The organism is Streptacidiphilus sp. MAP12-33 (assembly GCF_041261265.1).
In the GTDB taxonomy this organism is placed as follows: Bacteria; Actinomycetota; Actinomycetes; order Streptomycetales; family Streptomycetaceae; genus Streptacidiphilus.
The window spans coordinates 1-57233 of record NZ_JBGCCA010000028.1 but is presented as its reverse complement, the minus strand read 5'-3'; the positions used below and the strand labels follow the sequence as shown (position 1 = coordinate 57233).

General features: G+C 71.3%; 50 protein-coding genes, 1 tRNA gene, 2 pseudogenes and 1 riboswitch (1 of these 54 running past the window's edge). Of the genes and pseudogenes, 28 read left to right on the top strand and 25 right to left on the bottom strand.

The window, feature by feature from the left end:
• From ABH931_RS25835 to ABH931_RS25810, 6 genes are all read left to right on the top strand, one after another.
• Positions 1–445, top strand: the 3' portion of a protein-coding gene (locus ABH931_RS25835; RefSeq protein ID WP_370117762.1) for a carbonic anhydrase. It extends 305 nt beyond the left edge of the window; 445 of the gene's 750 nt are visible here — the last part of the coding sequence; its start codon lies beyond the left edge, outside the window; it ends in the stop codon at positions 443–445.
• A 177-nt stretch (positions 446–622) separates the two neighbouring features.
• Entirely contained in the window at positions 623–2581 is a 1959-nt protein-coding gene (gene acs / locus ABH931_RS25830; RefSeq protein WP_370117759.1) for an acetate--CoA ligase, read from the top strand.
• 165 nt (positions 2582–2746) lie between these two features.
• Positions 2747–4051 (top strand): Na+/H+ antiporter NhaA, encoded by a 1305-nt coding sequence (nhaA, locus tag ABH931_RS25825; protein WP_370117756.1) that lies wholly within the window; start codon positions 2747–2749, stop codon positions 4049–4051.
• 71 nt (positions 4052–4122) lie between these two features.
• Positions 4123–4569, top strand: a complete 447-nt coding sequence (locus tag ABH931_RS25820; RefSeq protein ID WP_370117753.1) for a phage holin family protein — start codon at positions 4123–4125, stop codon at positions 4567–4569.
• An 80-nt stretch (positions 4570–4649) separates the two neighbouring features.
• Positions 4650–5585 (top strand): alpha/beta fold hydrolase, encoded by a 936-nt coding sequence (locus ABH931_RS25815; protein ID WP_370117750.1) that lies wholly within the window; start codon positions 4650–4652, stop codon positions 5583–5585.
• Between the two features lie 88 nt (positions 5586–5673).
• Entirely contained in the window at positions 5674–5862 is a 189-nt protein-coding gene (locus ABH931_RS25810; protein WP_370117747.1) for a hypothetical protein, read from the top strand.
• A gap of 159 nt (positions 5863–6021) precedes the next feature.
• On the opposite strand, the gene ABH931_RS25805 is transcribed toward ABH931_RS25810, so the two are convergent.
• From ABH931_RS25805 to nth, 4 genes and pseudogenes are all read right to left on the bottom strand, one after another.
• Complete coding sequence (locus tag ABH931_RS25805; protein ID WP_370117742.1) at positions 6022–6720, bottom strand: metal-dependent hydrolase; 699 nt, start codon at positions 6718–6720, stop codon at positions 6022–6024.
• A 93-nt stretch (positions 6721–6813) separates the two neighbouring features.
• Positions 6814–7992, bottom strand: coding sequence for a MarP family serine protease (locus ABH931_RS25800; protein WP_370117739.1), 1179 nt, complete (start codon positions 7990–7992; stop codon positions 6814–6816).
• Between the two features lie 286 nt (positions 7993–8278).
• Positions 8279–8950, bottom strand: a pseudogene (locus tag ABH931_RS25795) (CoA pyrophosphatase); the annotation flags it as partial.
• On the bottom strand, positions 8947–9855 hold the full coding sequence (nth, locus tag ABH931_RS25790) for an endonuclease III (RefSeq protein WP_370117737.1): 909 nt from the start codon (positions 9853–9855) through the stop codon (positions 8947–8949). The pseudogene ABH931_RS25795 and the gene nth, both read right to left, overlap by 4 nt.
• Positions 9856–9909: 54 nt before the next feature.
• Between nth and ABH931_RS25785 the strand changes: the two genes are divergently transcribed.
• A complete protein-coding gene (locus ABH931_RS25785) occupies positions 9910–11001 on the top strand; it encodes an NAD(P)-dependent oxidoreductase (protein WP_370117734.1) in 1092 nt (363 codons plus the stop codon).
• Positions 11002–11170: 169 nt separating this feature from the next.
• On the opposite strand, the gene ABH931_RS25780 is transcribed toward ABH931_RS25785, so the two are convergent.
• The 6 genes from ABH931_RS25780 to ABH931_RS25755 form a co-directional block, all read right to left on the bottom strand.
• A complete protein-coding gene (locus tag ABH931_RS25780) occupies positions 11171–12379 on the bottom strand; it encodes an MFS transporter (protein ID WP_370117732.1) in 1209 nt (402 codons plus the stop codon).
• Between the two features lie 72 nt (positions 12380–12451).
• Positions 12452–13447 (bottom strand): methyltransferase, encoded by a 996-nt coding sequence (locus ABH931_RS25775; protein WP_370117730.1) that lies wholly within the window; start codon positions 13445–13447, stop codon positions 12452–12454.
• 171 nt (positions 13448–13618) lie between these two features.
• Positions 13619–15466: an FAD-dependent oxidoreductase gene (locus ABH931_RS25770; RefSeq protein WP_370117727.1), complete on the bottom strand. Its 1848-nt coding sequence runs from the start codon at positions 15464–15466 to the stop codon at positions 13619–13621.
• 11 nt (positions 15467–15477) lie between these two features.
• On the bottom strand, positions 15478–16635 hold the full coding sequence (locus ABH931_RS25765; protein WP_370117724.1) for an FAD-dependent monooxygenase: 1158 nt from the start codon (positions 16633–16635) through the stop codon (positions 15478–15480).
• A complete protein-coding gene (locus tag ABH931_RS25760; RefSeq protein ID WP_370117721.1) occupies positions 16635–17306 on the bottom strand; it encodes a hypothetical protein in 672 nt (223 codons plus the stop codon). The genes ABH931_RS25765 and ABH931_RS25760 overlap by 1 nt, the downstream gene beginning before the upstream one ends.
• A gap of 13 nt (positions 17307–17319) precedes the next feature.
• Positions 17320–18147: a sugar phosphate isomerase/epimerase family protein gene (locus ABH931_RS25755; protein ID WP_370117718.1), complete on the bottom strand. Its 828-nt coding sequence runs from the start codon at positions 18145–18147 to the stop codon at positions 17320–17322.
• A 433-nt stretch (positions 18148–18580) separates the two neighbouring features.
• On the opposite strand from ABH931_RS25755, the gene ABH931_RS25750 reads away from it, so the two are divergent.
• Positions 18581–19774: an IS701 family transposase gene (locus ABH931_RS25750; protein WP_370117715.1), complete on the top strand. Its 1194-nt coding sequence runs from the start codon at positions 18581–18583 to the stop codon at positions 19772–19774.
• Positions 19775–19907: 133 nt separating this feature from the next.
• On the opposite strand, the gene ABH931_RS25745 is transcribed toward ABH931_RS25750, so the two are convergent.
• Complete coding sequence (locus tag ABH931_RS25745) at positions 19908–21884, bottom strand: helix-turn-helix domain-containing protein (protein WP_370117711.1); 1977 nt, start codon at positions 21882–21884, stop codon at positions 19908–19910.
• Positions 21885–22127: 243 nt separating this feature from the next.
• On the opposite strand from ABH931_RS25745, the gene ABH931_RS25740 reads away from it, so the two are divergent.
• Together ABH931_RS25740 and pabB are read left to right on the top strand one after the other, a co-directional pair.
• The gene (locus tag ABH931_RS25740) at positions 22128–22862 is read left to right on the top strand and encodes a 50S ribosomal protein L11 methyltransferase (protein WP_370117708.1); all 735 of its coding nucleotides are present in this window, start codon (positions 22128–22130) and stop codon (positions 22860–22862) included.
• A 31-nt stretch (positions 22863–22893) separates the two neighbouring features.
• Complete coding sequence (pabB, locus tag ABH931_RS25735; RefSeq protein WP_370117705.1) at positions 22894–24969, top strand: aminodeoxychorismate synthase component I; 2076 nt, start codon at positions 22894–22896, stop codon at positions 24967–24969.
• On the opposite strand, the gene ABH931_RS25730 is transcribed toward pabB, so the two are convergent.
• A complete protein-coding gene (locus tag ABH931_RS25730) occupies positions 24953–25864 on the bottom strand; it encodes a transaldolase family protein (RefSeq protein WP_370117702.1) in 912 nt (303 codons plus the stop codon). The genes pabB and ABH931_RS25730 overlap by 17 nt on opposite strands.
• A 533-nt stretch (positions 25865–26397) precedes the next feature.
• Between ABH931_RS25730 and ABH931_RS25725 the strand changes: the two genes are divergently transcribed.
• The 3 genes and pseudogenes from ABH931_RS25725 (at position 26398) to ABH931_RS25715 (ending at position 29409) form a co-directional block, all read left to right on the top strand.
• Positions 26398–28128 (top strand): acetolactate synthase large subunit, encoded by a 1731-nt coding sequence (locus ABH931_RS25725; protein WP_370117699.1) that lies wholly within the window; start codon positions 26398–26400, stop codon positions 28126–28128.
• Positions 28125–28367, top strand: a pseudogene (gene ilvN, locus ABH931_RS25720) (acetolactate synthase small subunit); the annotation flags it as partial. The gene ABH931_RS25725 and the pseudogene ilvN, both read left to right, overlap by 4 nt.
• A 322-nt stretch (positions 28368–28689) precedes the next feature.
• Positions 28690–29409: a G1 family glutamic endopeptidase gene (locus ABH931_RS25715; RefSeq protein WP_370117696.1), complete on the top strand. Its 720-nt coding sequence runs from the start codon at positions 28690–28692 to the stop codon at positions 29407–29409.
• Between the two features lie 44 nt (positions 29410–29453).
• Here the strand turns inward: ABH931_RS25715 and ABH931_RS25710 are convergent, their stop codons facing one another.
• Genes ABH931_RS25710 through ABH931_RS25695 form a run of 4 tightly spaced genes read right to left on the bottom strand, consistent with a single transcriptional unit; the run spans position 29454 to position 33153 of the window.
• Entirely contained in the window at positions 29454–30332 is an 879-nt protein-coding gene (locus ABH931_RS25710; RefSeq protein WP_370117693.1) for a metal ABC transporter permease, read from the bottom strand.
• The gene (locus ABH931_RS25705) at positions 30329–31243 is read right to left on the bottom strand and encodes a metal ABC transporter permease (protein WP_370117690.1); all 915 of its coding nucleotides are present in this window, start codon (positions 31241–31243) and stop codon (positions 30329–30331) included. Before ABH931_RS25705 ends, ABH931_RS25710 begins: the two co-directional genes overlap by 4 nt.
• Before the next feature lie 6 nt (positions 31244–31249).
• Positions 31250–32167 carry a metal ABC transporter ATP-binding protein gene (locus ABH931_RS25700; protein ID WP_370117689.1) on the bottom strand — a complete coding sequence of 306 codons (918 nt, stop codon included), beginning with the start codon at positions 32165–32167 and terminating at the stop codon, positions 31250–31252.
• An 8-nt stretch (positions 32168–32175) separates the two neighbouring features.
• Positions 32176–33153, bottom strand: coding sequence for a metal ABC transporter solute-binding protein, Zn/Mn family (locus tag ABH931_RS25695; RefSeq protein ID WP_370117686.1), 978 nt, complete (start codon positions 33151–33153; stop codon positions 32176–32178).
• A 371-nt stretch (positions 33154–33524) separates the two neighbouring features.
• Here ABH931_RS25695 and ABH931_RS25690 point away from each other — a divergent pair, with 371 nt between their 5' ends.
• Positions 33525–34112 (top strand): HhH-GPD-type base excision DNA repair protein, encoded by a 588-nt coding sequence (locus tag ABH931_RS25690; RefSeq protein ID WP_370117683.1) that lies wholly within the window; start codon positions 33525–33527, stop codon positions 34110–34112.
• Here the strand turns inward: ABH931_RS25690 and ABH931_RS25685 are convergent.
• Positions 34030–35049 (bottom strand): LysR family transcriptional regulator, encoded by a 1020-nt coding sequence (locus ABH931_RS25685; protein ID WP_370117680.1) that lies wholly within the window; start codon positions 35047–35049, stop codon positions 34030–34032. The two genes, ABH931_RS25690 and ABH931_RS25685, sit on opposite strands and share 83 nt — an antisense overlap.
• A 70-nt stretch (positions 35050–35119) precedes the next feature.
• Here ABH931_RS25685 and ABH931_RS25680 point away from each other — a divergent pair, with 70 nt between their 5' ends.
• Positions 35120–36082, top strand: coding sequence for an NAD-dependent epimerase/dehydratase family protein (locus tag ABH931_RS25680; RefSeq protein WP_370117677.1), 963 nt, complete (start codon positions 35120–35122; stop codon positions 36080–36082).
• 13 nt (positions 36083–36095) lie between these two features.
• Positions 36096–36264, top strand: a riboswitch (M-box (ykoK) riboswitch).
• A 275-nt stretch (positions 36265–36539) separates the two neighbouring features.
• On the top strand, positions 36540–38174 hold the full coding sequence (locus tag ABH931_RS25675) for an NRAMP family divalent metal transporter (protein ID WP_370117674.1): 1635 nt from the start codon (positions 36540–36542) through the stop codon (positions 38172–38174).
• Between the two features lie 37 nt (positions 38175–38211).
• Here the strand turns inward: ABH931_RS25675 and ABH931_RS25670 are convergent, their stop codons facing one another.
• Positions 38212–38760, bottom strand: coding sequence for a carboxymuconolactone decarboxylase family protein (locus ABH931_RS25670; protein WP_370117671.1), 549 nt, complete (start codon positions 38758–38760; stop codon positions 38212–38214).
• A gap of 47 nt (positions 38761–38807) precedes the next feature.
• Between ABH931_RS25670 and ABH931_RS25665 the strand changes: the two genes are divergently transcribed.
• The 6 genes from ABH931_RS25665 (at position 38808) to ABH931_RS25640 (ending at position 45584) form a co-directional block, all read left to right on the top strand.
• Positions 38808–40205, top strand: coding sequence for a PLP-dependent aminotransferase family protein (locus ABH931_RS25665; RefSeq protein ID WP_370117668.1), 1398 nt, complete (start codon positions 38808–38810; stop codon positions 40203–40205).
• Positions 40206–40283: 78 nt separating this feature from the next.
• A complete protein-coding gene (locus ABH931_RS25660; RefSeq protein ID WP_370117664.1) occupies positions 40284–41585 on the top strand; it encodes a hypothetical protein in 1302 nt (433 codons plus the stop codon).
• A gap of 122 nt (positions 41586–41707) precedes the next feature.
• Positions 41708–42367: an NUDIX domain-containing protein gene (locus ABH931_RS25655; RefSeq protein ID WP_370117661.1), complete on the top strand. Its 660-nt coding sequence runs from the start codon at positions 41708–41710 to the stop codon at positions 42365–42367.
• A 171-nt stretch (positions 42368–42538) separates the two neighbouring features.
• On the top strand, positions 42539–43120 hold the full coding sequence (locus tag ABH931_RS25650) for a DUF6542 domain-containing protein (protein WP_370117658.1): 582 nt from the start codon (positions 42539–42541) through the stop codon (positions 43118–43120).
• A complete protein-coding gene (locus tag ABH931_RS25645; protein ID WP_370117655.1) occupies positions 43113–44732 on the top strand; it encodes an LCP family protein in 1620 nt (539 codons plus the stop codon). The genes ABH931_RS25650 and ABH931_RS25645 overlap by 8 nt, the downstream gene beginning before the upstream one ends.
• A 177-nt stretch (positions 44733–44909) precedes the next feature.
• On the top strand, positions 44910–45584 hold the full coding sequence (locus ABH931_RS25640) for a Crp/Fnr family transcriptional regulator (protein WP_042373640.1): 675 nt from the start codon (positions 44910–44912) through the stop codon (positions 45582–45584).
• Between the two features lie 198 nt (positions 45585–45782).
• Here ABH931_RS25640 and ABH931_RS25635 read toward each other — a convergent pair whose 3' ends face one another.
• The 4 genes from ABH931_RS25635 to ABH931_RS25620 form a co-directional block, all read right to left on the bottom strand.
• Positions 45783–46604 (bottom strand): MBL fold metallo-hydrolase, encoded by an 822-nt coding sequence (locus ABH931_RS25635; protein WP_370117917.1) that lies wholly within the window; start codon positions 46602–46604, stop codon positions 45783–45785.
• Positions 46562–47434, bottom strand: coding sequence for an NUDIX hydrolase (locus ABH931_RS25630; protein ID WP_370117652.1), 873 nt, complete (start codon positions 47432–47434; stop codon positions 46562–46564). Before ABH931_RS25630 ends, ABH931_RS25635 begins: the two co-directional genes overlap by 43 nt.
• 70 nt (positions 47435–47504) lie before the next feature.
• Positions 47505–47969, bottom strand: coding sequence for a RidA family protein (locus tag ABH931_RS25625; RefSeq protein ID WP_370117650.1), 465 nt, complete (start codon positions 47967–47969; stop codon positions 47505–47507).
• Between the two features lie 2 nt (positions 47970–47971).
• Entirely contained in the window at positions 47972–48130 is a 159-nt protein-coding gene (locus ABH931_RS25620; RefSeq protein WP_143094391.1) for a DUF4177 domain-containing protein, read from the bottom strand.
• Positions 48131–48227: 97 nt separating this feature from the next.
• Between ABH931_RS25620 and ABH931_RS25615 the strand changes: the two genes are divergently transcribed.
• Both ABH931_RS25615 and ABH931_RS25610 read left to right on the top strand, forming a co-directional pair.
• Positions 48228–49271, top strand: coding sequence for an ArsA-related P-loop ATPase (locus ABH931_RS25615; RefSeq protein WP_370117647.1), 1044 nt, complete (start codon positions 48228–48230; stop codon positions 49269–49271).
• The gene (locus ABH931_RS25610; protein WP_370117644.1) at positions 49268–50431 is read left to right on the top strand and encodes an ArsA family ATPase; all 1164 of its coding nucleotides are present in this window, start codon (positions 49268–49270) and stop codon (positions 50429–50431) included. The genes ABH931_RS25615 and ABH931_RS25610 overlap by 4 nt, the downstream gene beginning before the upstream one ends.
• A gap of 134 nt (positions 50432–50565) precedes the next feature.
• On the opposite strand, the gene ABH931_RS25605 is transcribed toward ABH931_RS25610, so the two are convergent.
• The gene (locus ABH931_RS25605) at positions 50566–50880 is read right to left on the bottom strand and encodes a WhiB family transcriptional regulator (protein ID WP_370117641.1); all 315 of its coding nucleotides are present in this window, start codon (positions 50878–50880) and stop codon (positions 50566–50568) included.
• A 387-nt stretch (positions 50881–51267) separates the two neighbouring features.
• Here ABH931_RS25605 and ABH931_RS25600 point away from each other — a divergent pair, with 387 nt between their 5' ends.
• Positions 51268–53538 (top strand): transglycosylase domain-containing protein, encoded by a 2271-nt coding sequence (locus tag ABH931_RS25600; protein ID WP_370117639.1) that lies wholly within the window; start codon positions 51268–51270, stop codon positions 53536–53538.
• 130 nt (positions 53539–53668) lie between these two features.
• On the opposite strand, the gene ABH931_RS25595 is transcribed toward ABH931_RS25600, so the two are convergent.
• Complete coding sequence (locus ABH931_RS25595; RefSeq protein WP_370117636.1) at positions 53669–54133, bottom strand: GatB/YqeY domain-containing protein; 465 nt, start codon at positions 54131–54133, stop codon at positions 53669–53671.
• A 143-nt stretch (positions 54134–54276) separates the two neighbouring features.
• Here ABH931_RS25595 and ABH931_RS25590 point away from each other — a divergent pair, with 143 nt between their 5' ends.
• The gene (locus tag ABH931_RS25590; RefSeq protein WP_370117633.1) at positions 54277–55236 is read left to right on the top strand and encodes a metallophosphoesterase; all 960 of its coding nucleotides are present in this window, start codon (positions 54277–54279) and stop codon (positions 55234–55236) included.
• Between the two features lie 18 nt (positions 55237–55254).
• On the opposite strand, the gene ABH931_RS25585 is transcribed toward ABH931_RS25590, so the two are convergent.
• On the bottom strand, positions 55255–56265 hold the full coding sequence (locus ABH931_RS25585) for a LysR family transcriptional regulator (protein WP_370117630.1): 1011 nt from the start codon (positions 56263–56265) through the stop codon (positions 55255–55257).
• Positions 56266–56447: 182 nt separating this feature from the next.
• Here ABH931_RS25585 and ABH931_RS25580 point away from each other — a divergent pair.
• Together ABH931_RS25580 and ABH931_RS25575 are read left to right on the top strand one after the other, a co-directional pair.
• Positions 56448–56521: transfer RNA gene (locus tag ABH931_RS25580), tRNA-Pro, on the top strand.
• Between the two features lie 335 nt (positions 56522–56856).
• The coding region (locus ABH931_RS25575) for an LCP family protein (RefSeq protein WP_370117627.1) at positions 56857–57233 on the top strand (377 nt) is incomplete at its 3' end.

The window sequence follows — 57233 nt, the reverse complement described above, 5'->3', positions numbered from 1 at the left end:
GACCGCCGACGACAGCGTCTTCGCGGCCGTGGAGTACGCGGTGGACGTGCTGGACGTCCGCCACATCATCATCTGCGGCCACTCCGGCTGCGGGGCCATGCAGTCCCTGCTGCACGGGGCGCACCGGCGCGACGGCCGGGCGGGTACGCCGCTGACCCGTTGGCTGCGGCACGGACAGGACTCCCTGCACCGGGTCCGTCACGCACCCGCCCGCTTCTACGGCCGGTCGCCCTCGACCGACCCGCTGGAACGGCTCTGTCTGACCAATGTGGTCCAGCAGCTCGACAACCTGCGGGTCCATCCGAGCGTCGCCCGGAAGACTGAGCTCGGCCTGGTCCGATTGACGGGTCTCTACTTCGAGCTGGCGACCGCTCAGACCTACGTCTGGTCGCCCGCGGGCCGGGGATTCCTCCCGATCCACCCGCACGTGGGCACGGCGGCCTGATCCTGCGGCGGCGCGTCGGAGGGGCGCCGCCGGCCACTTCCGGCCGGTCGGGGCGGCGGAAGTGGACATCAGGCGATCAAAGGTCTACACCAATTTTCCGCTGGGCCTTGCCAGCACACCCATCGACCTGGTGAGCTGAGTCACGAAACCAGGACGTAATCGATGAGGAGTGTTGCGTTGAGCAGCAATGAGAGCCTGGCGAACCTGCTGAAGGAGGAGCGGCGGTTCGCCCCTCCCGCAGCGCTCGCCGCAGCCGCCAACGTCACCGCCGACGCCTATGCCGAGGCCAAGGCCGACCGCCTCGCCTTCTGGGCCACCCAGGCCCGGCGCCTGAGCTGGGCCAAGGAGCCCACCGAGACGCTCGACTGGTCCAACCCGCCCTTCGCCAAGTGGTTCGCCGACGGCGAGTTGAACGTCGCCTACAACTGCGTGGACCGGCACGTCGAGGCCGGACTGGGCGACCGGGTCGCGATCCACTTCGAGGGCGAGCCGGGCGACAGCCGTGCGATCACCTACGCCGAGCTCAAGGACGAGGTCTCCCGCGCCGCCAACGCCCTGCAGGAGCTGGGTGTCGGCAAGGGCGACCGGGTGGCGGTCTACATGCCGATGATCCCCGAAGCGGTCGTCGCGATGCTGGCCTGCGCCCGGATCGGCGCCCCGCACTCGGTGGTGTTCGGCGGCTTCTCCGCCGACGCCGTGTCCTCCCGGATCCAGGACGCGGACGCCAAGCTGGTCATCACCGCCGACGGCGGCTACCGCCGTGGCAAGCCGACCGCGCTGAAGCCGGCCATCGACGAGGCGCTGGAGTCCTGCCCGCAGGTCGAGCACGTCCTGGTGGTCCGCCGCACCGGCCAGGACACCGCCTGGACGTCGGGCCGCGACGTGTGGTGGCACGAGATCACCGAGCGTCAGTCCGCCGAGCACACCCCCGAGGCGCACGCCGCCGAGCACCCGCTGTTCATCCTGTACACCTCGGGCACCACGGGTAAGCCGAAGGGCATCCTGCACACCACGGGCGGCTACCTGACGCAGGCCAGCTACACGCACAACGCGGTCTTCGACCTCAAGCCGGAGACCGACGTCTACTGGTGCACCGCCGACATCGGCTGGGTGACCGGCCACTCCTACATCGTCTACGGGCCGCTCTCCAACGGCGCGACCCAGGTCATGTACGAGGGCACCCCGGACACCCCGCACCAGGGCCGGTTCTGGGAGATCGTGCAGAAGTACGGCGTGACGATCCTCTACACCGCGCCCACCGCGATCCGCACGTTCATGAAGTGGGGCGACGACATCCCCGCCAAGTTCGACCTGTCCTCCCTGCGGGTGCTGGGCAGCGTCGGCGAGCCGATCAACCCCGAGGCGTGGGTCTGGTACCGCGAGCACATCGGCGGCGGCCGCACCCCGATCGTGGACACCTGGTGGCAGACCGAGACCGGCGCCATGATGATCAGCCCGCTGCCGGGCGTCACCGAGACCAAGCCCGGTTCGGCGCAGGTGCCGCTGCCCGGCATCTCGGCCACCGTGGTCGACGACGAGGCCGCCGAGGTGCCCGACGGCCACGGCGGCTACCTGGTGCTGACCGAGCCGTGGCCGTCGATGCTGAGGACGATCTGGGGCGACGACCAGCGCTACATCGACACCTACTGGTCCCGTTTCGAGGGTCGGTACTTCGCCGGCGACGGTGCCAAGAAGGACGACGACGGCGACATCTGGCTGCTGGGCCGGGTGGACGACGTGATGCTGGTCTCCGGCCACAACATCTCGACCACCGAGGTCGAGTCGGCGCTGGTCTCGCACCCGCAGGTGGCCGAGGCCGCGGTCGTCGGCGCCACCGACGCCACCACCGGTCAGGCCATCGTGGCCTTCGTGATCCTGCGCGGCACCGCGCACGACTCGGACGAGCTCACGGCCGAGCTGCGCGACCACGTGGCCAAGGTGCTCGGGCCGATCGCCAAGCCCAAGCGGATCCTGACCGTCAGCGAGCTGCCCAAGACCCGCTCCGGCAAGATCATGCGCCGTCTGCTGCGCGACGTGGCCGAGAACCGCGCCGTCGGCGACGTCACCACGCTGGCGGACACCAGCGTCATGGACCTGATCCAGAGCAAGCTCCCCGCCGCCCCCAGCGAGGACTGAGCGAGGACTGACCACGGATCACCGACCGGTCCTGACCGCGGCCCGCCCCCAGCCACCGATGGCCGGGGGCGGGCCGTTCGCTTCGGCGCGCTTCTGTCGTACTTCCGTAGCATGTGACAAAACGGATGCAAACGGTCGTATGTGACAGAAGCGAGGTACCCCCGAGTGAGCAGCGCCCCGACACCGTCGCCGCGCCGCCAGTTCCTGGCCAGACTGCCCCTGCCGGAACGCGCCTTCCTCGCGGACGCCCTGCGGGCGGAGACAGTCGGCGGCATCCTGCTGCTGATCGCGGCGGTGGCGGCACTCGTCTGGGCGAACGTCTGGCCGGGTTCTTACGAGACCGTCAGCACCTTCACCGTCGGCCCGAGCTCACCGATCCACCTCGACCTCTCCCTGGCCGACTGGGCCAAGGACGGGCTGCTGAGCGTCTTCTTCTTCGTCGCCGGCATCGAGCTCAAGCGCGAGCTGGTCGTGGGCGAGTTGCGCGATCCGCGGGCCGCCCTGCTGCCGGTCGCGGCGGCGGTGTGCGGGGTGGCTCTCCCCGCCCTCATCGACGTCGTCGTCAACACCGGGCCCGGCGGTCACCTGGGCGGCTGGGCGATCCCCACCGCGACCGACATCGCGTTCGCGCTGGGCGTCCTGGCCGTGGTGGGCTCGCATCTGCCCTCCGCGCTGCGGGCCTTCCTGCTCACCCTCGCGGTGGTCGACGACCTGATCGCGATCCTGATCATCGCGGTCTTCTACAGCCACGGCGTCAAGCTCTGGGCACTCGGGCTCTCCCTGCTCGGCCTGGTCCTGTTCTACTTCCTGCACCGGGCTCGGGTGCACGGCTGGTACATCTACGTACCGCTGGCCCTGGTGATCTGGGCGCTGATGCACGAGGGCGGTGTCCACGCGACGGTGGCCGGTGTCGCGATGGGGCTGATGCTGCGGGTCACCAAGGACCCGGGCGAGGAGCACTCGCCCGGCGAGCACATCGAGCACCTTGTACGCCCGTTCTCCGCCGGCTTCTGCGTGCCGGTGTTCGCCCTCTTCGCGGCGGGCGTCTCGATCAGCCCGCACGCCCTGGGACAGGTGTTCACCGAGGCGGCGCCGCTCGGTGTGGTGCTGGGCCTGGTGGTGGGCAAGACCCTTGGAGTCTTCGGCGGCTCCTGGCTGACGGCCCGGTTCACGCGGGCGGAGCTGAACCCCGAACTCGCCTGGGCGGACCTGTTCTCGCTGTCGGTGCTCTCCGGCATCGGGTTCACCGTCTCGCTGCTCATCGCCGAGCTGGCGTTCTCCGGGGACCCGGAGCTCACCGAACGGGTCAAGGCGGCGGTGCTCGTCGGCTCGGTGATCTGCGCGGTGCTGGCGACCGTGCTGCTACGGATGCGGAACCGCAAGTACCAGCGTCTGTGTGACGAAGAGGACTCCGACAACGGCCCGTTTCTGCCCGGTGGTGACGTACCGTCCGGTAGCGGCATGATCTGATAGAGCAACAGCGGACGGCGAGACCATCAGCCGGCCGATGACGGGGATCGCGCGAGATGAGGAGATGCGAGATGGCCGCTCCCGAGACCGGGACCGAGCGTACGGTGGGGCAGCTGTTCGCCTCCGCGACCGCGGATCTGTCGGCGCTGGTCCACGACGAGATCGCGCTGGCGAAGCAGGAGATCAAGAAGGACGTCGTCCGCGGCGCCACCGGCGTCGGCTCGATCGCGGCCGCCGCGGTGATCCTGCTGGCCTCCATCCCGATGTTCAGCTTCGCGGCCGCGTACGGGATCCACTCGACCGGGCTGGGGCTGGTCTGGTGTTTCTTCATCATGGGCGGCGTCTTCGTGGTGATCGCCGTCATCGCGGCCCTGGTCGCGATCCGCTTCTTCAAGAAGCTGTCGCCGCCGGACCGCACCATCGCCGGCGCCAAGGCGACGGCGGACGTGCTCAAGTCCGCCAGGCCGCACCCGGCACCGTCGGTCCCCTCCGACGGCCACAAGGCCCTCACCCGCTGACGCCCGCGTCCCGGGGTCCAGGACGCGCGGACGGGGCCTTGAGGCGGCACCCCGGGCCCCGGGTGTGACACGCTCTTCCCATGGCCTTCGACCCCGCCACCTCAAGCGCTGACGCCTTCGATCCGCGGATCGAAGGTCCGTGGACGCACCGTGACCTCGCCGCGAACGGGGCACGGTTCCACATCGCCGAGCTCGGCGAGGGCCCACTGGTGCTGCTCGTCCACGGCTGGCCGCAGTTCTGGTGGACCTGGCGGCACCAGCTGACCGCCCTCGCCGCGGCCGGATACCGGGCCGTCGCGGTCGACCTGCGCGGCGTCGGCGGCAGCGACCGGACGCCGCGAGGCTACGACCCGTCGAACATGGCGCTGGACCTGACCGGGGTCATCCGCTCGCTCGGGGCCGCGGACGCGACGCTGGTCGGACACGACTGGGGCGGCTTCCTGGCCTGGACGGCGGCCGCGATGCGGCCCGCCCTGGTGCGGCACCTCGTGGTGGTCTCCAGCGCCCACCCCCGCAGCTACCGCAAGGCACTGCTGACGGACCGCCGTCAGATCGTCGCCGCCGACCACCTGCTGGGCTTCCAGCGCCCGTGGGTGCCCGAGCGGCAGCTTGCCGCCGGGGGCGCCGCACTGGTGGCCGAGTACCTGCAGGAGTGGTCCGGCCGCGAGCACCGGCCCGGCGAGAAGGAACTGCTGACCTACCGGCAGGCCATGCTGCTGTCGAACACCCGGCACTGCTCGATCGAGCCCTACCGCTGGCTGATGCGGTCCATGGGCCGACCCGACGGCTTCCAGTTCTCGCGCCGCATGGACCGCAAGCTCCGGGTGCCGACCCTCCACGTGCACGGCGAGGACGACCCGGTGCTGCTGCCGGAGACGGCCCTCAGCTCCGGCGCGTACGTCGACGCGCCCTACGACTGGCGACCGCTCGACGGCATCGGCCACTACCCGCACGAGGAGGACCCCGACGGTTTCTCCGCACTGCTGCTGGAGTGGCTGAAGGGTCACGAGAAGTGAAGACTGTGTGGTGAATGTGCAACTGGCATAAGCCAATTGGAACTCATGCTCGGGATTATCCAGGCGACCGCCTGGGCAACTTCGAAGTATGAGCTGGATGCACGACCGCGCCTCCGCGTCCCGAAACCGTCACCGCTCCGCGTCGGGCCCGCCTCCCGGCCCGCAGAACGCCACACAGGCGGCGACCGCGCTGCTGGAGCCCCCGGGCCATGTCGGCTTCCCGCGCCTCATCGGGCGGCGCGCCCGCTGGGTCACCTCCCGCCTCCGTCCGCGCTGACGGCAGACGGCCCGCGGGGCCCGGAACGCGGGGCCCGGAACGCGGGGGCCGGTAATGCGGGAGTCCGGAATGCGGGAGCCCGGAACGCGGGGCCCGGAACGCGGAACGGGCCGGCCCCAGGACTGCGGGACCGACCCGTTCGACGAGTGCGTGGCGGCGTCAGAGCTTGTGCGGCCCGAGCGCGGTGAACCAGAGCAGGGCGATGGTGCCGACGCCCATCAGCGGGACGAGTATCTCCGTCTCCAACTTGTTGCCGCTGCTCTTGATGATCTCGATCTCGTAGCGGGTCTTGATCGGCCACAGCCACGGCGCGCCCATCTTGGTGATGGAGTCGCCCAGCAGGTGCGCGACGCAGCCCAGGCCGACCGCGTAGGGAAGCCAACCCGGGGCCGAGGGAATGAACTTGGCGATCACGGCGGTCCCGATCCCGGCCTCCGCCACGATCGTGCCCCAGGCGTTGAAGGCGTGCCCCGGGGGGCACAGGTTGAGCGCCCGGACGGCCATGGCCAGCAGGAAGAACGTCATGCCCAGGGTGAACCCGCGCCCCAGGTAGGTGACGCCCGCCCAGGTGCCGCCGGACATCAGCGCCACGAAGAAGAGCGAGTGCGTCGCGTGCCGGTGTCCGCCCGAGATCCAGGCGACGAAGCGGCACAGCAGCTTGCTGACCGGGCCCAGGAAGTTGGCGATGGTGCCGTCGTGGTGGTCCAGATCCGGCAGCAGGGCGGCGCCCGCGCACAGGATCGTGCCCATCAGGATCTCCTGCGGCTTGAGGTGAGCGTGCATCACCAGCGGCGGCAGGAACGACGAGGTGGCCGCGAAGAGCAGCGCCCCGCTCACCGCATGCGAGTGGCCCATCATGACTGGTCGTCCTCCTGGTTGCTGACGTGATCTCACGCTCGGCCCGACCGTACCAGGAAGGGGCGCCACCCCGAGATGTCGCTTCGGTCTCGACTACAGCGCGCAGGCGTCCGTGTTGACCGACGCGGTCAGGTTCGCGCCCCGCTGGGCGTCGTCGCGGACCTCGTCGACGGTGAGCGCGTAGCCGGTCTGGGCGTCGTCCAGGGACTTGGCGAAGACCACGCCGTAGACCTCGCCGTCCGTCGTCAGCAGCGGACCGCCGGAGTTGCCCTGCCGGACGGTGGAGCGCAGCGAGTAGACGTCCCGGCTGACGTTGCCGCGGTGGTAGATGTCGGGACCGTTCGCCTGGATGCGGCCGCGGATACGGGCTGCCTGGACGTTGAACGGGCCGTTCTCCGGGAAGCCCGCGACGATCGCGTCCGCGCCGGTCTTGGCGCTGCCCGCGAAGGAGAGCGCCGGTGCGCGCAGACCGGGGACGTCCAGGATGGCGATGTCGCGCTGCCAGTCGTAGAGCACCACGCGCGCGTCGTAGGTGCGGTCGCCCAGCCGGACCGTCGGCTCGGTGACACCGCCGACCACGTGGGCGTTGGTCATGACCCGCTCGGAGGCGTAGACGAAGCCGCTGCCCTCGATGACCTTGCTGCAAGAGGGCGCCGTGCCGATGACCTTCACGATGCTCTGGCGTGCGGTGCGCACCCCGGGCTCGTTCACCAGCGCCGGGTCGGGGGCCGGCACGTTGGTGATCGGCTCGTTCTGGAACGGGTCGAAGACCTGCGGGAAGCCGTTGCGGGCCAGGGTGGAGGTGAAGTCCGAGAACCAGCCCGGGGCGTCCGCGGGCAGCATGTCCTGCACGCCGCCGAGCACCTTGGAGCTGCGCACCTGGTGCGCGACGGTGGGCAGCGAGGTGCCCGCGAGGGCGGAGCCGATGAGCCAGGCGACCAGCAGCATCGCGACGACGTTGACCAGGGCGCCACCGATCGCGTCGGGCACCCGGGCCCGGCTGCGGCTGACCCGGCCACGCAGCTTCCACGCCCAGTGGGTGGTGAAGGCCTGCCCGAAAGCCGCGAAGACGATGACCACCACCACGGCGATGACCGAGGTGACCACCCCCGGGGAGAGGTGGGTCAGCAGCAGCGGCAGCAACTGCACCGCGATCAGGCCTCCGCCGAGGAATCCCAGTACGGAGAGCGCGCCCACCACGAAGCCCTGCCGGTAGCCGCTCACGGCGAATCCGACGGCGGCAAGGATCAACAGGACATCGAGGACGTTCACCCGGCTACCTTGCCATGCCGGCCCGGGAGGCCGCAGGCCCCTCCCCGGGCCTGTGGACAACTCGTGACACGCTCCACAGGGCCCGGACCTGGTGGCGCGCCGCCTCCGGCTCCGGGCGGAGGCGGCGCCCGCCTCAGCTCTCCCAGGCGTCGGCCTCACCGTCCACGCCGCCGTCCACGCCGTCGTCCGCACCGCCGTCCACGCCGGGCCGCGGCAGGACCCCGTCGCGCAGCAGGGCGTGGGCCCGCCGCTGCTCCTCGGGCGAGGCGAAGACCGAGGGGTCGCCCAGCTCGATCTCGTGGCTCTCGTCCCAAGGGCGCTCCCAGCCTGCGTGGTGGAGCAGGCGGTCGATCACGCCCGCGGTGAAGCCCCACACCACGTGGCCGTCGATCTGGAACGCCGGGCCGCGGAAGCCGCTGGGGTGTTTGACCCGGGCGCGGTTGGCCGGGTCGGCGAGACGGGCGACCGGGACGCGGAAGACGTCGGCCACCTCGCCCTCGTCCACGGGGGCCACCGGGGTGGGCGTGTGCCACCAGCCGAGCACGGGCGTGACCACGAAGTCGCTGACCGGGATGTAGAGGTCGGGCAGCACCCCGAAGACCTGCACGCCGGCCGGGTCGAGCCCGGTCTCCTCCCGGGCCTCCCGCAGGGCGGCCCGGATGCGGCCCTCGCCGGCCGGGTCGCCGTCGTCGGGGTCGAGAGCGCCTCCGGGGAAGGAGGGCTGGCCGGCGTGCGAGCGCAGACGCCGTGCCCGCTCGATCAGCAGCAGGTCGGGGCCCTCTCCGCCGGGCGCCTCGCCGAACAGCACCAGCACGGCCGAACGCCGTCCGCCCTGCGCGGGCGGCAGGAACCGGCTGAGCTGCCCGGGCCGCACGGACTCGGCGACCTCGCGCACCGGGACCAGCCAGCCGGGAATCCCCTCTCGCCGCACCCCGACGGCCGCAGACGCCGCACTCACGCGCCCACCTCCTTGGTGCCCTCGATGGCCCCCTCCGCCCCGGACGCCCCGCCGCTGTCCGGCGTCGGACCGCCGTGGGCGGCCGCCCTGGCCGCCGCCTCGCCGGGGTAGTCCGCCGGCGGCTTGAGCCGCTGGCCGGGCTGGCCGCCCTTCTCGTACTTGAGCAGCTTCTCGGCCTTCACGGGATCGGTCTCTCCCTCACCGTAGGAGGGGCAGAGCCGGGCGATCGGGCAGGCGCCGCAGGCGGGACGACGGGCGTGGCAGATCCGGCGGCCATGGAAGACGACACGGTGGGAGAGCATGGTCCACTCCCGCTTCTCGACCAGCTCGCCGACCTCCTGCTCCACCTTGACCGGATCGTCGGACTCGGTCCAGCCGAAGCGCTTGGCCAGCCGCCCGAAGTGGGTGTCCACGGTGATCCCCGGGACCCCGAAGGCGTTGCCGAGCACGACGTTGGCCGTCTTGCGGCCGACCCCGGGCAGGGTGACCAGATCCTCCAGCCGCCCCGGCACCTCGCCGCCGAAGTCGTCGCGCAGCGCGGCGGAGAGGCCGAGCAGGGACTTGGCCTTGTTGCGGAAGAAGCCCGTCGGCCGGATCAGCTCCTCCAACTGCTCCGGGTTCGCGTCCGCCATCGCCGCCGGCGTCGGGTAGGCCGCGAACAGCGCCGGCGTCGTCTGGTTCACCCGCAGGTCCGTCGTCTGCGCCGACAGCACCGTGGCCACCAGCAGCTGGAACGGCGACTCGAAGTCCAGCTCCGGATGCGCGTACGGATACACCTCCGCCAGCGCCCGGTTGATCTTCCGCGCCTGCCGCACCCTCGCGGTCTGCGTCGTCGGGAACGCCGCCTTCTTGAACCCCGGCCCACCGGCAGCACCAGCGGTCACAGCCACGCCACTCTTCGCCATACGGAGAGCCTACGGGCCCAGGCTGACGATCGATGCGCCTTCAGGACCACCAGCGTGGGGGCCGTGCTCGCGTTCACCAGTGCTTACGACCGCCCCGACCACGCCGGGCGAAGTCGCGATCACGCGACGGCTCCGGATCGAACTGGTGCGCCGGGTGGTCACACTGGGGAGTGGTCGAGGTGGCAGCAACCGGGCCGAAGATGGTGCACTGACGGCAACCCGGACCAGGGACGCTCACGCCCCCGACGCGAAGGATGTCCAGCCATGTCAGCGATGAACGTCGGGTTCGTCGGCCTTGGAGCCATGGGGAGCGCGATGGCTGCCAACCTGGTGCGCGCCGGCCACAGCGTCCAGGCCTGGAACCGCTCCCCGGCACCCGTGGAGGCCCTGGTGGCCCAGGGAGCCACGGCCGCAGCCGACCTCGAGGCCGTCTTCGCCAACGACGTCGTGATCTCCATGCTGTCCGACGACGCCGCGGTGGAATCCCTGCTCCTGGAGCCGGGGTTGCTCACGAAGGCGAGCGCGACCGTGCACGTGAACATGGCCACCGTGTCCGTCGCCCTCGCCCGGCGGGCCGCCGACCTCCACGCCGCGCACGGTCTCGGCTACCTCGCCGCCCCGGTGCTCGGCCGCAGCGAGGTCGCCGCCGCCGGAAAGCTCAACATCCTCGCCGCCGGGGACAACGCACTGATCGACCACGTGGAACCGCTGTTCGCCGCCATGGGGCAGCGCACCTGGCGCCAGGGAGACCAGCCGCACCACGCCAACACCATCAAGATCGCCGGAAACTTCCTGATCGCCTGCGCCATCGAGTCCCTGGCCGAGGCCTGCACCCTGGCCGCGGCCACCGGCGCACAACCGAGCGAACTGATCGACGTCCTGACCCACACCGTCTTCCCCGGCCCCGTCTACACCGGGTACGGGGCCATGGTCGCCGAGCGGCGGTACGAGCCGGCCGGCTTCCGTCTGGCCCTCGGCCTCAAGGACGTCACTCTGGCGCTCACCACCGGCGCCGACGCCCACGTCCCCCTGCCCTTCGGCAGCGTCCTGCGCGACGCCTTCGTCGACGCCCTCGCCCACGGCGACGCCGACCGCGACTGGAGCGCGGTGGCGGACGTCTCCCGCCGGCGCGCCGCCCTGTCCTGAGGCTGCTCCCCCGAACGCTTGAACGCCGAAGCTCCGTTGGCTGCCGAGGACTGGAGAGGTCCTCGAAGACAACGGAGCTTCGTCCGCCCCGGCCCGCGGCCCGGGCCCCGGGACAGGGGGCCCGGGACAGGGGGCCCGGGACAGGAGCCGCTTGCGACAGCCCCAGGGGTCACCCGGCCGTCGCGGAAGGCTCAGCTGTTGCGGAAGGCTCGGCCGCCGCGGAGCGCCGCGGCACCCACTCCGTCAGGTAATAGAGGCCCGCCAGCAACGGGAAGGCGATCCCGCACCAGGCGATGCCCACCCAGCCGTACGTCGCGTAGACCACGCTGGCCACGGCCGACCCGACCGCGCCTCCGCAGAAGAAGATCGCCATGTAGAGGCCGTTCAGTCGGCTGCGGACCTCCGCCCCCAGCGCGAAGATCGCACGCTGTCCCAGCACCAGGTTGCACGACACCCCGACGTCGAGCAGCAGCGCCCCGACGAACAGGCTCGCGACCACGTGCCCGCCGCTCGCGAAGACCAGGAGGAAGCAGGCGACGACGGTCAGGATCGCGAACGCCGTCGCGGGCTTCGTCAGACCACGGTCGGCGATACGACCCGCGACCGGCGCGGCGAAGGCTCCCAGCACCGCCGCCAGGGAGAACAGGGCGATGCCGCCCTGGCCCAGGCCGCACGCCGGGCTCGCCAGGATCAGTGGCACAGCGGTCCAGAACAGGCTGAACGCACCGAACAGCAGGGCGTGGTAGAACGCCCGTCGCCGCAGGATCGGCGTGCTCACGAGCAGTTGACCCATCGACCGCAACAACGTCAGGTAGCGGACGGACGCGTTCGGCTTCCTCTCCGGAAGGACCAGGCGCAGGATCACGGCGAGCACCAGCATCAGGCCGGCCGAGATGGCGAAGATCGCACGCCAGCCGAGCAGGTCCGCCGTCGTGCTGGATATGGGCCGTGCGAGCAGGATGCCCATCAGCAGCCCGCTCATGACGTTGCCGACGACCCGTCCACGGCTTTCGTCCGGGGCAAGGTGCGCCGCGAAGGGCACCAGCATCTGCACCACGACCGAACTCAGCCCGATGACGAACGAGGTGCCGAGAAAGACGCCGACGTTCGATGCCACCGACGCGCTCAGCAGCGCCGCCATGCAGGCCACCAGGGTGACCATGATGAGACGACGGTTCTCGAAGATGTCGCCCAGCGGAACCAGCACGACAAGACCGACGCCGTAGCCGATCTGGGTCAAGGTCACCACGAGGCTGGCGGCATGCGCGTTCAGACCCACGGCTGGGCCGATCAGACCGACCAGGGGCTGCGCGTAGTAGATGTTGGCTGCGACCGCGCCGCAGGCCAGTGCGATCAGGAAGGTCAGTCCGCGGGACATGCTCGGCGGCACCGTCCGGCTGGGGGCTTTCTCAGTGATCATTGCTCTCTCGGCAGAGTAGGGGCTCGACGTTCACACGGCGTGGGCTTGGACGACCGAGAACTCCGGGCGGGCGGACAGCACCTGGGGCACGGAGAAGCCCGCCGCCCGCAGGAGCCGGGTGAAGTCGTCCAGCGTGCGCTCACGCCCTCCGTGCAGGATCTGCATCTGCAGGTCCAGTACCAGATCGAGCGGGTCGCACTCCTGCGGCGCCTCCTGCAGCACGCGGTCCACGACGACGAGCCGGGCTCCGGGGGCCATCGCCTCGCGGCAGTTGCGAAGAATCAACTCGGCCTTCTCGTCCGGCCAGTCGTGAAGGATCCACGACAGAATGTAGAGGTCTCCTCCCGTCGGCACCGCGTCGAAGAAGCTACCGGCGGCCACGCTCAGGCGATCGCCCCCGGACGTCTCGAACGTCTCGGATGTCTCGGGCCAGGCCGAGATGACGCTGGCCTGGTCGTACACCAGGGCCTGGACGTTCGGGTGACGTTCGAGAATCGTCCGCGCCAGGCTGCCGGTGCCGCCACCGACGTCGATCACCCGCTCGCCCGCGGCCACCGTGAGAACGTCGGCGATCGCCGCGTAGCGGCCCGGGTACCCGCTGGCCATGTAGCGCTGGTAGAGCGCCTCCTCCTGCGGGCTCCCGTTCATGTACGAGAAGAAGTCCTGCCCGTTGACGTGCGAGAACGCCTCCTCGCCGGTTCCGACGCAGTGGCTGAGGGCTCCCCAGGACCGCCAGATGCCCGGCATCGCCCAGAAGCGCGCGGCCCAGTGGAGGGAGGGGCCCGTCGTGGTCCGGAGGAGGCGCGAGGCCTCGTTGTGGCGAATCGTGCCGTCCGCCTCGACCTCGAACACGCCGTAGGCCGACAGCGCCCGGGCCAGCCGGGTCAGGACGTCCGCGTGGACCTTCAGCTCATCGGACAGCGCGGCGAGCGAGGTTCCCTCGCCGGCCACCGCGTCGGGCAGTCCGACCTCGCAGGCCGCGCCGATCATCTGGGTGACCGCCATGCCGCGGATCAGCTCCTGCATCCTCCGGATGCTGCCGGCGGCCGGCGCCCCGCTCTGCGATGCCCCGGTCTGCGATGTCCCGGTCTCCGATGTCCCGGTCTGCGATGCCCCGGTCTCCGATATCCCCGTCTGGGCATCCTCGTTCGCGGAGCGCTCCGCCGGGGAAGACGTCTGGATGGTCATACGCACCTCCTACTCGCTCATCGCCATGTCCGGGGAAACCACCGAGGCCGGCTCGTCTGCGGAGAGAACCAGCCCGTCAAGCTCGCACTGCTCGTCCGGACCCCGCCCGAGAATCCCGCGCAGGGCCGCGCGCAGCGAGTCCGCGGCGGCAGCGGAATCCGCCTTGCGCCAGGCGACGAACGCGTCCGGCCGCACCAGCAGACAGCCGTCCTCCGGTACCTCCGTGACGTCCGCCCAGTCGCCGTAGAGATCCTGAAGGGCGTGGCCGGGGCCGATGACGTGCGCGGCGATCTCGATCCCCAGCTCCGCCGAGACGCGCTCGGCGGCCTCGACCCAGATCTGCCCGTTCAGCCCCGTGAGCAGGGTGAACCTGCCCTTGCCCACCACGTCCAGGCTCGAGACCTGCGTACCGCGCCGGTCGAGCCAGGCGTGCGGCAGGCGCGCGCCGGGCCGGCTGGACGCCTGGTAGTAGAGCTCGGGATCGCGCAGCCAGGCGGGCTGATCGGTGCCGTCCGGGCAGACCGCGTCGGACTCGTAGCGCTGGTTGAGTTCGACGCCCTGCGTCGCGAACTCGTAGGACTTGAGCTCGATGGCCTCGCGCAGCATCTTGCGCTTCTCGGCGCCCGCCGCGGACGCCTCCTTCAGGACGGCCATGTTGGCCCGCATCTGAGCCGCGTCCAGGTTCGCGTCCAGTCCGAGTGCGGAGAAGACACCCCCGAACTCCTCGATGCTCTTGTTGGCACGTTCGACGATCTGCTTGCCGATCGGCGCGCGTTCGCGGTCGTAGGTGTCGAGCAGCCGGTCCGAGGCCTGGCCCTTGATGACCATCGCCATCTTCCACGCCAGGTTGTAGGCGTCCTGGATCGACGTGTTCGAGCCGAGGCCGTTGGACGGCGGATGACGGTGCACCGCGTCGCCCATACAGAACACCCGTCCCTGGGAGTACCTGGTGGCGTACATCTGGTTCACGGTCCACGTCGAGACCGAGCGTATGGTGATGTCCACCGAGTCGTCGCCGATGAGTTGCCGGGCGATGCCGACCGCGTCGATCTCGGAGACGTCGGGCTCGCCCGCGCTCATGTCGTAGCCCCACACGATCTGCCACTCGTTCCACGGCCTGACCATGCGGAGCAGGCCCATGCCGATGCCGCCGACGTTGGCACCCGGCTGCATGACCCACCAGAGGTAGCCGGGACGGTGGGCCACGAGGTGGGAGAGATCCGCCTGCAGGATGATGCTGATGCTGCCGGCGAGCCCCATGCGGCCCTCCATCGGCAGCCCGATCTGCTCGGCCACGAGGCTGTTGCCGCCGTCTGCGCCGATCAGGTACTTGGCCCGGATCTCGTACCGCTCGTCCTTCAACCTGTCCAGGACGTGCGCGGTGACCCCGTGCTCGTCCTGCTCGAGCCGCAGGAACTGCGTGTCGAACCGCACATGACTGCCGCGCTGGGCGGCGTTGGACAGCAGGATGGGTTCGAGCAGGTGCTGCGGCAGGTCGCAGTGTTCGGCGGGGCTGGCCGACGAGTAGTCGCTCTGCCGCTCCGCTCTGTTGGCGCCGTAGGGCAGTCGGCCCAGCTCCTCGCCCACCAGGCTGGTGCAGAAGACGACGTTGCCCATGACCTCCTTGGGCGACGCCTTGGCGCGAACCTCGTCCGCCACGTCCAGGTCCCGCAGGACCTCCATGGTGCGCTGGTTCTTGTAGTGCGCACGCGGGCTGTCGGCAAGCCAGCGATGCTTGGTGATCACGAGGTTGTCGATGCCGTACGTGCTCAGCATCAGTGCTGCGGACGACCCCGCGGGGCCGCTTCCGACGACCAGGACGTCGGTGTCGAAACGTGGGATGTCTCCCGAGCTCATCGTCAACCCTTTCATGTGACGGACAGGGCGCCGGACCGGCGCGGCGCCGGCTCGATGGTCATCGCGTCGTAGCGGAAGACCCAGGCCGGGTCCTCGGTGTCCTTGAGCCAGGTGTTGTCGGCGGACACGGCCTGGACCCTGGCGGTGCGTTGCTTGCGGCTCTCGGCGTAGCGCCAGAACGCGTCCTCGACCTCGTCCTCGAGGCCCAGGCAGCGCAACAGCAGCACGCCGTCCTCGATGGCCATGGCCGCTCCTTGGGCCATGTGCGGCCTCATGGGATGACAGGCGTCACCCAGGAGCGCCACCCGGCCCCGGCCCCAGCTCTGCAACGGCGGGCGCTCGAAGAGCGGCCATTTACTGAGGGACTGGCACGACTCCAGCAGGCTGAGGACTTCGTCGCAGGAGCCGTCGAAGGCGTCCAGCATCTCGTCCTTGTCTCCGTCGACGAAGGACTGCGGATGCGTCCAGGCGTCAGCCGCCGTGCCGGCCACGAAGTAGTAGTCGTCGCTGTGGGAGTCGGTCGAGTAGCCGATGACGAAACTGTCGTCGGCCCACCACTTGGTGATGCACCGCCGGTCCACCGGGATCCGGGCGTGCCCGGGCACGGTCGCCCGGTACGCGATCTGGCCGGAGAAGGCCGGGCGTTCGGCGCCGTGCATGCCCTCGCGGACCTGGGAGCCCAGGCCGTCGGCCCCGATGACGCAGGAGGCTTCGGTGGTGCTTCCGTCGGCGAAGGACAGCTGCACCGCCCCGCCGCCGTCATCGAGCCGGACCAGACGCTTGCCGTACCGCACGGTGCCCGGCCGCAGCGCGTCGACCAGTTCCCGGTGCAGGACGCTGCGGCCGATGGTGAGATAGGGAGCGCCGTAGCTCTCCCGCGCCCGGCTGCCGAGCGGCAACGAGGTCCGGACCGCGTTCGAGGCCAGATCACGGCTGGTGAACGACTCGGGCAGGCATCCGGAGCCGACCAGTGCGTCACCGACGCCGATGTGGCCCAGGACGCGCATCACGTTGGGCGTCAGGTGGATCCCGGCGCCGGCGGGCGCGAACGTGCTCGCCTGCTCGAACACGGCCACGTTGTAGCCGGCCTGCTGCAACAGCGCGGCGGCCGCGGCTCCGCCCAGACCGCCGCCGACGACGGCGATGGGATTCCGTTTGTCGACGCCCACTAGACCTGTGCCTCGATCTCGTCGTGGATCAGGTTCAGCAGCGTCGCGCGGCGGTCGCTCGGCAGCCATTCGGGCCGGTCCTCCACCACGTCCTTGACGTAGTCCCAGAAGTCCGCGCTCTGGTTGATCCCGTAGTCGCGAGCCATGGAGACGAGCCGGATGCGGGACAGGAAATCCGGCTCCGTGAGGTCCTCCTTGCTGGTCACGACCTTTCCTGCGTTCATGAAGTACGGAAGGATCGAGCTCTCCGGCGTGTCCGGCGTCCAGACCAGCCACATCTCCTGGTTGACGCTGGTGGTGTTGACGAAGCCGTGCACGTAGTCACGCGGGACGTAGAGCAGTTCCTTGGCGCGCATCGGCAGCATGGTGACCGTCTCCCGGTCGGCACCGGGGCCCGGCGGGACGTCCAGGTCGGGGAACTCGTTGGGCCCCATGAAGATGCTGAACCCGCCGTTGGGCGCGTAGAACCACTCGTCGGTACGGGTGTGGATGTGCGGCGGCGGTCCGACGTGCGGCGGCACGATCAGCTTGGAGAACAGGTACTTGCCGCCGTTGCTCTTGCCGGTCCGCACGAACTCGAAGACCTCGCCCGCCGGGCCGAGCACCAACGGCTCCTCCGGGCCCGGCTTGATCTCGGGGAAGTCGAACACCTCGAAATCGGTGCTCACCATGGTTCCTTTCTTCTCAGGGAGCCGGAACAGGCGTCGGATCCATCGCCGTCGACGTGACGTCGCGCAGCGCGGTCATGCCCTGCCGTGCCAGCGGCGCGGGCGGCCGCACCTTGTAGTGGTCGTTGAATATCTCGAGCGAGATCGGGCCCTCGTATCCGTTGGCCAGCACGGGCGCCAGGAAGGCGGCCACGTCGAAATCCCCCTCGCCCGGGAGGCAGCGGTGGTGCCGGCTCCAGGACTTCACATCCAGGTCCATCCGCGGAGCGTCCGACACCTGGATCAGCGCGATGCGATCGGCGGGCACGTCGGCCAGATCCTCGAAAGGGTCGTCCAGGGCCAGCGTGTGAAAGCTGTCCAGCACCAGACCGATATTGTCGGCGCCGGAACGCTCGATCATTCTCCAGGCCTGCCGGAACGTATTGACCCGCAGGCCCCAGGACAGTGCCTCGTAGCCGATCGAAAAGCCTCTGGCCGCGGCCCGTTCGCCAAGGAGTGCCAGGTCACCGGCGACGGCGTCGTCGTCGAGGTCCGAAACGTCGCTGACGTTGCTGCAGAGCAGCAGTGTGCTGGTCCGCAACTGCTCCATGCAGTCGAAGATCCGCTCGATCCGGTCGAGCTTGGGCTCCAGCTGGTCCCTGGGCCCACCTTCGAAATCCCGGAGCGGCTGGTAGTTCACGATTTCCAGGCCGAGGTCGTCCGCCATGGCCCGGGCAGCGGAGGGCGCAGACCCCTGCAGATCCGATTCCATCAGCTCGATACCGGCGAAGCCGGCGCCCGCAATTGCTTCCAGCTTTTCCGGAAGGGCGCCACCCAGAGTCACCGTGGCAATACTGTAATCCACTTCGCTTGCCTCTCGATAACGGAACAGTGCGTCACAGGTGCAGATCGACGACTGCTTTGTCGTCGCGGCGGAGGGACGCGGAAGAGGAGCGTGAGTTCGATCGACTGCAGACTGCTCACGCTCTGCACTCTGCGGTGCGCTCCGAGGGAGCGACAAGCGGACGGCGCAGCTCTCGTCAGGTCATGCAGACTTCGTCACCTGTGCCGAATCCGTCAGGTCCGGCCGCCGGCGCCGATGGTGGCCGGATCACCGTTCCGGCGGGTCATGGGGTTCCCCAGGCACCTCCTCGGGCCCGCCCGGAGCAGGGAAGGGTGGGCAGGGTGCGGGACCGGACCGGTTCCGGCGAAGGAGCGTGGGTGGTGTGAGCAGATCTCTGTGGGCTGGAACCGAAGTGGGGCGGGAATGGCCGGACTTTCCGCAACCGGCGGACATCGTGTCGGAGTTGTCGGCCGCACTGTTCCCCGCGTGCCTGCGCCGGGCGGACCAGCGCAGACGCGCCGAGCAGTACGTGCGGGGGCTGCTCGCGGCCGACGGCCGCAAGTCCGTGCGCCGGATCGCCGCGAGCGTCGGCGGCGGCGCGGACGAGCAGGGCCTGCACCACTTCATCACCCACTCCACCTGGGACTGGTCGTCCATGCGGGAGGCCCTGGCCGGCTATCTCCAGGACGTCATGCCCCCGCAGGCCTGGGTGGTGCAGCCGATGGCCATTCCCAAGACCGGGGAGCACTCGGTGGGCGTGGACCGCAGGTTCGTCTCCCGGCTCGGCAAACTGGACGTCGGCCAGCATGCCTACGGGGTCTGGTTCGCCGGTGCGGAGATCAGTGCGCCCGTCAACTGGCGACTGCACCTCCCCGGCCCCTGGGTGCGCGACGAGGAACGCCGCCGCCGGGCCGAGATCCCGGACGAGGCGGTCGAGGAGACGCTGGAGGAGTGCGCGGCGGCGGCCGTGCTGGAGTCCATGCTGCGGTGGGGTGTCCCCAGGATGCCCGTGGTCCTGGGCGCCGGGAGTGCCGATGTGGGGGCGACCGTGCGGCGCTTCCGGGCCGCCGGTCTGCCGCTGCTGGTGCGGGTGCCCGGAGCGATGGGGCTGAGCGTGGCCGACCCGACGCTGCCGGGATTCGGCGCCGGACGGCTGAGCGCGCAGCGGATCGTCGACTCGGTGCGGGCGCTGCGCCGGCCGGTGGAGTGGTCGGATCCCGGCGGTGGAGTGGGCACGGTCCGCAGCTCGCAGGTGGTGGCCGTGCGGGTGGTGCTGCCGGAGGGCGGGCCCTCTTTGCTTCGCGCCGGTTCCGCCGACGGCCGGCCCCACGGGCTGCTGCTCGGCGAGTGGAACGGCGCGCAGCACGCGCCTTCGGAGTTCTGGCTGACGACACAGGAGCGGACACCGGTGCCGGAACTGCTGCGGCTGGCCAAGCTCGCCCGGCGGGTGGCTGACGACTGCGCGACCTCGGGCGGCCGGGTCGGGCTGCGGGATTTCACCGGCCGTTCGTTCCGGGGCTGGCACCGGCACATCACGCTGGCCTCGATCGCGTGCGCGGCAACGACCTTGGCGCAGGCAGGGCATGTGCCCGGCACGGCGGGGCAGTGGGCCGGCCACCCGGACGCCCTCGACGCGAGAGGCGCGTGAAGCCTGTGAAGCGCGTGAAGCCCGTGGAACGCATGAAGTCTGTGAAGCGCGTAAGGCCGTGAAGCGCGTAAAGCCCGTGAAACGCGTGAAACGGCGCCGGACGGCCTCCGGCCGGGCCCGGTTCCCCGGAGCGCTACCGCGTGATGTCGCCGGCAGCGCTGTCGAGCAGGTGCCGGGCACGTTGCAGTCGCAGCGCCAGCTGCACTTCGAGGGCCTGCGCCGGTTTCTGCCAGTCGGGGCCGAGAAGTTCGGTGATCCGTTCGAGCCGGCGGGAGACGGTGTTGGGGTGGACATGGAGCGCCTCCGCGGCGCGGGTGGGACTGCTGCCGAAGTTGAAGTACTCCTCCAGCGTCCGCAGGAGCTCGGTCGACTGCTGGTCGTCGTAGGCCAGGACGGGCCCGATGGCCGAGCCGATGAAGATGCCGACGTCCTGCTTCTCCGACAGCAGCAGTCCCAGGAAGCCCAGTTCCTTCAGCGACGCGGTGCCGCCCATGCCGCCGAGCGCGGTCAGTGCGTTGAGGCAGCGCCGGGCCTCCTGGTGGATGGCGGGTACCGCGTCCGGCGCGGTGACCGGCCCGGCGGCCCCGCCTGTCACCGGATGTCCGAGCACGGTGGACAGTTCCCGGGACACCGCCCTGGCCGAACTCGCCGGATCGTCGCCCGGCAGCAGCAGCACGATGTGGTCCCCGTCGACGTACTTGAGCCCCGCCATCCGGTGCGCGTACGAGGAGGCCCACACCGCGGACCGGCCTCTCGACCCGCCCTCGGGACGGGCCACCACCATGACATGGGGCTGGGTGAGGTCGATCGAGAGCCGACGAGAGCGCGAGGCGATCTGCCCGGGCGGCATCTGCGGGGCGTTGAGAAGATCGTGCAGCAGCTCGTCGCGGATCTGGCCCTCGGCGACCGCCGTGCTGCGTTCCATCAGCAGACTGACGGCAACAGCCTGGGCGACCAGGACCAGCAACTGCGACTGGGCCTCGGACAGGGGACGCTCGCAGTGCAGCACGAGCGTGCCGAGACTGTCCCGGCCACCGGTGACCGGGCAGGCCCAGAACTCGCCGCCGACCGCGCTGTCATGGCGGACCGGCTTCCCCTCGACATGCGCGTCCAGACAGCACCGGTCGAAGCCGGGGTCGTCCGCGCGAACCGGATCCGGTGCCGACCGAGCACGACGCTGGTCCCAGCTCTCGCTCCTGGCCAGATTCTCGCCGGCGGTGCCCCGGACCAGCAGGGCTCCGTCCAGTTCCACCGCGGCCCGCTGCACCAGCAGGTGCAGATCGCTGCCGCTGAGCACCATGTCGGTCAGCTCGCTGTGGATGCCGCGCAGTCGGTGGGCCAGGGCGGAGGAGTTCCGGGCCTGCGTGACACCCCACTCCAGCTCGACGACCTCGGCCTTGGCCTGCTCCATCAGCCTGGTCCGCTCGATGGCGACGGCCGCGAGGTCGGCCAGCGAAGCCATCAGGGAGATCTCGCCGGGCAGGAAGTGGCGGACGTTGCGGTCCGCGACGTACAGCACGCCCAGCGTCACGTTCTCGTGGCGCAGCGGGACGGCCATGATGGCGCGCAGCCCTTCGGCCCGCACCACGTGGTCGATGATGTCGTTGTGGACGAAGCCCTTGTCGTGCAGGTAGTCGGGGGTCCAGAACGGGGCGGAGCGGTCCTGCGCGTGTTCACCGACACCGCCTCCGGTCGGCACCTCGAACCCGATGGTGATCGCCGACGCGTGTCCGTCCGCGGTCCGCACGTGGGACAACCCGTCGGCGAGGTCGATCAGGCTCACCCACGACATGTCCAGGCCCAGCAGCAGCCGGGCGCGCCTGGTGATCACGGTGAGCAGGGAGTCCAGGCTGTAGGGGAGGGTCAGGTCACGTGCGGTGTCCACCAGCGCGGACAGCCCGGCCTCGCGCTGCTGGCGACGGCCGAACAACTGCCTGATGTCCAGCGAACGATCCTTCGCGCCGACGAGCCGCTCCAGTTCGCCGGCGGCCATACCGGCGCTCCTGCCCTGCCGCACCAGGTCCTCGAACTGGTCCGCGGGCGCCTCCTGGGCCAGCAGTTCAAGCATGGTGAGCACGTAGGCGTCCAGCGACTTGCCCAGCTCCAGCACAGTGCAGCCCCTCCCCCGGCCGTGCCTCTCACTCTCGTGGAACCTAGGGCGCGGCTTCTCGGTCGGTCAAAGGACGCTCATATGCCGGGACAGGCGGTCAGCGTCACCCGACGGTGACGTGAGCACCACCACGACAGTTCGGCGGTGTCGTTTGGGCACCTTCCGCCGGCTGCCCTCGCCCGACCACGCTGGCCTTGACGCGTTCGCGCAGTGTCAGGCCAACAGGCATTCGGGGTGGGAGAGATGACGAACACACAGCAAGTGCGGAGCTATGAACGCTCCCTGGAGCGCAGCCGCCAGTCGATGACCCGGGCGGACCGCCCCGCCAGTTTTCACCTGGGCGGCCGGGAATGGGACTTGCTGGACGAGGTCTTCGCGCCGGTCTACTCACCCTCGACCGGCGTGGCCCTGCACCTCCTGGGGCTGGACGACCCCTCCGCCCGGCCCGCCTGCCAGGGCTCGTTCCTGGAGATCGGCTGCGGCACCGGGGTCATCGCGGTGACCGCCGCGCTGACCGGCTGCGTCCCGGTGGTGGCCTCCGACATCAACCCCCGGGCGGTGGAGAACACCTCGGTCAACGCGGCCCGGCACGGTGTCGGCGACCGGGTCGGCACCGTGCACAGTGACCTCTTCGGCGGACTCGACGCCGGCGAGCGCTTCGACACCGTCTTCTGGAGCTCGAACTACGTCCTGGGGCCCGACGAGTACGAGTACCGGTCGGTCCACGAGCGCGCCTACGTGGACGCGGGCTACCAGGCACATCGTCGCTACCTGGAGCAGGCGCCGGGCCGGACCACGGACACCGGCCGGGCGCTGCTGCACTTCAGCAGCCGGGGCGATCTGCGGCTGCTGTCCCGGCTCGCCGAGGAGAGCGGCCGCGAGCTGCGCACGCTTCGCACCTGCCAGGTCCGTGAGGGCGAGTACGGCGACGACCTCGTCGACCACATGCTGCTGCAGATCGTGCCGACCGCCGCCTGACCCCCCTCCTCACCGAGAGAGACCACGACCCGTGCGCACCCTGCTCGTCGACAACCACGACTCCTTCACCTACAACCTCGTGCACCAGCTCGCCCAGGTCTGCGGCGAGGAGCCCACGGTCATCCGCAACGACGACCCGCGGTGGAACCCCGCGATGCTGGAGGAGTTCGACAACGTCGTCGTCTCGCCCGGCCCGGGGACCCCCGGACGCGGCCGCGACTTCGGCATCTGCCGCGAGATCATCGAGCGCACCGAGCTGCCCCTGCTCGGGATCTGCCTGGGTCACCAGGGGATCGGGCTGCTGCACGGGGCGACCGTGGGACGGGCCCCGGAACCGTGGCACGGTCGCACCTCGCCCGTGCTGCACGAGGGCGACGGCCTGTTCGCGGGACTTCCCTCGCCGTTCCGGGCGGTGCGGTACCACTCGCTCGCCGTCACGGATCTGCCCCAGGAGCTGGAGGTCACCGCCTGGACGCCGGACGGGGTCGTGATGGGGCTGCGGCACCGCGAACGGCCGCTCTGGGGTGTGCAGTTCCACCCGGAGTCCATCTGCACCGAGTACGGCGCGGACCTGCTGGCCAACTTCTACCGGCAGACCCGGGACGGGCACGGCGGGACCCGGCGCGAGACGATCCGGCTCGGTGCGCAGGCGCCGGCAGGGAAGCGCTCGCTGCGCGTGCTCACCGCCCGCACACCCACCCGCTGCGACGACGAGACGGCCTTCGACCTGCTCTTCCGAGGCAACGACCACGCGTTCTGGCTGGACAGCAGCCGGCACGACAGCCGGGGCCGGTTCTCGATCATGGGCGACGCGTCCGGCCCGCTGGCCAGGGTGGCGACCGCCGACGTGGCCAGCGGCACGGTGACGGTCCAGTCCGGCGCGGCGGTGGAGGTCGTCCAAGTGCCCTTCCTGGACTTCCTCGAACAGGACCTGGCCTCGCTGGCTGTGGAGGTGCCCGCACTCCCCTGCGACTTCACGCTCGGCTGGACCGGCTACCTGGGCTACGAGATCAAGGCGGAGTGCGGCGGCGACATCGCCCACCGCTCCGAGGAGCCCGACGCGGTCATGGTCTTCGCCGACCGGGCCCTGGTCTTCGACCACGAGACGGGCACGACGCACCTCCTGGCGCTCGCCGAGGCCGGCGACACCCGGTCCGCCCAGGCCTGGCTCACCACGACCGGGCAACGCCTGGACGAGGCCCGCCCCCTGCCCGCCGCGCCGGTCGAACCGCCGGCCGCCTTCGCGCGGATGCACTTGCGCCACGAGCGCGACGCCTACCTGCGGCTGATCGCCGAGTGCCAGGAGGAGATCGCGGCCGGGGAGAGCTACGAGATCTGCCTGACCAACATGGCCGAGGCAGTCGGCACCCTCGACCCCTGGCAGGGCTATCGCTACCTGCGCCGGGCCAGCCCTGCGCCCTTCGGCGCACTGCTGCAGTTCGGCGAGGTCTCCGTGCTCTCCACCTCCCCCGAGCGGTTCCTGCGCATCACCGCGGACGGTCATGCCGAGTCCAAGCCCATCAAGGGCACCCGCCCGCGCGGCGCCACCGCCGAGGAGGACGCCGCCCTGGTGGAGGACCTGCGCACGGACCGGAAGGACCGTGCGGAGAACCTGATGATCGTCGACCTGGTCCGCAACGACCTCGGCAGATGCGCCCGGATCGGATCCGTGCGCGCCGACGACATCTTCACCGTCGAGACCTACGCCACCGTCCACCAGCTCGTCAGCAAGGTCACCGCCCGCCTGCGCCCCGAGGTCACCGCCGTGCCCTGCCTGCGGGCCGCCTTCCCCGGCGGCTCCATGACGGGAGCCCCCAAGCAGCGCACCATGCAGATCATCGACCGCCTGGAAGAGGGCCCCCGGGGTGTCTACTCCGGGGCCATCGGATACTTCGCGTTGTCCGGCGCTGCCGACTTCAGCATCGTGATCCGTACCGTCGTGGTCACCGCCGACCGCGTGAAGTACGGGATGGGCGGTGCGATCGTGGCGCTGTCCGAGGCGTCGGCGGAGTTCGAGGAGACCGCCGTGAAGGCGGCCCCCTTCATCGCCCTGACCGGCACGGAGTTCCCCGAGCGGGAACCCGCGTTGCTCACTCATGTCCGTTGAGCCGGCCGTGGACCGCCGCGGCGGCCGCGTCGACGGGCACACCGAGCTCCGCCAGTCTGCCGATCGTCTCCGCGGCCTGCTCGTGACGGCCCAGCAGGGTGTCGCCCCTGAGCCCGCCCTGCCGGGCCGCCGCTTCAGCCGTCTCGGCGGACATCACATGGCCGGTGTTGCCGCCGACCAGGGCGGGCACGTGGACCGGCGTGGTGCCGGTCCAGAGCAGCAGAGGTGCGCGAGCCCGGCCGGCCCTGAGATCCTGCCAGCGCTTCCCGGCCAGCCACTGCTCCCGCAGCCGGTACACGAGCCGGGCGGTGGCCAGCCCCGCGGTGTCGCGCAGGTCGTGGCCCGTGCCGGCGGCGATCCCGTCCAGCAGGGCGTTCACCTCGCTGTCCAGCGGACCCACCTCGCAGGAGGCCGAGGCGACCAGGCTGCCCAGGTCCGCGCGCTTGGCCAGGGCCCGTTCCAGACCGGTGAGCTGGGCGTCCAGTACCTCGCGGTACTGCCCGAGGGAGACCACCGAGGTGCTGTCCACACCGATGCCCTCGGCCAGGCAGTCGGCGATCGCACCGATGCCGGCCTTCGTCGCCGGAATGCTCACCAGCAGATTCGGCCGGTCCACCCCGCCCCCGAGCACCCTGGCCGCAGCCACCCAGTCGTCCGGGCCGGCCGCCCTGTCGAAGACGACAGCCGCGACGGCCACCGAGCCACCGGCCTCGCTCAGCGCGGTGCAGGCCGCCCGCACCGCGCTGAGCGAGGCTCCGGGAGGCATCCGGACGCCGGCGAAGCCGCACCGCACGACATCGGGGCCCGGCGGCTCCGGGCTCGACCATGCCAGCCAGGGCGCCACTCCCTCGGAGGCAAGCTCTCCGAGAAGGTCTTCGGCTTCAGCACTGATCACTCCCCCACCGTAGAGCGGACGGCCGGGGCCGACCCAGCAGGACCGCACGGTTCGTCAGGTCGCCGACGACTCCATCAGATCGGCGGCGACTGTGTCAGGTGGGACGCCGGTGCGCCGTGCGCGCGCAGGCCCTGCCCCACGGCCCGGGCGGGGCGACCCTCGCAGCCCCAATGTGCCAGCGTGTCGCGGGAATTGACGGAGGCCTGCGGGCCTTGCCTCGTCACCCGGCGGGAAGATAGGCTGCAACCGAACCTTCTCGTGGCTTGCCGCGGGGAGTTGCTCGATCCGTCACGAACGGACGTGCACCGCTCCGACGAGAGATCTGATCCCTCGGAGCCGCCGGGCGCGTTGTCATCACCCGACACCGCCCTTGGTGCGCCACCTCCCGGCACTTCCCGGACTCACAGTCCGTCAACTGCCGCGTGCTGCGCGCCGCCCGTCGACCATCGTGCGAACGGGCGTCTTCCCCCCTCATCACCATTCGGGTCAGCAGGCATGCCCAGCATCCCAGTCAAGCCAACAGGAACGAGCAGATGACCGAAGAGATGACAGGCGCCCAAGCTCTGGTCAGGGCTTTGGAGCACGCCGGAGTCGACACCGTGTTCGGGTTCCCGGGCGGCGCGATCCTGCCCGCCTACGACGCGTTCCACGACTCGACCAAGGTCCGCCACGTGCTGGTGCGCCACGAGCAGGGCGCCGGACACGCCGCGGAGGGATACGCCCAGGCCACCGGCAGGGTCGGCGTCTGCATGGCCACCTCAGGGCCGGGCGCCACCAACCTGGTCACCCCGATCGCCGACGCGTACATGGACTCGGTCCCGCTGGTGGCCATCACCGGCCAGGTGTCGAGCGGCATGATCGGCACGGACGCCTTCCAGGAGGCCGACATCTGCGGCATCACCCTGCCGATCACCAAGCACAACTTCCTGGTGACCGACGCCGACGACATCCCGCGGGCCATCGCGGACGCCTTCCACATCGCCTCCACCGGCCGCCCCGGTCCGGTCCTGGTCGACATCACCAAGGACGCGCTCCAGGCCCGTACCGCGTTCCACTGGGAACCGACGACGCAGCTGCCGGGCTACCGTCCGGTCACCCGGCCGCACACCCGGCAGATCCAGGAGGCGGCCAGGCTGATCTCCGAGGCCGCATGCCCGGTGCTCTACGTCGGCGGCGGCGTGCACAAGGCCGACGCCTCGGCGGAGCTGCTCCGCCTGGCGGAGCTGACCGGCATTCCGGTCGTCACCACGCTGATGGCCAGGGGCACCTTCCCCGACGACCACCCGCTCCACATGGGGATGCCCGGCATGCACGGCAGCGTTCCGGCGGTCGGCGCACTGCAGAAGTCCGACCTGCTCATCGCCCTGGGCGTGCGGTTCGACGACCGGGTCACCGGACAGCTGGCGTCGTTCGCGCCGGGGGCCAAGGTCATCCACGCGGACATCGACCCGGCGGAGATCGGCAAGAACCGCGCTGTGGACGTGCCGATCGTGGGTGACTGCAAGGAGGTCATCGGCGCCCTCGTCGAGGCGGTCGACCGCCCCGGTGACTACGTCAAGTGGCGCGCGCTGCTCGACGGGCTGAAGGAGACCTACCCGTTGGGGTACGAGGACTTCGCGGACGGCTCACTGGCTCCGCAGTACGTCCTGGAGCGGCTCGGCGCCATCGCCGGGCCGGACGCCCTCTACGTGGCCGGCGTCGGCCAGCACCAGATGTGGGCCTCCCAGTTCATCGGTTTCGAGAAGCCCGGCTCCTTCATCACCTCCGGCGGCCTGGGCACCATGGGATTCGCCGTGCCCGCCGCGATGGGCGCCAAGATGGGGCGGCCGGACACGGTGGTGTGGGCGATCGACGGGGACGGCTGCTTCCAGATGACCAACCAGGAGCTGGCCACCTGCACGCTCGAAGGTGTGCCGATCAAGGTCGCGGTCATCAACAACGGCAACCTCGGCATGATCCGCCAGTGGCAGGGGCTGTTCTACAACCAGCGGTACTCCAACAGCGACCTGCAGACGGCCCAGCGCGTCCCCGACTTCGTGAAGCTCGGGGAGGCCTACGGCTGCGTCAGTCTCCGGTGCACGCGGCCCGAGGACGTGGACGCCACGATCGCCAAGGCCATGGAGATCAACGACGTGCCGGTGGTCATCGACTTCGTGGTCCACGAGGACGCGATGGTCTGGCCCTTCGTCCCCTCCGGGACCAGCAACGACGACATCATGATCGCCCGAGGCATGACTCCGACGTGGGAGAGCGACCACTCATGAGCAAGCACACGCTGTCGGTCCTGGTCGAGGACAAGCCCAGCGCACTCACCCGGATCACCGCCCTCTTCAGCCGGCGCGGCTTCAACATCGACTCCCTCGCCGTCGTGGCGGCAAAGGAGCGCGGCTTCTCCCGGGTCACCCTCGTGGTCAACGCGGACGACGCGGCGCTGGAGCAGGTGACCAAGCAACTCGACAAGCTCATCAACGTGATGAGCGTCCGGGAGATCGACCACGCGCAGCCGGAGCCCGCGTACGAGACGCTGGCCGGCTGAGCCACACCGCACCACACCACTCCACGCGAGGCGCCCTGCCCTGGGGCGCCTCGCGTGCCTCGTTTCCGGCGTGTTCCACCGCCGTAAATCACCTCTTCGGTCTCGTCCGAACCATTGACCTGTCCCCAACAACTCTGATTCGCTACACCACGGCCAGTGGTGCACCGCTTGCCTCCTCTGCTGACCCTCCCTCATGCACGGGTGCCATCCCCCCAGTTGCCGATCCGACTGCGGCCGCCCAGGCCACTCGCGGCACGGATCGCTCGGAGCGTCCTCCCTTAGGAGAAGCATGCGCAGGTTCTCGATACGTACCGCCGCTGCCGCCGCCCTCGCCACGACGTCCGTCCTCGCGCTCGCCGCCCCGGTCAGCGCCGCGGCGCCGGGGCTGGCCTTCCGCCCGCTGCACCACTTCAACCTCAACGGCTACAACTGGGGCGGCTACGCCGCGACCGGCAGTGGCTTCACCTCGGTCTCCGCCTCGTGGACCGAGCCGAAGGCCACGTGCAACTCCACCAACGACCTGTACGCCCCGTGGGTCGGCATCGACGGCTACGGATCGAGCACGGTGGAGCAGACCGGCGTCGCCACCGACTGCTCCAGCGGCAGCCCCGTGGACCAGGCGTGGTACGAGATGTACCCGGCCAACCCGGTCTACCTCAGCCTCAGCTCCTACCCGGTGTCGGCGGGCGACAGCATCAAGGCGTCGGTGGCCTACACCGGCAGCCGCCGGTACACGCTGACGCTGACGGACTCCACCAAGGGGTGGACGTACACCACCACCAAGTCCCTCTCCGCGCAGCGGACCAGCGCCGAGGTCATCATCGAGTCGCCGACCGGCGCCTACCCGAACTTCGGCACGCTCAACTTCAGCTCGGCCACCGTGAACGGCTCGTCCCTCGGGTCCTTCGGCCCGGCGGCGCTGGACCCCAGCTCCAACGGCGTCTACGAGGCCAGCACCAGCGCGCTCTCGGGCGGCACCAGCTTCTCCGAGAAGTACCTGCACGAGTAGGCGGCACCCGGCGCCGGGGCGGCCCCGCCCCGGCGCCGACGCGCTCACCCCTGGGCGACCACCAGCGAGCGGCCGCTCGCTGCACGCCGCGGGCGCAGGTACGTCGCCGCGTACACCGCTGTGGCCGCCGCCATGACGGCGAAGCTGGGCGGACACTGCGGCACCCACGCCGACAGCGCGAGGCCCGCCCACATCTCGCCCACGGCCAGTGCCGCCGCCAACGCGAGGCCGTGGAACGGGCGGTCGGTGAGACGGACCGCCGCGCCCGCCGGGGCGGCGAGCAGGCCGAGCAGCAGCAGCGAGCCGACGGCCTGGGTGGCCTCGCCCGCGGTGACGCCGACCAGGACCAGGAAACCGAGGCCCAGCGCCCGCACGGGGACGCCCCGCGCGGCGGCGACGTTCTCGTCGAGCGTGGCGAAGAGCAGCGGGCGGCCGATCAGCAGCACCGCCAGCGACACCGCGAGGGCGATCAGCACCGCGACCAGGGCCTGGCCGCCGTCCAGGCCGAAGATGGAACCGAACAGGACCGAGGTGCCCGCCCCGCCGTTGCCCATGCCGCTGGCGGAGGTGGTGTAGAGGGTCAGGAAGAACGAACCGAGGCCGAGGATCCAGGCGAACGCGCTGCCGATGACCACGTCGTCCGCCTTGCCGCGTCGCCCGACCCCGGCGAGCAGCAGGGCGACCAGCACGCAGCCGGCGAAGAGACCCAGACGCAGGTCGTACCCGCCCGCGAGGGCGGCCATCGCGCCGGTGAAGGCGACGTGGCTGAGCGCGTCGCCGGTGAAGACCTGGGCGCGCAGCACCAGGAAGTAGCCGACCAGCCCGGCCGCGAGCGCGATGAACGTGCCCGCCAGCAGCGCGTGGTGGAAGAACGGCTGGGACCACGCGGAGGCGGCCGCCGCGGAGGCGGGATACGCGTTCACGCGGCACCCCCGGCCATGGCCACCGGGCCGGACCCGGCGGTGGCCCGGCGCCGCTCGACGGCGCGCGCGGTGGCACGGCCACCGTGGGCCAGCAGGAAGAGCCCGAAGGCGAAGGAGGTCACGAAGAATCCGAGCGGGTAGGGCCGGTAGAACGCGGCGACCAGGCCGGCCCAGGTGACGCCGAAGCCGATCACCACGGTGAGCAGCAGGCTCAACCCCGGCCTGGCGGTCAGCACCTGGGCCGTCGCCGCCGGGAGCACCAGCAGTGCGAAGACCAGCAGCGCGCCGGTGATCTGCGCGGCCTCGGCAGTGGCCACGCCGAGCATGACGAGGAAGGTGACGGACAGCGCCCGCACCGGGACGCCGCGCGCCGCGGCGACCTGCGCGTCGACGGACGCGAACAGCAGCGGCCGCCCGATCACGGCCAGCACCACGAGCACCGCCGCCCCGGCCACCGCGAGCGTGGCGACCTGGCCGCCGGTGATACCGAGGAAGCTGCCGAAGAGCAACGACTGCGGCCCTTCCAGCAGGCCCTTGTAGAGGGCCATGAACAGGTAGCCGCAGGCCAGCAGGAACGCCTGCACGATGCCGGTGGCCGCCGACTCCTCCGCGCCGCCGGGCTCGCGCCCGCGCCGCAGCCCCGCCAGCGCCAGGGCCGCGGCGACGCAGAAGCCGAAGTAGCCGAGGCTCAGGCTGAATCCGGCGAGCGTCGCGAACGCGGCACCGGGAAAGGCGACCACGGACAGCGTGTGACCGGCGAAGGTCTGCCGCCGCAGCACCATGAACCAGCCGACAGCGCCCGCGACGACGGCGACGATCGCGCCCGCGCGGAAGGCGTTGACCATGAACGGGTACGACCACATCAGCTGGAAGTCGTAGAGCGGGTTCCAGGAGAAAACCGGTGACGGCATGTCAGCTCACCCCGCGTGCCGGTCGCTGTGGACGGCGGGCGCCTCGGGCTGCCCGACGACGACCAGGCGTCCGTCGCGTGTGCGCAGCACCTCCACCGGGGTGCCGTAGAGGCGGGTCAGCGTCTCGGAGTCGATGACCTCGCCCGGCGCGCCGGAGACGGCGCCGCCCTCCGCGATGTACACGACCCGGTCGAGGTGGTGCAGGATCGGGTTGACATCGTGGGCGACCATCACCACGGCCACCCGCTCCTGGTGGCAGATCCGGCCGATGAGCGCGGCGACCGCGCTCTGGTTGGGCAGGTCTAGGCTGTCCAGGGGCTCGTCCAGGAGCAGCACCTCGGGGCGGCGGACCAGCGCCTGGGCGATCAGCAGCCGCTGCTGCTCGCCGCCCGAGCACTGGCCGATCGGGCGGTGCGCGTAGGCGGACGCGCCGACCAGCTCGATCACCTCGGCGACCCGCTCGCTCTCGGCCCGGCGGCCGCGCGACCACGGCAGCGGCACGCCCCAGCGGTCGCCGTCCAGGCCCATGCGGACCACGTCGACGCCACGGATCCGCAGGTCCGGGTCGAAGCTGCGGCGCTGCGGCAGGTAGCCGACGCGGCTGCCGGCCTCGCCCGGGCGGCGGTCGAGCACGCGTATCTCGCCCTCGGCGGTGGGCACGATCCCCAGCAGCGCCTTGACCAGCGTCGACTTGCCGACGCCGTTCGGGCCGAGCACGGCGGTGAACTCGCCCGCGCGGACGTCGAGGTCGACGCCGGACCAGAGCGTCCGGCCACCGACTCGCACGGCCACGCCGCGCAGCCGCAGCACGGGCGCGGGGCCCTCACCGGCGGCGACGGGAGCAGCGGCAGAGGCGGACAACGAGGGGGCCGAGGGGGACGAGGGGGCCGAGCCCTGCGGACTGGTGGCGGCGACGGGGTTCACGTGCGTCCTCACTTCCCGGTGGCCTGGTGCAGCGCCTGCTCGATGCCCTGGAGTTGGGCGGTCTGCCACTGCTCGAAGGTGTCCCCGGCCGGAGCCAGGGTCTCGGTCACGATGGCGACGGGGATGCCCTCGGACCGGGCCAGCTTCACCTGCGCCACGACGTCGGGGGTGGAGTTCTGGCTGTTGTAGACGTAGACCTTGATCTGCCTGGTCCTGAGCTGCTGGTCGATCGTGGCCTTGTCGGCGGCGGTGGGGTCGGTGCCCTCGCTCATCGCGTCCAGGAACGACTCCGGCGTCATCATCTTCAGGCCCAGGCCCTCGGCGAGCGGGGTGACGATGGACTCCGAGGCGCCGATCGGGGTGCCCGCGTACGCCGCCTTGATGTCGGCGATCAACTGGTCGTACCGCGCCAGGTCCTGCGTCACGAAAGTCTGCTTCTGCCGGTCGAAGTAGGCCGCGTCGGCCGGGTCGAGCCGCTTGTAGTCGGCGGTGATCCGCTCGATGACCTGGTGCACGTCGGTGGGCGAGTACCAGCGGTGCGGGTTGCCGCCGGGCTGGACGCCGACCAGGTCACCGACCTTCAGCTCGCTGCGACCGCTGCCGGGGTTGGTCGCCAGCAGCTTGTCCGCCCAGGCGTCGTAGCCGATGCCGTTCACGATCGCGTACTGGGCCGTCGTCGCCGTCCGCGCGTCCGCCGCCGTCGGCTCGTAGGAGTGCGGGTCGGTGTCCGGGTTGGTGATGATGCTGGTCACGTGGGCGTGGGCGCCGCCGAGCTGGGTGGCTATGGATCCCCAGAAGTTCTCCGCCGCCACGACCTGGATCACCTTGCCGCCACCGGACGGCGCACCGGCGACGGCCACCGAGCCGGGCGGAGCCGTGGTCGCGCAGGCGCTGACCGTCGCGACGAGCGCGGCCGCCGCGGCGCCCAGCGCAGCACGTGAGAGCCGGCCGTTGGCGACGGGTCGGGTCACGGCGGAGCGGCGCATGGCAGGGATCCCCCCAGGGCGGGCGTGGTCGATGATGACTTCCCCAGGCTAAGTGGAAACGGTTTTCATCACTAGCCCGAACGGGTGCGGGATGAAAACCATTACCGAATCTTGACCTCCGGCGTGACCGCCCTCACGGCGAAACCCATCCCCGCGCCGCCGCGCGGGCCCCGACACGCGGGTGGGAGCCGCCACCGGGCAGCGCCCCGGGCGGGCGCGGACAATGGGCTGCGGTGGCCCCGCGCGCGAACCACCCGCACGCAGGCCGCGGGCACGCGGCCGCCCCGCACCCGTCCAAGCCGCCGCGCACCGAAGGCCCCCGTACCGAAGGCTCCCTGTACCGAAGGCTCCCCGCACCGAAGGAGGGCGCCATGGCGACCGACCTCCACCTCGCCCAGAACCCGGACGCGGACGCCCTGCTCAGCCGCAGCCCGCTGGCCGCGCTGATCGGGATGCTGCTGGACCAGCAGGTCCCCATGGAGTGGGCCTTCACCGGCCCCTACACGCTGCTGGAACGGCTCGGCGGGCACGACCTCGACGCCCACGCCATCGCCGACCACGACCCGGACGCCTTCGCCGCGCTCTGTGCCGAGAAACCGGCCATCCACCGCTACCCGGGGTCGATGGCCAAGCGCATCCAGCAGCTCTGCGCCTACCTGGACGCCCACTACGACGGCGACCCCGAGGCGGTCTGGCGCGACGTGGCGACCGGCCAGGAACTGCTGGGCCGGCTCGTGGAGCTGCCGGGCTACGGGAAACAGAAGGCACAGATCTTCCTCGCGCTGCTCGGCAAGCAGCTCGGCGTCCGACCCAAGGGCTGGCGGGAGGCGGCCGGGGCCTACGGGGAGAGGGACGGCTTCCGCTCGATCGCGGACATCACCGGGCCGGCCTCCCTGGAGAAGGTCCGGGCCCACAAGCAGGAGATGAAGGCCGCAGCAAAGGCGGCGAAAGCGGGCTGAGCGCCGGCCCTGCGCCGGTCGGCGCCGCGCAGGCCGAGATCAGCCGGGCCGCCAGGTCGTCGGCGAGGCGGGCCGTCGGGCCGCGGCGTCGGCGGGAGCGGGCGAGACCGAGGTGGCGGACCGGCCCGGGCGCGGCCAGCGGGAGCGCCACGAGGTCGGGTGCCGCCTGCTCCACGGCGATCTGCGGGATCAGCGCGATCCCGACGCCCGCCCGAACCAGCGACTGGGCGAAGGCGTAGTCCGTCGACGTGCACGAAACGCTCAGCTCCACGCCCGCCAGCTCCGCGTGGCGGGCCAGCTGCGCGGCCGACTTGTGGCAGCCCAGCACCCACCTCTCCCCCGCCAGCTCGGCGAGGTGGAGCCCACCCGGGCCGTCCGCTCCCCCCGCCTTCGCGTGGCCGCGCGGCAGCACGACCCGCAACGGGTCCTCCAGCAGCGGGGTCCAGTCCAGGCCGCCGCGGTCGCCGGGACGGGCCGGCGGCGGGCCGTCGAAGTGGTAGCCGAGAGCCAGTTCCGCGCGCCCCTCGCGAACCAGCGGGAGGCTCTCCTCCGGCTCGGCCTCCACGATCGTCAGCTCCACCTCGGGATGGTCGGCGACGAACGCGCCCAGGACGTCCGGCAGGAGGTGGCGGCCGGCGCTGGCGAAGGTCGCGACGGTCAGCGACCGCCGGGGCGCGCCGAGCCGGTCGATGCGCAGCTGCGTATCGGCGAGTTCGGCGGCGATCGCCTCCGCCGCGTCGACCAGCAGCCGACCGGCCTCGGTCAACACGACGCCCCGGGTGCTGCGTTCGACCACCTCGACGCCCAACCGCCGCTCCAGCGAGGCGATCTGCTGGGACACGGCGGAGGGCGTGAGCCGCAGCTCGCCCGCCGCGCGGTTGAAGCTGCCCTGCCGGGAGACCTCACGCAGGACGGCCAGCCGCTGGACGTCGATCACCAGTTCTCCTTATGACGAGTGCAGGAGATCGACACTACCGCTGCCGACCTGGCCGGGACAGGCTGATCCCATGACTGTGACCGTGACCGTGAGCGCAGACCGCACCAGCCCTTCTCCCTCCGTCGCCGTGATCGGCGGCAGCCGGTACTTCGGCAGGCTGCTCGTCGCCGAGCTGTGCGCGACCGGGGCGTCCGTGACCGTGATCAACCGGGGCTCGAAGCCGCCGCCGGAGGGCGCCGCCCACCTGCGCGCGGACCGCGACGACGCGGTGGCGCTGCGGTCCGCCCTCGGCGACCGGCGGTTCGACGCCGTCGTCGACCAGGTCTGCTACACGCCGGTCCAGGCGGACCTGGCGGCGCGGGTCTTTGCGGGCCGCACCGACCGGTACGTGATGACCTCGACCGTGGAGGTCTACGCCGAGCTGGGCCGACCGGGCGGACCGGCGCTGACGGAGCAGGCCGTCGACCTCGACGCGGTACTGGTCGATCCGGAACTCCCGTGGCAGGAATCGGAGTTCCTTGAGCGCAACTACGGCGAGGGCAAGCGCCAGGCCGAGGCGGTGCTCCAAAGGGCCGCCGCCGATGTCGGTTTCGCCTTCACGAGCGTGCGCGCCGCACACGTGCTCGGCGGCGACGACTTCACCGGACGGCTCGCCCACTACACCGAGCGGATCGCGGCACGCCGGCCGGTGCTGGTCCACCCCGACCCGCAACCCGCCTCCTTCGTCCACGCGCAGGAGATCGCCCGCTTCCTGGCCTGGACGACGACCGCCACGTTCACCGGACCGGTCAACGCGGCATCCCAGGGGACGCTGACAGCGAGGCAGTTGGCAACGGCCATCGATCCGGCGGCGCTGGTCGAGGTCGGTGCGCCCGCCTCGCCGTTCTCCTTCGAACGCGCCTACCCGATGAACACCGCCCGGGCCGAGGCCCTCGGCTTCCGGTTCGCCGCGGTGGCCGACTGGCTGCCCGGCTCGCGGCGTGAAGATCGCGTCAACGTATTTGACAGTGCCCTTATGCGCGGGTCACGATGAATCGGTTGTTTATGAGACACCTCGTTCGGTGAGGCGTCTCCACGGACACAGGCCACTGATCCCACCCGTCGAGAGACGCTCCGGATCAGGACACCTCCTCCCGACCTAAGGGTTGAGGCCAAGTGGCTGCACGCGAGTGCTACGCCGTGGAGTGCCAAAGCTCTGACGAGTTGGGGTGTACCGGATCCGTTCCAGCGGTCCGGGATCGGTGTGCCCCCTGCCGCTTCGACGCGAGACGCGCGTCATGACCGGAGGGAGGCGAGAAGCAGATGGACGTCAGTCCTAGTCCGGGCCACAAACGGCCCCACGACACCCGCTTGACCTCGTCTTCTTCTTTCGGCATGCGGTAACCACCTGCCTCGCTCCACCACCTTCTGCGCACAGGCATGCCTGCACGCAGGGCGGATGGATGCCGCATGCCCTCCAACCGGCCTCACGGCCACGGGGAGGGACCACCATGTCCACCACGCTCGACACCCGGGACACCCGCACCGCCGTGCTCGACGACGCCCACGTCGGCGACATCCGCGGCGCGCTCGGCACCATCAGGCTGGACGACCACGGCGACCGCCGCGGCCTGTCCGCCAAGCTGAAGACCCTGCTGGCGATCGTCGGCCCCGGCCTGATCGTCATGGTCGGCGACAACGACGCCGGGGCCTTCGCCACCTACGGCCAGGCCGGGCAGAACTACGGCACCCACCTGCTGTGGACGCTGCTGCTGCTCGTCCCGGTGCTCTACGTCAACCAGGAGATGGTGCTGCGCCTGGGCGCCGTCACCGGCGTCGGCCACGCGCGGCTGATCCTGGAGCGCTTCGGGAAGTTCTGGGGCGCGTTCAGCGTCATCGACCTGTTCATCCTGAACGCGCTGACGCTGGTCACCGAGTTCATCGGGATCACGCTGGCCGCCGGCTACCTGGGCCTGCCCAAGGTGCTCGCCGTGGTGCTCGCCGCCGCGGTCATCATCGCCTCCGCGTTCACCGGCTCGTTCCGGCGGTTCGAGCGGATCGCGATCGCCCTGTGCGCGGGCTCGCTGCTGCTGGTGCCGATCTACTTCCTGTCCCACCCGAGGACCTCGCAGATGGCCCACGACTTCGTGGTGCCGGACCTGCCGGGCGGTCAGGGGCAGCTCGCCACCGTCATGCTGCTGATCATCGGCATCGTCGGCACCACCGTCGCGCCCTGGCAGCTGTTCTTCCAGCAGAGCTACGTCATCGACAAGCGGATCACGCCGCGCTTCATGGCGTACGAGAAGGCCGACCTGTGGCTCGGCATCGTGGTCGTCGTGGTCGGCGCCGCCGCGCTGATGGGCGCGACCGCCGCCGCCTTCGCCGGCACCCACGAGTCCGGCGGCTTCACCGACGCGGCCGGTCTCGCCCACGGCATCGAGGCCCACGCGGGCAAGGTCGCCGGCGTGCTGTTCGCCGTCGCGCTGCTGGACGCCTCGGTCATCGGCGCGTTCGCGGTCTCGCTCTCCACGGCCTACGCCATCGGGGACGTCTTCGGGATCAGGCACTCGCTGCACCGGGGTGTGCAGGGCGCCAAGGGCTTCTACGCCGTCTACGCCGGCATCGTCGCCCTGGCTGCCGCGGTCGTGCTGATCCCCGGCTCGCCGCTGGGCCTGCTGACCGAGGGCGTGCAGACCCTCGCCGGGGTGCTGCTGCCGTCCGCGACGGTCTTCCTGCTGCTGCTCTGCAACGACAAGCAGGTGCTGGGCCCGTGGGTGAACGGCCCGAAGACCAACGCCTTCACGGCGGCCGTCGTCGGCGTCCTGGTCACCCTGTCGATCATCCTGACCGCCTCGGTGCTGTTCCCGGACATCACCGCCGGGGCGATCCTCGACATCATGGCCGGCTGCGGTGTCGCCGGGGTCCTGGCGGCGGGCTACGCCTTCACCAAGCGTCGTACCGCCACCAAGGAGGACCCCATCGACCGCACCGGACGCGACAACTGGCGGATGCCGCCGCTGGAGACGCTCACCCGGCCCGCCATGGCCACCGGCCGCAGGATCGGGATGGGCGCGCTCCGCGGCTACCTGCTCGTCGCGATGGTGCTGGTGATCGTCAAGATCGTCGAGGTCGCGCTGGGGCACTGACGCCCCGCCGCCGCCCTCGCCGCACGGGCCCGGCCTGTCACTCGTTGACGGGCCAAGCCTGCGCCGCGACGCTGACCCGGTTCCAGGCGTTGATGGTCGTGATCAGCCAGACCAGCTCGGCCAGCTCCGTCTCCTCGAACTCCTCGGCCGCGGCCGCCCACACCTCCTCGCGCACGGGGCCGTCGGAGAGCCGGGTGACCGCCTCGGTCAGCGCGAGCGCGGCCCGCTCTCGCCGGGAGAAGAGACCCGTCTCCTGCCAGACCGGCAGCAGCAGGAGCCGCCGCTGGTCCTCGCCGCCGGCCAGCGCGTCGGCGCTGTGGGTGTCGACGCAGTAGGCGCAGCCGTTGATCTGCGAGGCCCGCGCCCGGACCAGCTCCTTCAGACCCGCCTCCAGGTCGCTCCCGGAGGTCGCCTTGTCCAGCGCGACCATCGCGCGCATCGCGGCGGGGGCCAGCTTGTCGGCCGCGACGCGGACGCTGATCTGCGGGTTGCCGGTCTTGGCGTCGGTGTCGGCGTTCGCGGTGTTCGTCTTCGCGGTGTTCGTCTTCGCGGTGTTCGTCGTCGCGGTGTTCGTGTTCGTCGTCATGTGGATGAGTCTCCTCCCGCAGTGGACCCGCGATAAGGTCCATTTCCATGACCGATGAATGGTCCACTTTCGGCGTCGACCTCCACCTCGACCTGACCGCGGGGCGGGCGGGCGGCGAGGGTGTCCGAGCCGCGCTTGAGCGGTCGTTGCGGGAGGCGATCCGCGGCGGGCGCCTCGCCGCCGGAACCCAGCTGCCCGCGACCCGCGCCCTCGCCACCGAGCTGGGCCTGTCCCGGGGGACGGTCAGCGCGGCCTACGACCAGTTGGTCGCCGAGGGCTACCTGATCGCCCGCCACGGCTCCGGCACCCGGGTCGCGGACATCGCCCGCCCCGAGCGGCCCGCCTCGCGGGGCACGCCGCGGCCGCCCCGCCACGACCTGCGCCCCGGCACGCCGGACGTCGGCTCGTTCCCGGTCGCCGCCTGGCTGCGCAGCTCCCGCCGCGCGCTCGGCTCGGCGCCGCCCGCCGCGTTCGCCTACGGCGACAGTCGCGGCCGTCCCGAGCTGCGCGCCGCACTCGCGGACTACCTCGGCCGGGCCCGGGGCGTCGACGCCTCCCCCAACCGGATCGTCGTCACCACCGGCTACGTCCAGGCGCTCACCCTGCTCGCCCACGCCCTGCCCGAGGGCGGGTTCGCGATGGAGGACCCGGGCCTGCCGTTCCATCGCGAGGTGGTCCGGTTCACCGGCCGGGAGGTCCTCCCGCTGCCGGTGGACGACCGCGGCGCGAACAGCGCCGCCCTGCCGGCCGCGGGCGTCGCGGCAGCGGTGGTCACCCCCGCCCACCAGTACCCGACCGGCGTCACCCTGCACCCCGACCGCCGCCGCGCCCTGGTCTCCTGGGCACGGACATCCGGGGCGGTGGTCGTCGAGGACGACTACGACGGCGAGTTCCGCTACGACCGCCAGCCCGTCGGGGCGCTCCAGGGCACGGCGCCGGACCGCGTCGTCTACGTCGGCACGGCGTCCAAGACGCTGGCCCCCGGGGTCCGGCTGGCCTGGATGGTCCTGCCGGGCCACCTGGTCGAGCCGGTGATGCGGGCCAAGCGGCTGACGGACTACCAGTCCGAGGCCCTGGGCCAGCTGACGCTGGCGGACTTCGTCACCTCGCACGAGTACGACCGCCACGTGCGGGCCGGCCGCGCGCGCTACCGGCGGCGACGGGACCTGCTGCTGTCGGCGCTCGGGGGCCACCGGCTGGAGGGCGTGGCGGCGGGGCAGCACCTGCTGCTCGGGCTGCCGGAGGGCGCGGCCGAACCCCGGCTGCTGCGGTCGGCCGCGGCACGTGGTCTCGCCTTCGGTGTCCTGGGCGAGCACTGGCACACCCCGTCGCCCGAGCACCGGGGCGGCCTGGTCCTCGGCTACGGAACCCCGCGTGACGCGGCCTTCCCGGCGGCGGTCGCGGAGCTGTCGGGACTGCTGAGCGCCGAAGCTGTGTTCGGGTAAGACCTTTTTCTTTCATTTCGCGCTTACGATGTCCGCGCCCGGGGGGACGACGAACAAAATCGGGTGAGAGAGACGAACGTGAGCCGATCCGGCGGGGAGGGACCGCTCTCCGACTACCGGGCGGACACCGGACGCATCGCGTCGTGGCTGCCGTTGCGCAGGCACCACGCCTTGCTCGTCGGGTGGACCGTCCTGTGGTTCGTGCTGGTCGCACCGAGCGGCGGTGTGTCCTGGCACTACCTGCGCCAGGGCGAACAGCTGCTCTTCGGCGGGACGCCCGACGGGGGCCTCTCCCTGTACGCGAACCACCCGGACCTGCAGATCGGGCCGGTCAGCCTGGCCGTCGCCCGGCTGTCCCAGCCGTTCGCCCCGGCCATCGGCCAGCTGCTGGCCGAGGCCGCGATGTCGGTCCTGGGCCTGGTGATGCTGATCCTGGTCGGGCGCACGGCCGCCCTGCACTACCTCGGCACCGGCACCAACCACCGCAGGCTCCAGCAGCGCATCCTCGTCGCGGGGCTGGCGTTCATCCCGATGTGGATCGAGGTCTCGGTCCGCTTCGCGCACCTGGACGACGTGCTGGCGCTCTTCTTCGCCACCGTGGCGGTGCACTCGCTGGCCAAGGGCGGCAGTTGGGCGGTGGCGGTCTGGCTGGCGCTGGCCGTGGACGCCAAGCCCACGGCGGTGCCGTTCGCGGTGCTGCTGCTGGCGTTGCCGCGCGGATCACGACGCGGGCCGTTCCTGCTGTTCTGCGCCGTGGTCGCGGTCGCCTGGCTGCCCTTCTACCTCGGCAACCTGGGCTCGGTCTCGGCGGCGCAGTTCGCGATACCCAACCAGCCCGCGTCCTCGCTGCGCTGGCTGGGCGTCCACAGCGCGGGCACGCCGTCGTGGGACCGCCCGGCCCAGTTCGGGCTCGGCGCGCTGCTCGGCGCGATCGCCATCTGGCGCGGCCGCTGGCCGGCCGTGATCCTGCTCGGCGCGGACGCCCGGATCCTGCTCGACCCGAGCACCTACACCTACTACAGCGCCTCGGTGCTGCTGGGCACGTTGCTGTGGGACGCGGTGGGCCAGCGCCGCCTGGTGCCGTGGTGGAGCTGGATCGCGCTGCTCTCCCTGTACGGGGGGACGCTGGTCATCCCGGACGACCCGACGCGCGGCCTGGTCCGGCTGGGCTTCGTCGTCCTCTCCGTCTCCTACGTGCTGCTGTGGCCGACGCCGGGCAGGAAGCGGCAGCGCGGGCGACGCCGGTCCGGCGCCACCGCCCGCCGCGGGAGGGTGCCCGCCGCCGCGTCCTTTGCTGCGTCCACGCCCGCCGGCCTGGGCACGGACACGGCCGCGAACGAGCAGGCGGGGTCCCGGCCCGAGCTGGTCGAGGCCTGGTAGCGGCGGGCCGGACGCGGGTGTCCTGCGGGTTCACCCGCAGTGACGTTTCGGCAGCCGTGCGTCAAACCGCTGCACTTCGTGCGCTCCCCCGAACGGGCCAGCCGAGCCGCTAGGCTCGATCAATGACCTCGACGACGACGCGTTCTGACGAACCGGCACAGCCGGACCCGGCCGAACTGGAGGCCCTGGCACGGCGCTTCCCGCGCCTGCACGCCCCGCAGTTCTGGGCCTGGGGTGGCTACGACGCCCACTTCGCCGCCGTCATGCCGGAGGACCGGCTGGTCACCAACATCCACCTGATCGGCTTCGCGCCGCTGCCCGACACGCCGAGCGCACCGGGCACTCCCGACGGGCAGGGTGTGGTGCTCTGCCGCGACGAGCGCGACCACTGGTTCCTGCCCGGCGGCACGCGGGAGCGGGACGAGAGCATCGACGACTGCCTGGCCCGTGAGCTGCGCGAGGAGGCGGGCGCGCGGCTGCTGGACGCGCCGGTCTGGATCGGCGCGCACCGCTGTGTCACCGACCGGCCCACCCCCTACCGGCCCTGGCAGCCGCATCCGGAGAAGGCCTGGCTGTGGGGTTGGGGCGAGGTGGTCGTCGACTCCGAGCCGACCAACCCCGAGGACGGCGAGTCCGTCGTCGAGGTCCGCGTCGTCGCGCCCGCGCAGGCCCAGGAGTTGCTCTCGCACGGCCGGGACGGCTGGTGGGCGGAGCTGGTCGCGCTGGCCGTGGAGTCGCGCGAGAAGCACGCGCGAGCCGGGGGGCGCACGCCCGGCGCGTGACAATCGGGCCCGAACCGACCTGCGGCGACGCACACGTGACAGTACGACTTGCGCGCGGAACCATGGATGTCCCCTGTGCGTCTGTTACACCTGTTAAGCCCGTGGTTGTGGGTTTATGAGTTTTGACAGGTTTTGGCACGCAGTGCGGAGGACCAGCGTGAGAGGAGAGGTATGACTGGGCAGTCGACGCGGCGCCCGACGCCGCGACCGGCCGACCGGGCCGCCCAGCCGCCGAACCCCCGCGCGGACCGCGCCCACGGCGGACGGCCCTCGCCCCAGCGCTCCGGCCCGCCCCGGCCGACGCGCGGGCGCCTGGCCCGCCCCCAGGCCGGCTGGGTGCTGCTGGCGCTGCCGCTGCTCGGCGCCCTGGTCGACGAGGTGTCGGGCACGCCGCTCGGCGGGGCCTTCGCCGTCTGCTCGGTGCTGGCAAGCGCCTGGGCCGCCCTGCTGGTCACCCGGCGCGGCCTGTGGTGGGTGCTGCCCAGCCCGCCGCTGGTGGTCGCCTCGTTCGCCTTCCTCGACCAACTGCTGCTGCACAGCTCCGACTTCGCCGGTACCAAGCTCGGCACGGGGCTGCTCAAGTGGTCCGTGGACCTCTTCCCGACGATGTTCTTCGCGCTGCTCGCCGCCCTCGCCGCGCCGCTGCTGCGGCGCGCGCTGAGCCACCGTGCCACCGCCCGCAGCTCCGCGCGCGTGGCCACCGACGACCGCGACGCCCAGGTCCCCGTCCCGCGAAGGAGCCACCATGGCTGACCGTCCCGGTGACCGCCCGCACGGGCGTCCCTCGGGCCGGCCCTCGGACCGCCCCGGAGACCGCGCGGTCGGCCGGCGCCCCACGACGCCGCTGGTCCGCGCCGGACGCGCGGCCGTGGCCACCGCCTCCGCGGTGGTACTGCTGGGCAGCGGCGTCTCCTGGTTCACCTACCACTCGCTGACGGACGGCCTGAACACCTCCGACGCACTGGGCGTCACCCAGCGGCACGCGCCGCCCAAGCTCGACAACTCGATCAACCTGCTGCTGATCGGCCTGGACAGCCGCAAGGACATGAACGGCAACGACCTGCCCAAGCAGTTCGTGGAGCAGGACCTCCACGCCGGCTCCAGCGACATCGGCGGCTACAACACCAACACCCTGATCCTGCTGCACATCCCCGCCAACGGCGGCAAGGTCCAGGCCTTCTCCATCCCGCGCGACGACTACGTCGAGACGCTCAACGGCGACGGGACCTCCCAGGGCCACCACAAGATCAAGGAGGCCTACGGCCTGGCCAAGGCCGCCGCCGAACCGGGCCTGAAGGCCCAGGGGATCACCGGCGCGGCGCTGGAGCAGCAGAGCCGCGAGGCCGGGCGCGAGGCCACCCTCGCCACCGTCCAGCAGTTCCTGGGCGTGCGGATCGACCACTTCGCCGAGGTCAACCTGCTCGGCTTCTACGACATCGCCAAGGTCGTCCAGCCGATCACGGTCTGCCTCAAGCACGCCACCAAGGACCCGGCCATGACCGGCCAGGGCTCCGGCGCCGACTTCCACGCCGGCTACAACACCCTGGACGCGGCCGGCGCGCTCTCCTTCGTCCGGCAGCGGCACAACCTGACCAACGGCGACCTGGACCGCACCCACCGGCAGCAGGCCTTCATCTCCTCGGTGATGTACAAGCTGAAGCAGGAGGGCCTCTTCAACGACCTGGGCAAGATGCAGGGCCTGTTCGACGTGGTGAAGAAGGACGTCGTGCTGGACTCCCAGTGGAACGTCCTGGACTTCGCCCAGCAGGTGCCGAACCTGACCGGCGGCAACGTCGTCTTCAACACCCTGCCGATCCAGGGCTTCGCGACCCGGAACGGCGAGTCGGTGAACCTGGTCGACGCCCAGCAGATCCAGCGGATCATGCAGCGGCTCATCTCCGTCGATCCCAGCCCCGCCGCCGCGCCCTCCACGACCGCCCCGGCGCCCGCCGCGCCGCAGCAGTCCGGCCCCGTCGCCCCCGCGACCGTCGACGTGCTGAACGGTTCCGGCGTCACCGGCCTGGCCGCGCAGAAGCAGAAGAGCCTCGTCGACGCGGGCTGGACGGCCGGCCGCACCGGCAACGCGACGGCCCGCGCGCACACCGTCGTCCGCTACGGCTCCGGCGCGGACGCGGCCAAGGCCGCGAAGCAGATCGCCGCGAAGCTGGGCGTCCCCGCCGTGCCGACCGCCTCCGCGAACGTCGCGGCCGGACACGTCGAGGTCCTCCTCGGCGCGGACTCGGCCGGCGGCGCGGGGGGCACGGGCAGTTCGTCCGACAGCGCCGCGACCGGCGGATCGACGGCGAGCATCCCCTTCCAGGGCGCCTCGGTCGACATGGGCAGGGGCATCCCCTGCGTCGACTGATCCCGGCCGTGATCGCGGCAGGATCCCGGCTGGTGGACGGATCCGTCTCAGGAGCGGCACCCGGCTAGGAGAACGGGAAACACGTAAGACACACTTGTTGTGATTGATCGCACTGTTTCCCGGTCGGGCATGATGGGGACCGAACCTCAAGCCTGCACGGCCGACTAGGAGGACCGAGTGGACGACGTTCTGCGGCGGGCACCGCTCTTCACCGCACTGGACGACGAGCAGGCCGCCGAGCTGCGCGCCTCCATGACGGAGACGACGTTGAGCCGCGGCGAGTCGCTGTTCCACGAGGGAGACCCCGGGGACCGGCTCTACGTCATCGTCGAGGGCAAGCTGAAGCTGCACCGCGCCTCGGCCGACGGCCGCGAGAACATGCTCGCGGTGGTCGGCCCCAGCGAGATGATCGGTGAGCTGTCGCTCTTCGATCCGGGCCCGCGCACCGCCACCGCCTCGGCGCTGACCGAGGTCAAGCTGCTGGGGCTGGGCCACGGCGACCTGCAGCCGTGGCTGGCGACCCGCCCCGAGGTGGCCATCGCCCTGCTCCGCGCGATCGCGCGCCGCCTGCGCCGTACCAACGACGTGATGTCGGACCTGGTCTTCTCGGACGTGCCGGGCCGCGTGGCCAAGGCGCTCCTCGACCTCTCGCGCCGCTTCGGCGTGCCGTCGGACGAGGGCATCCACGTGGTGCACGACCTCACCCAGGAGGAGCTGGCCCAGCTCGTCGGCGCGTCCCGCGAGACGGTCAACAAGGCCCTCGCGGACTTCGCCCAGCGCGGCTGGCTCCGCCTGGAGGCTCGCGCCGTGATCCTGCTCGACGTCGAGCGCCTCGCAAGGCGCTCGCGCTGAGGATCAGTCGCACCACTGACGGGCGCGGGGCTCCGCTGACCTGTGGCTCCGCCGCCGGGGCGCGAGAAACCACCGACGAGCAGATGGTCCTCAATGCGCAGGGCCATCAGCGCTGAGCGGTTTCTCGCGCCGACGCAGGGGGCACCTCCCGGCCGAAGGCTGGGGGAGGAGCCGCATACCGGCAGCGCCCCGCGCCCCCTAGTGGTTCCGTAGGTACTCGAGTTGAGCTCTGACGGACCACTCCGCCGCGGGCCAGAGCGAGCGGTCGACGTCGGCGTAGACGTGGGCGACCACCTCCGACGGGGTCGTGAAACCCGCCTCTACCGCTGCGGCGACCTGCGACAACCGTTGCTCGCGGTGGGCGAGGTAGTACTCCACCGCGCCCAGGGCGTCCGCCAGGACCGGGCCGTGGCCCGGGAGGATGGTCGTGGCCTCGCGGGCCTCCGCGAGCGCGCGCAGGCGCTTGAGGGAGTCGAGGTAGTCGCCGAGGCGGCCGTCGGGGTGGGCCACCACGGTCGTGCCGCGCCCGAGGACCGTGTCCCCGGTGAGCAGCGAGCCCTCAGCGGGCAGCGTGAAGCACAGCGAGTCCGAGGTGTGCCCCGGTGTGCCGACGACCCGCAACTCCAGGCCGCCGAACTCCAGCACCTCTGCGTCCGCCAGCCCTTCCGAGCCCAGCCGCAACGCCGGGTCCAGCGCCCGGACCCCACTGCGGCTCAGCGCAGCGAAGCGCAGCGCGCCCTCCGCGTGGTCCGGGTGGCCGTGGGTGAGGAGCGTCGCCGCGACCCTGCGGCCCTGGGACTCGACCGCCGCGAGGACCGCGGCGAGGTGGCCCTCGTGCAGCGGGCCCGGGTCGACGACCACGGCCTCGGCCGAGCCGGGCTCGGCGAGGATCCAGGTGTTGGTGCCCTCCAGGGTCATCGGGGAGGGGTTCGGCGCCAGGACCAGCGTCGCCCGCTCGGTCACGGCCACCGCGCCGCTCACACGTGCCCCCGCAGGGCCAGGCCGGGGTGGCCGGGCCAGCTGACCACGATCGCGCCGTCGTCGGCGATCTCCGCCCGGGCCAGGACCGGATCGATCGCGCGGGCCTTCGCCGCGCTCAGCGCGGCGTCCGGGGTGGTGAAGGAGCTCAGCTCGCGCAGCGTCGTGATGGTCGGCGGCAGCATGAAGAACTCGCCCGCCGCGTGGTGCGCGGCAGCCGCCTGCGGGGAGATCCACAGCACCCGGTCCGCCTCGCCCGGGACCTCCGCCGTGCGCTGGCCGTCGGGCACGGTGGCCACGAAGAACCAGGTGTCGTAGCGGCGCTCCTCGAACTCCGGGGTGATCCAGCGGGACCACGCGCCCAGCAGGTCGCTGCGCAGCACCAGGCCGCGGGAGGCGAGGAACTCGCCGAAGGAGATCTCGTGCGCCTCCAGCGCGGCGCGCGCCGCGCGCCATTCCTCGCCGGAGACGTCAGCGACGACGGAGGCCGCGTCGGGGCCGGCCAGCAGGACGCCGGACTCCTCGAACGTCTCCCGGACCGCCGCGCAGACGATCGCGCGGGCGTCGTCGGCGGGCACGCCGAGCCGCTCGCCCCAGGCCTCCGCGTCCGGACCGGCCCAGCCGAGACCCGGCGCGCTGTCGCGCGGGTCCACGGCGCCGCCGGGGTAGGCGTAGGCGCCGCCGGCGAAGGCCATGGACGTACGGCGGCGCAGCAGGTACGCCTCGACGGCCTCACCCGCGTCCGCGTGCGAGCGCAGCAGCACCACCGTGGCCGCGCGACGCGGCTCGACGGGGGTGAGTTCGCCGCGGGCCTGCGCCGCGATCCGGTCCGCCCAGCTGGTGGGCAAACGATCGTTCCGTCGATCACTCATGGCCGGATCGTACGGCGCAGGCTCAAGAATGCCCACACCAACCCGTGGTGGGGCACGCCTGCGCGAGACGTCAGGCGCGGACCCTGACCTGGATCTCGACCTCGACCGGCGCGTCCAGCGGCAGCACCGCGACGCCGACCGCGCTGCGGGCGTGCACGCCCGCCTCGCCCAGGACCTCGCCCAGGAACTCGCTGGCGCCGTTGACGACGCCCGGCTGGCCGGTGAAGTCGGGGGCGGAGGCGACGAAGCCGACGACCTTGACGACGCGCTCGATGCGGTCCAGGTCGCCGATGACGGACTTGACGGCCGCCAGCGCGTTGATCGCGCAGATCCGCGCCTGCTCCTTGGCCTCCTCGGCGGTGACCTCGGCGCCGACCTTGCCGGTCAGGCCCAGCTTGCCGGCCACCATCGGGAGCTGGCCCGAGGTGTAGACGAAGTCGCCGGTCTGCACGGCCGGGACGTAGGCCGCCAACGGCGGCACGACCTCGGGCAGCGTCAGGCCCAGCTCGGCCAGGCGGCTCTCAACCTTGCTCATGGCTACTGCTTCTCCCGCTTCAGGTACGCAACCAGCTGCTCGGGGTTGTTCGGGCCCGGAACGACCTGGACGAGCTCCCAGCCGTCCTCGCCCCAGGTGTCCAGGATCTGCTTGGTGGCGTGCACCAGCAGCGGCACCGTCACGTATTCCCACTTGGTCATGACACTGGACTCTAGCCCGTCCACGGGACAGCCATTGGTTACGCTCGACCGGACGGCAGCATTGACCAGACGCGCGATCGCCAGGGAGGCACGGCTCATGCCCGCAGCTCCACCTGCAGGTCCGACAGGTCCGGACTGGGAGGGTGTCCGACTCCACGTCGTCACCGGCAAGGGCGGTACCGGCAAGACCACCGTCGCGGCCGCGCTGGCGCTGGCGCTGGCCAAGGAGGGTCGCCGGACGCTGCTGATCGAGGTCGAGGAGCGCCAGGGCATCGCGGAGCTCTTCGGGATCGCCGCGCTGCCCTACGAGGAGCGCAAGGTGGCCGGCGGTCGCGGCCACGGCGAGGTGTTCGCGCTGGCCATCGACATCGAGCAGGCGCTGCTGGAGTACCTGGAGATGTTCTACAAACTGGGCCGCGCGGGCAAGGCGCTGCGCAAGCTCGGCTTCATCGACTTCGCCACGACGATCGCCCCCGGCCTGCGGGACGTGCTGCTGACCGGCAAGGCCTGCGAGGCGGTGCGCCGCCGTCGCCCGGACGGGCGACGCGTCTACGACGCGGTGGTGATGGACGCGCCGCCGACGGGGCGGGTGACCCGGTTCCTGAACATCAACACCGAGGTGGCAGGCCTGGCCAGGGTCGGGCCGATCCACAACCAGTCGCAGGCGGTCATGCGGGTGATCCAGTCCCCGGAGACGGCCGTGCACCTGGTCACCCTGCTGGAGGAGATGCCGGTGCAGGAGACCGTGGACGGGGTGGGCGACCTGCACACGGCGAAGCTGCCGGTGGGCGGGGTCTTCGTCAACATGGTCCGGCCGCCGGTGCTGGACCAGGCGGCGCTGCTGGCCGCCGAGGAGGGGCACGAGGACGACCTGGCCCTCGCGCTCACCGAGGCGGGCCTCGGCGGCCGGCGCACCGCCGCGAACGGCGGCGGCCCCGGCCCGACGGTGCGCAAGCTGGTCGGCCCGCTGCTCGCGGAGGGCCGCGAGCACGCCGCCCGCGTCGAACTGGAGCGCGCCCAGCGAGCGGACATTCAGGGGCTGCGCCTGCCCACCTACGAACTGCCGCAGCTTCCGGGCGGCGTCGACCTCGGCGGCCTGTACCGGCTCGCCGCCGAACTGCGGACCCAGGGGGCGGCATGACTTCCTCGTTGGCTTCCTCACCGGAGGCGTTGACCAACCGTCAGCTGGACGTGGACGCCCTGCTGGACGACAGGAAGACCCGGATCATCGTCTGCTGCGGCAGTGGCGGCGTCGGCAAGACCACGACCGCGGCGGCGCTGGGCCTGCGGGCGGCCGAACGCGGCCGGAAGGTCGTCGTGCTGACGATCGACCCGGCCCGACGGCTGGCCCAGTCGATGGGCCTGACCGAGCTGGACAACACCCCACGCGTGGTCAAGGGCGTCTCCGGCGCCGGCGAACTGCAGGCCATGATGCTGGACATGAAGCGGACCTTCGACGAGGTCGTGCTCTCCCACGCGGACCCCGAGCGGGCCCGCCAGATCATGGACAACCCCTTCTACCAGTCCCTCTCCTCCGGCTTCGCCGGGACGCAGGAGTACATGGCGATGGAGAAGCTGGGCCAGCTGCACGCCACGGGCACCTGGGACCTGATCGTCGTCGACACCCCGCCGAGCCGCTCCGCGCTGGACTTCCTGGACGCGCCGAACCGGCTGGGGTCCTTCCTGGACGGCCGCCTGATCAAGGTGCTGACCGCCCCCGCGAAGGTGGGCGGGCGCAGCGCGATGAAGATGCTGAACGTCGGCATGACGATGTTCACCGGGGTGCTGAGCAAGGTGCTGGGCGCGACCGTGCTGCAGGACGTCTCCACGTTCGTCGCCGCCATGGACTCCATGTTCGGCGGCTTCCGCGAGCGCGCGGACCGCACGTACGCGCTGCTGCAGGCCAAGGGCACGGCGTTCCTCGTCGTCGCGTCGCCGGAGCGGGACGCGCTGCGCGAGGCGGCGTACTTCGTCGACCGCCTGGAGGCCGACCGCATGCCGCTGGCCGGGCTGGTGCTGAACCGCGTCCACGGCACGGGCGCGCCCCAGCTGAGCGCGGAGCGTGCGCGGGCGGCCGCGGAGGCCCTCGACGAGGCCCCGCCGGGGGACGCGGAACAACTCGCCGCGGGTCTGCTGCGGCTGCACGCGGAACGCATGCAGGTGATAGCACGCGAACACCGCATGCGCGCCCGCTTCGCCTCCGTCTACCCGGACGTCAAGGTCGCCCCGGTCCCCGCCCTCCCGGGCGACGTCCACGACCTCGAAGGCCTCCGCGCGATCGGCGAGCAGTTGGCCCTTTAGGGGCGCGGGGAACTGCGCGAGCAACCACCCGAGGCGGATGGCCCTGCCCAGAGGCCCATCTGCTCATCGCTGGCTTGTCGCGCAGTTCCTCGCGCCCCTGAGGTAGTGCAACGTCCCCAGGAGGGAAATCTGCCTCAGCCGGCTTCGGCGAAGTCCACGGTGACGGTGTAGGCCTGCTCGTACTCGCTGCGCGCGGTCTCCAGCAGGCGACGCCACGACACGACCGTCGGGCGCCTGCGGAGCAGCGCTCTGCGCTCACGCTCGGTCATACCCCCCCAGACACCGAACTCGACACGGTTGTCCAGAGCATCCGCCAGGCACTCCGTGCGCACCGGGCAACCCGTGCACACCGCCTTGGCGCGGTTCTGTGCCGCCCCCTGGACGAACAGTTCGTCCGGATCGCTGGTGCGGCAGGCGGCCTGCGCACTCCAGTCCTCAACCCAGCTCATGCTGGCGCCGTCCTCTCCCGAATCGAGGCTCCCCCACGGCGGCAACGGCGAATATGCCGTTGCCAGTTGAGGACGTTACGGAAGAAGTGGGCGTTGCAACAGCCCCCTGGGGCCCAATCCTTATGGCCCGTTTGGACTATGCGTGGCCAGGAGATCACCCATTGGAGTGATCGCAGGTCGGCGGACCATACGGGCTTCGGGGACCCGTCCTACCGTTCCCGCGTGCTCATACGCCTGGCATATGCCAGGCATTCCCCCACGATTCGGTCATCTCTCATCACCCACAAGAGTGAATCAAGAAAGCGCACGGCAACTTGTCGCACGCTTGTGACAAGAGTAGGCGAACACCTGCCCACCTGTCCGAGGAACGCCACGTAAGGTTCTGCCATGGCAGCGAAGCGCAAGGTGTCCCCCCTCCAGCAGGTCTCGCTCGGCGCCCGGCTTCTCGGCGCGAGCGTGCTGGCCGGCGGTCTCGTCGCGGGCCTGGCCCTGCCGGCCGTCGGCGCGCTCGGTCTCGGGGCCAAGAACGCGGTGAACGACTTCAACAGTCTCCCCGCCGACTTCACCGCGCCGCCGCTGTCACAGGCGTCGTACATCTACGACAACCAGAACAACGTGATCGCCAAGGTCTACTCGCGCGACCGCACCGTCGTCTCGGAGAGCCAGATCGCCCCGGCGATGCGGCAGGCGCTGGTCGACATCGAGGACAACCGCTTCTACCAGCACGGCGCGGTCGACCTGCGCGGCATGCTGCGCGCGCTGACCAACAACAGCGGTGGCGGCGGCATGCAGGGCGGCTCGACGCTGACCCAGCAGTACGTGAAGAACGTCTTCGTCGAGAAGGCCGGCAACGACCAGGCGCTGGTCCTGGAGGCGCAGCGGCAGACCCTGGGTCGCAAGATCCAGGAGCTGAAGTACGCGATCCAGGTCGAAGAGAAGATGACCAAGGACCAGATCCTCACCGCGTACCTCAACATCACCTTCTTCGGTGAGCAGGCGTACGGCGTCGAGGCCGCCGCCGAGCGCTACTTCGGCGTGCACGCCAGCCAGCTGAAGGTGCAGCAGGCGGCCATGCTGGCCGGCATGGTGCAGTCGCCGTCGAACTACGACCCGATCATCTACCCGGACCTCGCGCTCAAGCGCCGCAACACGGTGCTCGACAAGATGGCCGAGTACGGCTCGATCACGCAGGCCCAGGCCGACACCGCGAAGGCGACCCCGCTGGGCCTGAACCCGAAGAAGGCCCAGGAGGGCTGCATCACCGCGAGCCACAACGGTGAGGCCTTCTTCTGCGACTACGTCGAGCACATCATCCTCAAGGACCCGGCCTTCGGCGCGACCGCGGCGGACCGGCAGGCGCTGTGGGACAAGGGCGGCCTGCAGATCCACACCACGCTGGACCCGAAGGCGCAGGCCGCCGTCTACAACTCGGTGACCTCCCACGTCTACGCGAGCGACGCGGCCGCCACGGCCATGACGATGGTCCAGCCGGGCACCGGCAAGATCCTCGCCATGGGCCAGAGCCGCCCGTACGGCCTCGGCAGCAGCAACGCCGTGACCAGCCTGAACTACAACGTCGACCGCAGCATGGGCGGCGGCGGCGGGTTCCCGACGGGTTCGACGTTCAAGCCGATCACCGCCGCGGCGGCGCTGGAGAACGGCATCGGCATGGACAAGCAGTACCAGTCGCCGTACCAGGAGCCCTACCCGGCGATGCAGGACTGCTCCGGCGCCACCCTCGCCGAGACGGACAATCCGCCGGACGAGAACGACTCGACGAGCCTCAAGGGCCCGTTCACCATGCCCGAGGCCATGGCGAAGTCGGTGAACACCTACTTCGTGCCGCTGGAGCGCGACACCGGTCTGTGCAACGTGGTGCACATGATGAACAAGCTGGGCATCACCACCCAGGCCACCTACGTGCCGGGCACCACGACCCTGGCGCCGATCGCACAGGTGCAGTCGCTGACGCTGGGCACCAACAGCCTCACCCCGCTGGAGATGGCCAACGTCTACGCCACCTTCGCGGCCCAGGGCCTGTACTGCGCGCCGACCGCGATCACGTCCGTGACCACCTCGGACCACAAGCAGCTGGCGGTGCCGCAGGCCAACTGCCAGCAGGTGATGCAGCAGAGCACCGCCAACGCGATCACGACCATGCTCTACGGCGTGGTCGAGGACGGCACCGGCGTGCAGGACAAACTGCCCGACGGCCGCGAGAGCGCGGGCAAGACGGGTACCACCAACGAGCACAGGCAGGTGTGGTTCGTCGGCTACACCCCGGAGATCGCCGCGGCGACCGTGGTGAGCGACACCGGCACCAAGCTCACCAGCCTCTCCGAGCAGCCGATCCACGGCGTCACGCAGACCGCCTTCGGTGCGACCCTGGCGGGTCCGGTCTGGCAGGACGCGATGATGGCGGCACTGGACGGGGTCCCGCAGAGCGGCTTCACCCTGGTGCAGCTGCCGGCCCCGGCGACGCAGTCCAGTGACAGCACCAAGGGCAAGGGCGGCAAGGGCAAGGGCGGCGGCAAGAACGGCGGCAACTCGGGGGGCAACACCATCCTCGGTCCGACCGGCGGCATCATCGGCGTCGCCGGCGGGAACAACGGGGGGAACAACGGCGGCGCCACCGGTGCCCCGCCCTTCGGGCACTGAGCCGTAGCCGCGCGTCGCACGGCACCACGGCCACCACGGCCACCACGGCCACCACGCGGGAAACGAGAAACCACCGGTCGGGGGCGACCCCGACCGGTGGTTTCCCGTTTCCCGCGCTCTCGGTGAGCTCTCAGCTCAGCGCCTGCTTGACCGCGGCGGCGACGCGGCCGCCCTCGGCGAGGCCCTTGACCTGCGGGTTGACGATCTTCATGACCGCGCCCATGGCCCGCGGCCCCTCCGCGCCCGCGGCCCTGGCCTCGGCCACCGCGGCCGCGACGATCGCGGCGAGCTCCTCGTCACCCAGTTGCTTGGGCAGGTACTCGGCCAGCACCACGCCCTCCGCACGCTCGCGGGCCGCCGACTCGGCGCGGCCGCCCTGCTCGAAGGCCTCGGCCGCCTCCCGCCGCTTCTTCGCCTCACGGGTGATGACCTCCAGGACCTCCTCGTCGCTGAGCTGACGCGCGGTCTTGCCGGCCACCTCCTCCTTGGTGATGGCGGCGAGGGTCAGCCGGATCGTGCCGGAACGGAGGTCGTCACGGGCCCGGATCGCGGCGGTGAGGTCCTCCTGGAGCTGCTGCTTGAGCATGGTGGTCATGCCGCAAGTCTGACATCTCCGCACAGCTCGCCGCGCGGATTAACGGCGGTGGCGGACGCGTGCGAACGCGGGGCGGGGGTCCGGGTTCCGGATCTCCGCCCCCGTCGTTCGAGGTCCCCCGGGGCGTCTGCCACCATGGACGGATGCGCACCCGATACGCCGCTCCGCTCAAGGCCCTTGGAGTCACCGCCGCCGTCGGCGCGGCCTGCGTCGGCTACGCCGCCGGGGTCGAGGTGCGGTCGTTCCGGCTGCGCCGGGTCGAGGTGCCGGTGCTGCCGGTGGGCGCGAAGCCGATGCGGGTGCTCCAGCTCTCCGACATCCACATGGTCAACGGACAGCGCAAGAAGCAGGTCTGGCTGGACGGCCTGGCGGCGCTCCGGCCCGATCTGGTGATCAACACCGGCGACAACCTCTCCGACCCGGACGCGGTCCCGCAGACCCTGGACGCGCTCGGCCCGCTGCTCGACTTCCCCGGGGCGTACGTCTTCGGCTCCAACGACTACTACGGCCCGCAGCCGAAGAGCCCGACCCGCTACCTGTCGGCGATGGTCAGCGGCAACCACGGCATGAACAACGCCGACGGCTCGGCGCGGCGCGGCATCAACGGCGCGATCCACAACCCGTGGACGGAGCTGCGCGACGGCTTCGACGCGGCGGGCTGGGTCAACCTCACCAACCGGCGCGGCACGCTCAAGGTCAACGACCTGGAGCTGGAGCTGACGGGTCTCGACGACCCGCACATCCGCCGCGACCGCTACGCGTCGGTGGCCGGGGGCCCCTCCCCCGAGGCGGACGTCTCCTTCGGGGTCGTCCACGCGCCCTACCTGCGCGTCCTGGACGCGTTCACGGCCGACGACTACCCGCTGATCCTGGCGGGGCACACGCACGGCGGCCAGCTGTGCGTGCCGTTCTACGGCGCGCTGGTCACCAACTGCGACATCGACCGCAAGCGGGTCAAGGGCCTCTCCACGCACACGGCGGGCGGCCGCCGCAGCTTCCTGCACGTCTCCGCGGGCTGCGGCACCAACCGCTACACCCCGGTCCGCTTCGCCTGCCCCCCTGAGGCGACGCTGCTGACGCTGACGCCGCGGGCTCGGGCGTAGGCGCCCGCGGCGCGGCGCCTACACCTCGTACGCGCCGTCGATCGCGCCGATGTCCGCGCCGTCGAGGCCCAGCGCGCGGACGCTCCGGGCGCCGTTCGCGTCCTCGCCCAGGGCGCCCTCCAGCCAGCCGTACTGACGGCCCGTCTCCTCGGCGACGCGCAACAGCCGGTTCACCGCCGGGGCGTGGCTCTCACGGCGGGTCACCAGGTGGACCTCGATGTACGCCGCGGGCGTCACCGGCAGCCAGACCAGCCCGCCCGGCAGGCCGATCCGGCCGCTGTAACCGACCATGGTCACCGCCGCGCCCGAGGCGACCGGCGTGTAGGAGGCGTCGAAGTCGAGGCCCCGGTAGAGGACCTCCGGCTTCGCGCCCGCGCGGGCGCAGATCTCCATGATCTCGTCGTAGTGGCCGGGGTTGTGCGCCCGCGGGTGCAGCAGCAGCTTGAGGCCGTCCAGCGCGGCGGGGTCGATCGACTCGACGCCGCCCGCGACCAGCGGGTGCTCACGGCTGATCACGACGCCCTGCCGCTCGCGCCGCAGCAGTGTCAGCTCGACGTCGTCCGGCAGCGCCTCCGGCTGCGCGGAGCGGACCAGGCCGACGTCCAGGGTGCCCGCGGCGACGGAGTCGACGATGTCGGCGAAGGCCATCACCCGCGCCGAGACCTCGATGCCGGGGGCCTCCTCGCCCATCGCGTGCAGCAGCCGCGGCGCGGTCTCGTAGCCGGCGCTCATGCCGTAGCCGAGGCTGACGCCGCCCACCCGGCCGTCGGCGAACTCGCGGACCCCGCGCCACAGGCTCTCCGCGGCCTCCAGCAGCCCGGGCCCGCGCTCCAGCAGCATCCGGCCGGCCTCGGTCGGCTCGACCTTGTGCGTCGTGCGCACGAGGAGCTCGACACCGAGCTCGCGCTCCAGCTCCCGCACCTGGCGGCTCAACGCCGGCTGCGCGATGTGCAGCCGCTCCGCGGCACGGGTGAAGTTCCGCTCCTCGGCGACGGCCAGGAAGTACCGCAGGCGGCGCAGCTCGGACATGCGTCCATCTTAGGACTCGGCCATGCCGATCCGGCATGAGCGGACGCACACGGGAGGAACGTGGGGGCGAACACCTCCTGAACCCGCCCGAACCCGGCCCGCTGAGCTCCGGCGACGGCCGGGCCTGCGGAATCGGATTTCGTTCCTGGGCAGGTGGTCCGCTACAGTAATCCTCGTTGCACCGGGGTGTAGCGCAGCTTGGTAGCGCGCTTCGTTCGGGACGAAGAGGCCGTGGGTTCAAATCCCGCCACCCCGACTGGTGAAACAGCGAGACGAGGGCGGTCTTCCTTCAAGGAAGACCGCCCTCGTCTGCTTGTGCGGGCTCGCTCCGCCACAAGAAGCAAGCAAGAGGTACCTGGGCGCTGGTCGATCCCATAACCAACAGGGCTAGGATCCCGGGAACCGAACGCGTGTGAACTTTCTGCGGCAAGGAGCGGGCCCGTCATGACACCTCCCGAAGATTCCTTGGGCGGCGGCCGGGCTGCGGCGCGCCGAGCGGCACGCGGTCAGTCGGCCCCGATCGCGGTTCCCCCGGGCATGACCGCCGGGCGTCGTCGACAGAAACCCAGGAAGACGGCCAAGCGAATAGGCATGGGTGTCGGCGCCTTCGTGGTGCTGGTCGCGGCGGCCGGGTGTGCCTGGATCTACCAGCTGGACAGCAACATCAAGCACAGCGCGCTGGACACCGGCTCCTCGCCGCAGAAGGGCGCGGTGATCCCGGGCGCGCTGAACATCATGATCATCGGTTCGGACACCCGCCTCGGCGACAACGCGAACCTCGGCGGGCAGGACGACTCGCTGCCGCACGCCGACGTGGAGATGCTGCTGCACGTCTCGGCGGACCACCAGAACGCGACGGTGATGAGCATCCCGCGCGACACCGACACCCAGATCCCGGACTGCACGGTGAACGGGAAGACCTACCACTTCCCGACCCACGACCAGATCACCAACAGCCTGAACTACGG

Coding starts and splice junctions, on each gene's coding strand:
- ABH931_RS25820 (WP_370117753.1), top strand. CDS start 4,123: ATGGCCGCTCCCGAGACCGGGACCGAGCGTACGGTGGGGCAGCTGTTC.
- ABH931_RS25815 (WP_370117750.1), top strand. CDS start 4,650: ATGGCCTTCGACCCCGCCACCTCAAGCGCTGACGCCTTCGATCCGCGG.
- ABH931_RS25810 (WP_370117747.1), top strand. CDS start 5,674: ATGAGCTGGATGCACGACCGCGCCTCCGCGTCCCGAAACCGTCACCGC.
- ABH931_RS25805 (WP_370117742.1), bottom strand. CDS start 6,720: ATGATGGGCCACTCGCATGCGGTGAGCGGGGCGCTGCTCTTCGCGGCC.
- nth (WP_370117737.1), bottom strand. CDS start 9,855: ATGGCGAAGAGTGGCGTGGCTGTGACCGCTGGTGCTGCCGGTGGGCCG.
- ABH931_RS25780 (WP_370117732.1), bottom strand. CDS start 12,379: ATGTCCCGCGGACTGACCTTCCTGATCGCACTGGCCTGCGGCGCGGTC.
- ABH931_RS25775 (WP_370117730.1), bottom strand. CDS start 13,447: ATGCAGGAGCTGATCCGCGGCATGGCGGTCACCCAGATGATCGGCGCG.
- ABH931_RS25770 (WP_370117727.1), bottom strand. CDS start 15,466: ATGAGCTCGGGAGACATCCCACGTTTCGACACCGACGTCCTGGTCGTC.
- ABH931_RS25760 (WP_370117721.1), bottom strand. CDS start 17,306: ATGGTGAGCACCGATTTCGAGGTGTTCGACTTCCCCGAGATCAAGCCG.
- ABH931_RS25740 (WP_370117708.1), top strand. CDS start 22,128: ATGACGAACACACAGCAAGTGCGGAGCTATGAACGCTCCCTGGAGCGC.
- ABH931_RS25725 (WP_370117699.1), top strand. CDS start 26,398: ATGACCGAAGAGATGACAGGCGCCCAAGCTCTGGTCAGGGCTTTGGAG.
- ABH931_RS25715 (WP_370117696.1), top strand. CDS start 28,690: ATGCGCAGGTTCTCGATACGTACCGCCGCTGCCGCCGCCCTCGCCACG.
- ABH931_RS25705 (WP_370117690.1), bottom strand. CDS start 31,243: ATGCCGTCACCGGTTTTCTCCTGGAACCCGCTCTACGACTTCCAGCTG.
- ABH931_RS25695 (WP_370117686.1), bottom strand. CDS start 33,153: ATGCGCCGCTCCGCCGTGACCCGACCCGTCGCCAACGGCCGGCTCTCA.
- ABH931_RS25690 (WP_370117683.1), top strand. CDS start 33,525: ATGGCGACCGACCTCCACCTCGCCCAGAACCCGGACGCGGACGCCCTG.
- ABH931_RS25680 (WP_370117677.1), top strand. CDS start 35,120: ATGACTGTGACCGTGACCGTGAGCGCAGACCGCACCAGCCCTTCTCCC.
- ABH931_RS25675 (WP_370117674.1), top strand. CDS start 36,540: ATGTCCACCACGCTCGACACCCGGGACACCCGCACCGCCGTGCTCGAC.
- ABH931_RS25670 (WP_370117671.1), bottom strand. CDS start 38,760: ATGACGACGAACACGAACACCGCGACGACGAACACCGCGAAGACGAAC.
- ABH931_RS25665 (WP_370117668.1), top strand. CDS start 38,808: ATGACCGATGAATGGTCCACTTTCGGCGTCGACCTCCACCTCGACCTG.
- ABH931_RS25655 (WP_370117661.1), top strand. CDS start 41,708: ATGACCTCGACGACGACGCGTTCTGACGAACCGGCACAGCCGGACCCG.
- ABH931_RS25650 (WP_370117658.1), top strand. CDS start 42,539: ATGACTGGGCAGTCGACGCGGCGCCCGACGCCGCGACCGGCCGACCGG.
- ABH931_RS25645 (WP_370117655.1), top strand. CDS start 43,113: ATGGCTGACCGTCCCGGTGACCGCCCGCACGGGCGTCCCTCGGGCCGG.
- ABH931_RS25630 (WP_370117652.1), bottom strand. CDS start 47,434: ATGAGTGATCGACGGAACGATCGTTTGCCCACCAGCTGGGCGGACCGG.
- ABH931_RS25625 (WP_370117650.1), bottom strand. CDS start 47,969: ATGAGCAAGGTTGAGAGCCGCCTGGCCGAGCTGGGCCTGACGCTGCCC.
- ABH931_RS25620 (WP_143094391.1), bottom strand. CDS start 48,130: ATGACCAAGTGGGAATACGTGACGGTGCCGCTGCTGGTGCACGCCACC.
- ABH931_RS25615 (WP_370117647.1), top strand. CDS start 48,228: ATGCCCGCAGCTCCACCTGCAGGTCCGACAGGTCCGGACTGGGAGGGT.
- ABH931_RS25610 (WP_370117644.1), top strand. CDS start 49,268: ATGACTTCCTCGTTGGCTTCCTCACCGGAGGCGTTGACCAACCGTCAG.
- ABH931_RS25605 (WP_370117641.1), bottom strand. CDS start 50,880: ATGAGCTGGGTTGAGGACTGGAGTGCGCAGGCCGCCTGCCGCACCAGC.
- ABH931_RS25600 (WP_370117639.1), top strand. CDS start 51,268: ATGGCAGCGAAGCGCAAGGTGTCCCCCCTCCAGCAGGTCTCGCTCGGC.
- ABH931_RS25595 (WP_370117636.1), bottom strand. CDS start 54,133: ATGACCACCATGCTCAAGCAGCAGCTCCAGGAGGACCTCACCGCCGCG.
- ABH931_RS25590 (WP_370117633.1), top strand. CDS start 54,277: ATGCGCACCCGATACGCCGCTCCGCTCAAGGCCCTTGGAGTCACCGCC.
- ABH931_RS25585 (WP_370117630.1), bottom strand. CDS start 56,265: ATGTCCGAGCTGCGCCGCCTGCGGTACTTCCTGGCCGTCGCCGAGGAG.